Source organism: Rhizobium leguminosarum bv. viciae USDA 2370 (assembly GCF_002008365.1).
GTDB lineage: Bacteria > Pseudomonadota > Alphaproteobacteria > Rhizobiales > Rhizobiaceae > Rhizobium > Rhizobium leguminosarum.
On record NZ_MRDL01000007.1, the window covers coordinates 111,283 to 168,953 of the forward strand.

Genomic DNA, 57,671 nt, shown 5'->3' on the forward strand with positions numbered 1-57,671 from the left:
GAGCCCCAGATTCATGCCGTAGGATTTCAGCGCATTGCGGCCGGAGCGGCCGGCCTCTGCGACGATCGGCCCGACTTCGGCGGCGGCAGCAAAGAGAGCCGCCGTCTTGGCGCGAATGACGGAGAGATAATCGTCCTCGGTCGTCTCCATGTTCTTGGCGACCGAAAGCTGCAGCACTTCGCCTTCGGCAATCACGCAGGCGGCGGAAGACAACACGTCGAGCGCATCGAGCGAGCCGACATCGACCATCATGCGGAAGGCCTGGCCGAGCAGGAAGTCGCCGACCAGCACGCTTGCCTGGTTGCCCCAGATCATCCGCGCCGTCGGCTTGCTGCGGCGCAGATCGCTTTCGTCGACGACGTCGTCATGCAGCAGTGTCGCCGTGTGCATGAATTCGACCGATGTGGCGAGCTTGACGTGGTTTTCGCCCCTGTAGTCGAACAGCGAGGCGGAAGCCAGCGTCAGCATCGGCCGCAGCCGCTTGCCGCCGGACGAGATCAGATGGTTCGCCACTTCGGGGATCATCTGCACGTCGGAGCCGGCCTTGGACAGAATGAGCTGGTTCACTCGCTCCATGTCCGCCCTGGTGAGATCGACCAATGGCTTGATGGATGCCAGTTTGTTTTTGCTTTCTTCAAGCGGTATGACCACGCCCAACGACCCGGACTCCTGTTCATTCTTTGCACCTGACAATAGAAAGGGGCGATGGACGCGGCAAGGGGTGAATTGTCGCGCTGAGCGAAATTGGAAGGAAAACGACGGCAAATGCATGAGCTTATCCGCGCCAACGACCCCGTTCTGCTCTCTTATGCCGAGAGTTTGATGAAGGATGCCGGAATTCACTGCTTCATCGCCGACCAGGGCATGAGCGTGCTGGAAGGCTCGCTCGGCATGCTGTCGCGTCGCCTGCTGGTGGATGAGGAGATGGCCGATCAGGCGCGCCGCATCCTCACCGATGCCGGTCTCGGCGGCGAGTTGCGCGAGCGGAAGTGAGCTCCGATGACCGGGGAAACCGCTGACACCATCGATGCCTTTCATCGCGGCGCCTTTCATGTGGTGCAGCCGAAGGGCAGGGGCCATCGCTCCGGCATGGATGCGATGCTGCTTGCGGCTCTGGTCGCCGACGATCGCCCGGTCAGGGTTGCCGATCTCGGCGCCGGCGCCGGTGCTGCCGGCCTTGCCGTCGCCTCGCGGCTTGCAGATTCACAAGTGGTGCTTTTCGAGCGCTCGGCCGAGATGGCCGATTATGCCCGCCGCAGCATCCTCTTGCCCGACAATGCCCATATCGCCAACCGCGTCAGCGTCGTCGAGGCCGATGTGACGCTGACCGCCAAGGCGCGCAACGATGCCGGGCTCACCGATGAAAGCTTCCACCACGTCATCATGAACCCGCCCTTTAACGACGCCGGCGACCGGCGCACGCCGGATGCGCTGAAGGCCGAAGCCCATGCGATGACCGACGGCCTGTTCGAAAGCTGGATACGCACCGCCGGCGCGATCATGATCCCAGGCGGGCAAATGTCGCTGATCGCCAGGCCCCAGTCGATCGCCGAGATCGTTGCCGCCTGCGGCCGGCGCTTCGGCGGCATCGAGATCACCGCTATCCACCCGCGTCCGGGCGAAAACGCCGTCCGTATCCTGGTGACTGGTATCAAGGGATCGCGGGCGCGGCTGTCGCTGCGCGCCCCTCTGATCATGCACGAAGAGGGGAGCCACAAGTTCTCCCCTCTCGTCGATGATTTCAACAATGGCCGGGCGGCCTACGCCAGGCTTTAGAGTGGTAAGTTCACGCTTTAGCCGGTGACAAAGTCGAAGAGCAGCTTGACGTTCAGCCCGGCGATGACGACCGCGATCAGATAGGCGATGCCGCTCAGCCAGCGGGGCGCCACCAGTTCGCCCATCTTCGCCTTGCTGGCGGTGAACATGACAAGCGGGAAGACGGCGAAGGAAAGCTGCAGGCTGAGCACCACCTGGGTGAGGATCAAAAGCTGCGCCGTGCCCTGGTCGCCGTACCAGATGGTGACGATCGCCGCCGGCACGATGGCGATGGCGCGGGTGATCAGCCGGCGTATCCAGGGCTTCAGCCGGATCTTCAGGAAGCCTTCCATGACGATCTGGCCGGCAAGCGTTGCCGTCACCGTCGAGTTGAGGCCGCAGCAGAGAAGCGCGATGCCGAAGAGCGTCGGCGCGATAGCGAGGCCGAGCAGCGGCGACAGCAGTGAATGGGCCTCGCCGAGTTCGACGACGTCGGTCTTGCCGTGCGCATTGAAGGCGGCCGCCGCAAGGATGAGGATCGAGGCGTTGATCAGGAGCGCGAAACACAGCGCCACCGTCGAGTCGATCGTCGCAAAGGTCAGCGCCTCCTTCTTTTCGGGAACAGTATGGCCGTAGGCCCGCGTCTGCACGATGCCGGAGTGAAGGTAGAGATTGTGCGGCATGACGGTCGCGCCGAGAATGCCGAGCGCCAGATAGAGCATCTCCGGATTGGTGACGATGTCGGTGGTCGGGAAGAAGCCGGTGAGGACGGCGCCCCACTGTGGGTCGGCAAGCAGGATCTGCACGCCGAAGCAGACCGCGATGACGCCGAGCATCGCGATGATGAAGGCCTCCACCCAGCGGAAGCCGAGCTTTTGCAGGAAGAGGATCACGAAGACGTCGAGCGCGGTGATCAGCACGCCGAGTTCGAGCGGGATGCCCATCAACAGATTGAGGCCGATCGCCGTGCCGATCACCTCGGCGATATCGGTGGCGATGATGGCGATTTCCGCAAGGGCCCAGAGCGGTACCGAGACATATCTCGGAAAAGCGTCGCGGCAGGCCTGCGCAAGATCGCGCCCGGAAGCGATCGCGAGACGCGCACAGAGCGCTTGCAGCACAATCGCCATCAGGTTGGAAAGCAGTGCGACGGTGAGCAGCGCGTATCCGAATTTCGAGCCGCCGGCGAGCGAGGTCGCCCAGTTGCCCGGGTCCATGTAACCGACGGCGACCATGTAGCCCGGCCCGGCGAAGGCTGCTGCCCTGCGCCACCTCGAGCTGTGACGCCCGGTTCCGACGGTGCGGTAGACATCGGAGAGCGATCCCTCTCCGCGTTCGTGCCGCCAGCCGCTCTTTGCATTCGGATTGAGGACGTCCATGCGATTTCCACCTGTTTTATCGTCAGGGCACTATGACGAATTAGAATGATAATGCAAGTCATTCGCAACAACAAAATCAAACCTGCTATTTTCAGGAACGCGGCCATTGCGTTTGCCGTTCCAGCGCATACATGGATGCCGATCGTAAACTGCGATCGTGCGACCCGAAGCGAAGGATGGGAAATGGCCGGATTCTTGAGAAAACTGCTGCCGAAACGGTTCCGCAAGGACGGCATCACCATCCCGGTCGTCCGGCTGCAGGGGGCGATCATCAGCGGCGGCGGCCAGTTCCGGCCGACCCTCAATCTCGCCAATGTCTCTCCGGTTCTGGAAAAAGCCTTCGCCATGAAGGACGCGCCGGCGGTTGCCATCTCCATCAATTCGCCGGGCGGCTCGCCTGTCCAGTCGCGCCTGATCTTCACCCGCATTCGCGAGCTCGCTCGCGAGAAGCAGAAGAAGGTGCTGGTCTTCGTTGAGGATGTCGCCGCCTCCGGCGGTTACATGATCGCCCTTGCCGGTGACGAGATCATTGCCGATGCCACCTCCATCGTCGGCTCGATCGGCGTCGTCTCCGGCGGCTTCGGTTTTCCCGAACTCCTGAAGAAGATCGGCGTCGAACGCCGCGTCTATACGGCGGGCGAAAACAAGGTGATCCTCGATCCTTTCCAGCCGGAAAAGGAAAAGGATATCGAGTATCTGAAGAGCCTGCAGCTCGAAATCCATCAGGTCTTCATCTCAATGGTGCGCGAACGTCGCGCCGGCAAGCTGAGGGACGATGCGGCGGTGTTTTCCGGCCTGTTCTGGAGCGGCACACGCGGCCTCGAACTCGGCCTCATCGATGGCCTCGGCGACATGCGCCAGGAACTGAAGAGGCGCTACGGCCAGAAGACCAAGCTGGAGCTCGTCACCGCCGGCCGCGGCCTGTTCGGTCGCCGGATTCCAGGCGTGTCGCCGGTCTCACTCGAGGGTGCTGCATCCGGTCTCGCAACGGGGCTTGTCGAAGCGGCGGAAGAGAGAGCATTGTGGAGTCGTTTCGGGCTTTGAAGGGAGCAAGAGAGGGGCATGCCGCAGTTAATTACCATTCTGATCCTGGTTTTCTCAGCCTGGTGGCTTTACCGCCGCTTCGTCTCCGATGCCCGTAAGCTCGCCGAAAAGTCGCGCCGCGCTGAAAAGGAGCGCCAGACCGGCGCAATCGGCACGCTGGTCAAGGATCCGGCGACGGGAGAATACCGGCTGAAGCGCGAGGGCGAATAAGAGGCGTCGCCACGCACTGCCGCTCACCCGGTTGGTGAGGGGGAGGGGCAGCGGAATTCCTCTTCCCCATCGGCATTCGACGCCTCTTCAGTGCTGCAAAAGTCTTGACCCCCGCCGCCCTCCATGGCACCTGTCGCGCCGATAATTCCCAAGCAATCGGTGCCGTTCGATGTCAGCTATTCCAGACCATATGAACCCGAAGCGCTCTTTCCAGGCGCTGATCCTGACCCTGCATAGCTATTGGGCGGACAAGGGTTGCGCGGTGCTGCAGCCCTACGACATGGAAGTCGGCGCCGGCACCTTCCACCCGGCCACCACGCTGCGCGCCCTCGGCCCCAAGCCATGGAAGGCGGCTTACGTTCAGCCGTCTCGCCGCCCGTCCGACGGCCGCTATGGCGAAAACCCGAACCGGCTGCAGCATTACTACCAGTACCAGGTCATCCTGAAGCCGAACCCTGCAAATCTGCAGGAGCTTTATCTCGGCTCGCTGGCGGCGATCGGTCTCGATCCGCTGCTGCATGATATCCGCTTCGTCGAGGACGACTGGGAAAGCCCGACGCTCGGCGCCTGGGGCCTCGGCTGGGAATGCTGGTGCGACGGCATGGAAGTCTCGCAGTTCACCTATTTCCAGCAGGTCTGCGGCATCGAATGCTCGCCCGTCGCCGGCGAACTCACCTATGGTCTCGAACGCCTCGCCATGTATGTCCAGGGCGTCGACAATGTCTACGATCTGAACTTCAACGGTCGCGACGGCGACGAGAAGATCAGCTATGGCGACGTCTTCCTGCAGGCCGAGCAGGAATATTCGCGTCATAATTTCGAGTTCGCCAATACCGAGATGTTGCATCGCCATTTTGTCGATGCTGAGAAGGAATGCCGCGCGCTGCTCGATGCCGGCGCCCCCGGCGACAACGCCAACCAGCGCCTGCACAAATGCGTCTTCCCGGCCTATGACCAGTGCATCAAGGCAAGCCATGTCTTCAACCTGCTCGATGCCCGCGGCGTCATTTCGGTCACCGAGCGCCAGAGCTATATCCTGCGCGTTCGCACGCTCGCAAAGGCCTGCGGCGAAGCCTTCCTGCTGACCGATGCCGGCGGCGTCAACCTGGGCAAAGAGGCGGCGTAACGCAACAGCCTGCCAGCCGTATCGTCGATATCGACGGCTGGTCGGGCACCCCGAATCGTCGCGGATATCGGCGTTTGACGGCAGCCGGCAAACCCGCGTAGTCTCCGCGCGGACATTACTTCGCTGCGGGGGAATTCGCGATGTTTATTGCGCTTGGCGTCATCGTTCTGGTCGCGCTCTATCTCATCTTCATCTACAACGGCCTGGTTCGCGCGCGGCAGATGGCGGAAGAGGCCTGGTCGGGCATCGACGTCCAGCTCAAGCGCCGCGCCGATCTGATCCCGAACCTGATCGAGACGGTCAAGGGTTATGCCGCCCATGAAAAGTCGACGCTTGAAGAGGTGGTTGAGCTCCGCAACAAGGCGCAGGCCGTTCCATCAGGCGATGTCGCCGGCAGGGCGCAGGCGGAAGGCCTGCTCGGCCAGGCGCTCGGTCGTGTCATCGCGCTCGCCGAGGCCTATCCCGATCTCAAGGCCAACCAGAATTTTGCCGAGCTCCAGGCTTCGCTGGAAACCATGGAAGGCGAGTTGCAGATGGCGCGGCGTTACTACAATGGCGCGGCCCGCGACCTGAACGTCAAGGTCGAAAGCTTCCCGTCCAATCTCGTCGCCGGCCAGTTCGGATTTTCGAAACGGGAATATTTCGAAATCACCAACGAGGCCGATCGCGCCGTCCCCACCGTGAAATTCTGACGATCCGGCATTTTGCCTTTGCCCGAAAGCGATTAAGAGCAAGGGCAGATTTGCGGCCGGCTAGAGCATTTCGCGCTTTAAGGTCGCCCCATGGACGGAAGAAACAGCATGACACGCACAGCCAAACTCACGATCATCCCGCCTGGCAGGCCGCTTTCCGGCCGCGCCATGCCGCCGGGCTCCAAGTCGATCACCAATCGCGCCCTGCTGCTCGCCGGCCTTGCGAAGGGCACCAGCCGGCTGACCGGGGCCCTGAAGAGCGACGATACGCGTTATATGGCCGAAGCGCTGCGTGCCATGGGTGTCGCAATCGACGAGCCTGACGATACCAGTTTCGTCGTCACCGGCAGCGGCAGGCTGGTGCCGCCCAAGGCGCCGCTCTTCCTCGGCAATGCCGGTACGGCGACACGCTTCCTGACAGCGGCCGCGGCTCTGGTCGACGGCACCGTCATCGTCGATGGCGACGAACATATGCGCAAGCGCCCGATCGGCCCGCTGGTCGAGGCGATGCGCACGCTCGGCATCGATGCGACCGCCGAGACCGGCTGCCCGCCGGTCACCGTCAGGGGCACCGGCCGCTTCCAGGCCGACCGCATCCGAATCGATGGCGGCCTGTCCAGCCAGTATGTCTCCGCGCTGCTGATGATGGCGGCCGGCGGCGACCGGCCGGTCGACATCGAACTCGTCGGCGAGGATATCGGTGCACTCGGCTATATCGATCTGACCACGGCGGCGATGAAGGCTTTCGGCGCCAAGGTCGAGAAGACCAGCCCGGTCACCTGGCGTGTCGAGCCCACCGGCTACCGCGCTGCCGATTTCATCGTCGAGCCCGATGCCTCGGCTGCGACCTATCTCTGGGCGGCCGAAGTCCTCACTGGCGGCGCGATCGATCTCGGTGTTCCCTCCGATGCCTTCTCGCAGCCCGATGCGCGCGCCTATGACATCATCGCCAAATTCCCGCATCTGCCGGCAGAGATCGACGGCTCGCAGATGCAGGATGCCGTTCCGACGCTTGCCGTGCTTGCCGCCTTCAACGAGACGCCGGTTCGCTTCGTCGGCATCGCCAATCTGCGCGTCAAGGAATGCGACCGCATCCGGGCGCTCTCGACCGGCCTCAACTGCATTGTTTCAGGGCTCGCCCGCGAAGACGGCGACGATCTGATCGTGCAGTCGGATCCCGCACTTGCCGGCAAGCGTCTGCCGGCGGATATCGACAGCTTCGCCGATCATCGCATCGCCATGAGTTTCGCGCTCGCCGGGCTGAAGATCGACGGCATCACCATTCTCGATCCCGATTGCGTCGGCAAGACCTTCCCCGCCTATTGGCGGACGCTGGCGGCACTCGGCGTGACCTATCAGGACAACGATTGACGAAACGCGCAGCCGAGGCTGCCGGCGGGAGACAGGGATGGGGCGTCGGTTTTTCGGATTTTGCTTTGCACTGCTGTTGATGCTCGCCGCCCCGGCGGCCTTTGCCGCCGAGGTGATCGACAGTTTTGCCTCCGACATTACGCTCGAAAAGAGCGGCGCGATGACGGTGACGGAAACGATCACCGTCAATGCCGAGGGCAATCAGATCAACCACGGCATCTTCCGTGATTTCCCGCTCTATTTCACCGATGCCGCGGGCCGCCGCCGCAGCGTCGATTTCGATATGGTGTCGGTCCAGCGCGATGGCGATAACGAGCCCTGGCACACCGAATCGATATCAGGCGGCATCCGCATCTATGCCGGTTCTGCCGACGTGACCGTGACGCCGGGCCGTCATCGATACGTCTTCACCTACAGGACCAATCGCCAGATCCGCTATTTCGACGATCACGACGAACTCTATTGGAACGTCACCGGCAATGGCTGGATCTTCCCGATCCGCTTGGCCACCGCGACGGTGAAGCTGCCGCCCGGCGTCGGCGCGACGGAGACGGCCTTCTTCACCGGCCCCCAAGGCGCGACGGAAAAGAATGCCCGCGTCAGCGAGAGCGGCGCTGGCCTGGTCTTTTCCACCACCGCGCCGCTTGATGCCCACGAAGGCCTGACCTTCGCGATCCGCTTGCCGAAGGGGTCGATCGATCCGCCGAGCGCGGATATGGAAAGCACCTGGTGGTTGAAGGACAACCGCAATTATTTCATCGGCTTCGGCGGCCTGATCCTCGTTTTCGCCTATTACACGCGCTCCTGGCTGAAGGTCGGCCGTGATCCCGCCCGCGGCGTCGTCGTGCCGCGCTGGGACGCGCCCGATGGTATCTCGCCGGCGCTGGTCAATTATATCGACAATAAGGGCTTCTCCGGCGAGGGCTGGACGGCGCTGTCCGCCACCGCGCTCAATCTTGCCGTCCGCGGCTACGTCAAGCTCGAAGACCTGAAGAATTCGATCGTCATCCAAGGCACCGGCAAGCCGCTCGGCAAGGAGAAATTCCAGGCCGGCGAAATCGAATTGCTCAAGGTTGCCGGCGGTGCCGGCTCGACGCTGACGATCGACAAGGCGAATGGCGAGCGGGTGAAATCCGTCGGCCAGGCCTTCCGTTCGGCGATCGAAAAAGAGCATCGCGGCAAATATTACAATTCCAACCTGGCTTATACCGCAGGCGGCATCGCGCTCAGCGCCGCGGCCCTGGTGATCCTGTTCGTCTTCGGTTCGCTGGCGCCGGACACCATCGCGCTGATGCTGATCCCGAGCGCCATCTCGGTCTTCGTCGCGGTGTTCGCCGCCGGCCTCGTCAGGTCGTTGCATCGCGGCAAGTCACTGTTCGGCAAGATCATCGCCATCATCGCCGCCGCGGTCGGCGTTTTCGTCGGCATCAGCATTCTGGCGACCATGGTTCTGGCGCTTGCCTCCTCGCTGGTGGAACTGCACGAAACGCCGATGCTCTTTGCCGTCGGCGGCATCGTGCTTTTGAACATCCTCTATTTCTTCATCATGGGCGCGCCGACCCCCCTCGGCGCCAAGATGATGGATGGCATAGACGGCCTGCGCCAATATCTGACGCTTGCCGAGAAGGACCGGATGAACACGGCAGGCGCTCCGGAAATGTCGCCGCGGCATTTCGAGACGCTGTTGCCCTATGCGGTGGCGCTCGGCGTCGAAAAGCCTTGGTCGCGCACTTTCGAAACCTGGCTTGCGGCGGCCGCTGCCGGCGCGGCTGCTGCCTATGCGCCCGCCTGGTATTCCGGCAACTTCAACAGCGGCAGCTTTTCCGATCGCATCGGCGGCTTTTCCTCGTCCATGGCCTCGACCATCGCGTCGACGATTCCCGCGCCGCCGCCATCGAGTTCCTCCTCCGGTTTTTCCGGCGGCGGCTCGTCGGGAGGCGGCGGCGGAGGCGGCGGAGGCGGGGGCTGGTAAGCTTTCCCGCTTGACCTTTTAGCCCTTGGCCCTTAACCGCCAGACAGAAAAGGAAAGGGTCGCGCATGAAGGTTCTGTTGATCGGATCGGGCGGACGCGAGCATGCGCTCGCCTGGAAGCTGGCGCAATCGCCGTTGATGACGGAATTCTACGCCGCACCCGGCAATCCCGGCATTGCCGAACACGCCGTCCTCGTGCCGGTTGACATCGAGGATCACGAAGCGGTCGCGGCCTTCTGCAAGGACAAGGCGATCGATTTCGTCGTTGTCGGCCCGGAGGCGCCGCTGGTTGCCGGCCTCGCCGACCGGCTGCGCGCCGATGGCCTTGTGGTTTTCGGTCCTTCCGCTGCTGCAGCCCAGCTCGAGGGCTCCAAAGGCTTCACCAAGGATATCTGCGCCCGCTACGACATTCCGACAGGCGCCTACCAGCGTTTCAACAATGGACCGAAGGCCAAAGCCTATATCCGCGCCGAGGGCGCGCCGATCGTCGTCAAGGCCGATGGTCTTGCCGCCGGCAAGGGCGTGACGGTTGCGATGACGCTGGACGAGGCGCTGGCGGCGGTCGACGACTGTTTCGAGGGCGCCTTTGGCGCTGCCGGCGCCGAAGTCGTCGTCGAAGCCTATCTCGATGGCGAGGAAGCGAGCTTCTTCTGCCTCTGCGATGGCAAACATGCGCTGCCGCTTGCAACCGCCCAGGATCACAAGCGGGTGGGCGAGGGCGATACCGGCGTCAATACCGGCGGCATGGGCGCCTATTCGCCGGCGCCTGTTATGACCGCCGAAATGGTCGAGCGGACCATGAAGGAGATCATCGAGCCGACGATGCGTGGCATGGCCGAGAGCGGTCATCCCTTCTCCGGCGTCTTTTTCGCCGGGCTGATGATCACCAAGAAGGGGCCGGAGCTGATCGAATACAATGTCCGCTTCGGCGATCCCGAATGCCAGGTGATGATGATGCGGTTGAAGAGCGATCTCCTGCCGCTGCTGCTCGCCACCGCCAATGGCACGCTCGATCAGGTCAAGGCCGAATGGAACGACGATCCGGCACTGACGGTGGTCATGGCCTCCAAGGGTTATCCCGGCGCCTACGAGAAGAACACGCCGATTCTTTCCGTGCCGGATGCAGGCGAGGGCGAGAAGGTGTTTCATGCCGGCACGGGTCTGAAAGACGGTGCACTGGTTGCGACCGGCGGCCGCGTGCTGAACGTCACCGCGTCAGGCGGCACGGTCGCCGAGGCCAAGAACCGCGCCTACGCGCTGCTCGACAGGGTGAGATGGGAAAACGGCTTCTGCCGGCGCGACATCGGCTGGCGGGCGATCGAACGCGAAACGGGCTCGGAGTGAGTATAAACCGGCCCGTTCTTTAAATTTTTACCCTTTCCCCTGACGGGATGGAAACAAAGCTGCGCTATACCGCTCCCAAGATGAGACGGAGTGGCATTGATGCGTCAGATTTTCCTCGGTGCGGCAATCCTGCTGATGGCAGGCCCTGTGATGGCGTCCTCGATAGAAGTGGTCGGCAAGATTGCGCCGCGCGCTGAAGGCAGCATCGTCACCGAAAGCTGTGCCGATTGCCCGCCGCTCCAGGCCGAACTGACCAAGAAAGACTATACGGTGCCGGAGCTGAAGCCCGGCGCTTTCCAGGCAAGTGAAGTCCGCGACGTCGGCGGCGAAAAGAAGGTCTATCGCACCGAAGGCTGGATGGGCGGCTCGCCCGTCGTCTTCGTCAGCAAGGCGACGCCTGAATCCATGATTGCGGCCGCGCCGCCAGCGGCGCCGGTAGACGGCATCGACATGAATGCAACCACCGCGGCCGTCATTGGCGGCGACGCCAGGCCCGTTGCGGCAGGTATGGCGGAACAACCAGCAGCGATTAACGTTTCCGAGTTTAAGCTGCGTTTCTAAAAAAGTTCCCTGCCCCTGCCTGATCAAGGTTTCGATCGCTTGGGGTTCCACCACCGGTGGACGAATGCACCCTCGATGAGCAGCGGGGGTGCATTCCTGTTTTGAAGTGCAATTATAAGCGGCATCGAGAAGTCGTCGTCGGAAATTACCAAGATCATCGGCGTCATCGACGAGATCGCCTTCCAGACCAATCTGCTGGCGCTGAATGCCGGCGTCGGGGCAGCCCGCGCCGGCGAATCCGGCAAGGGTCTTGCGGTCGTCGCCCAGGAAGTCCGCGAGCTTGCCCAGCGCTCGGCTGTTGCGGCCAAGGAGATCAAGGATCAGATCGCCCGCTCCTCCAGCCAGGTCGACCATGGCGTCCGTCTGGTCGGCGAGGCAGGCGAGGCGCTGAAGCGCATCTCCGACCAGATCGAGGCCGCCAACGAGATCGTCGCCAAGATCGCCCACAGCGCCCCCGAACAGGATACGACGCTGCGCTCGATCTCCTCGTCGATGAATCAGCTCGACGCCGCCACCCAGCAGAACGCCGCCATGGCCGAGGAGACCACGGCATCGGCCGAAACGCTGGCCAGCGATACTGACGAGCTGATCGATCTCATCCGCGGCTTCCGTGTCGGTGCGCCACAGCACCGCCAGGCCGAACCGATGCGCCGGGCCAGCTGAGAACTTTAGAAGCAAATGATATGGACCGCCGGATGAAAATCCGGCGGTGTGCCTTGTAACTCTACCCCTTGATTTTGAGGGAAGTTCGCATCGCATTCAATAAAGTTAAAGCTTTTTTATAGGGTGGGCATCAATTGTTACTTACCCGGTCGCAGCATGTTTATTTTAGCAGCGGTAGACGCGTCGTCTTGTTTGGCGCGCTCGCACAGGCGGTAGAAAACCGCACCGGAATGCAGCTATCCATTCCCGTTGCGAGGCGTCATGAAAAATTTGAAGATATCGAAGCAGCTCATATTGCTGGTCGTCGGCCTGATGATCGCCTTTGCGATCGCCACCTCCCTGCAGATCCGATCCTCGGTCGATGCGATCTACAAGGAGCGTTATGACATGCTCCGCGCCGAGGTTCAGTCGGCGGTCTCGGTTCTCAAGCTTTACCAGGCCAAGGTAACCGTGGGCGAAATGACGCTCGAGGATGCCCAGAAGCAGGCCTACGCCACCGTCAACGGGATGAAATACGATCCGGACGGCTATTTCTTCGGTTATAGCTACGACGTCCAGATGGTATTCCACTACGACGCCTCGAAAGTCGGGCAGATCAACAAGGGCCAGCCGGACAGCAAAGGCAAGCTCTATCGCGATGAGCTGGTCAAGCTCGGGCAGCAGGGCGGCGGTCTCGTCGAATATTATTCCACGGTCAAACCGGGCCAGCCGGCCGGCGATTACCGCAAGACGGCCTATGGCCAGGCCTTCGATCCCTGGAAGGTCGTCGTCGTCACCGGTGTCTACATGGACGATCTCGATGCGCAGATAAACAGCACGATCCTCACCGCGCTCTCCGGCAGCATCGTTCTGTTCTTCCTTGCCATGACGGCCGCCTACATCGTCATCCGCGGCATATCGGGACCTCTCAACAACGTCCATGCCGCCCTGAAGGCTGTCGCCGAAGAGGATGTTTCGATCGCCATCCCGCATACCAGCATGAACAACGAAGTCGGCATGATGGCGAAGGCGACGCAGTCGCTGCAGGAAAAGATCAGGGAACGTCATGCGATGTCCGATCGTGAGGCGGCCCAGCAGCTGGCGCTGGAAAACGAGCGCGAAACCAATCTGCGCCAGCAGCAGGATGAAGCCACGCTGCAGGCGCGGGTGGTGACGACGATCGGCCAGGCGCTGGAGATGATCGCCCGCGGCGACCTCACTGTCCGCTGCGCCGATCTCGGCCAGAAATACGCCGCCCTTCGCGACAACTTCAACGATGCGCTGTCGCATCTCGAAGCCGCCATGGCCAAGGTCAGCGCCAAGGGCACCGACATCGGCACCAGCAAGGAAGAGATCCGCCGCGCCTCCAACGAGCTGTCGCAGCGCACCGAGCGCCAGGCCGCCAGCCTCGAGGAAACCTCGGCCGCGCTCGACGAACTCACCGTCGCCGTCCGCCAGACAGCCGATGGCGCCCATGAAGCCAGCAAGCGTGTCCACGCGGTCAGCACCGAAGCCACCCATAGCGATGCGATCGTCACCCAGGCGATCGAAGCGATGAGCGGCATCGAGAAGTCGTCGTCGGAAATTACCAAGATCATCGGCGTCATCGACGAGATCGCCTTCCAGACCAACCTCTTGGCGCTGAATGCCGGCGTCGAGGCGGCCCGCGCCGGCGAATCCGGCAAGGGTTTTGCGGTCGTCGCCCAGGAAGTCCGCGAACTTGCCCAGCGTTCCGCCGCGGCCGCCAAGGAGATCAAGGACCAGATCGCCCGCTCCTCCAGCCAGGTCGACCACGGCGTCCGTCTGGTCGGTGAGGCAGGCGAGGCGCTGAAGCGCATCTCCGACCAGATCAAGGCCGCCAACGAGATCGTCGCCAAGATCGCCCACAGCGCCTCCGAACAGGATACGACGCTGCGCTCGATCTCCTCGTCGATGAACCAGCTCGACGCCGCCACCCAGCAGAACGCCGCCATGGCCGAGGAGACCACGGCATCGGCCGAAACGCTGGCCAGCGATACTGACGAGTTGATCGACCTCATCCGCGGCTTCCGGGTCAGTGGCGAAAGCGCCGCTCCGGCCATGCATCAAGGTCGCCGCGCCGCTTAAACGGCGCGGGGACAAAAGCGTTTTTATCACCAAATTTTTAGCGGCCGTCGGTTCTCCGGCGGCCGTGCCATTTGAGGCTCAATGCGCGATACGGTCGATCAGTTCCTCGATCTGGTGATCGGAAAACACCTCGACGCCATCAGCTTTCAGCGCCGCCGCCGTCACGCCGTGGCCGGCCTGCTTGCGGCCGGAAAACGTGCCGTCATAAATGAAAGCCGAACCGCAGGACGGGCTGCCGTCGATGAGCAGCGCATAGCGGCAGCCTGCCTGTCGTGCGAGCGCCACGGCATTTTCCGCCGCCTGCAAGAACTCTTCCGTCACGTCGGCGCCCGTCAGCTCGACAACCCGCGCCGTGCCGGCCAGCACCTCTTCGCCGGTTGCGGCATTTGCGATCTCGGCCGGCGGCCGCGGCACCTTCATGCCTGCCGACATCTCCGGACAGATCGTCACCAGCCGGCCCTCGGCCTGCCATGTCTCGATCACAGGATGAAGCAACCGCTTCGCCCGGCCGTCATAGCGGACGGCCTGGCCCATAAGACAGGCGCTGACAAGAATCTTGCTCTGCATGTCTCTTGAATAACGCGATGACGGCGGCAATGCCAGACCGCCGATGGCGGCCGAATATCACCCCGAGATCTTCGAGAAATCCGCAACCGTTCCCGTCGCTTCGCGGATCAGCCGCAGCAGGGCGAGACGGTTGGCGCGGATGGCGGCGTCCTCGTCGTTGACGAGCACGTCTTCGAAGAAGCGGTCGACCGGGCCGCGCAGCTTGGAAAGCGCTTCCATTGCCGAGCGGAAGTCTTCCCCGGCGACGGCGTCCGAGGCATCCTTCGAGGCGCTGGAGATTGCGGCGAACAGTTCCTTCTCAGCATCGAGCTTCAGAAGCGCTTCCGAAACGCCATCGGCGATCACGGTGCCCTTCTTTTCCTCGGCGGCGAGCAGCTGCGTCGCGCGCTTGGTGCCGGCGAGCAGGTTCTTGCCGTCCTCCGAGGTGATGAAGGCCGTCAGCGCTTCGACGCGGCGCGCCACCATCAACAGGTCGTCGGCATCTGAAGTCAGCACGGCGTCGATGAGATCGTGGCGGGCGCCCTGGTCGCGCAGATAGACCTTGAGACGGTCGTGGAAGAAGGAGAGCAAGTCGCCATCCCTTGTCGTTGCCAACAGCGGCAGGCGGATCTTTCGCTCGAGCAGGATCCTGACCACACCGAGTGCTGCCCGCCGCAGCGCAAACGGATCCTTCGATCCCGTCGGCTTTTCATCGATCGCCCAGAAGCCGATCAGCGTATCGAGCTTGTCGGCAAGCGCGATCGTGATCGCCACTCTGTCCTCCGGCACGCGGTCCGACGGACCCTGCGGCTTGTAGTGGTCCTCGATCGCGGCGGCAACGGAGGCATCCTCGCCCTGCAGCGCCGCATATTTGCGGCCCATCAATCCCTGCAGTTCCGGGAATTCGCCGACGGCTTCGGTGCGCAGATCGGCCTTGGCGAGCACGGCGGCGCGATCGACCAGAGCCGCGTCGGCACCGGTGATCTTTGCCAGCTCCTTGGCCAGCGCCTGGATGCGAGCGACGCGCGCTCCCTGTGTGCCGAGCTTGGCATGGAACGTCACGTCAAGCGCATCGAGCTTGGCCATGCGCTGGTCGAGCGGCTTCTTGATGTCGAGGCCGAACTTTGCCGCCGAAGCCGTGAGCGTCTCGAGATCCGGCAGATTGCCCTGGTCGCGTTTCCAGAAATGCAGCGCATCCGAAAGCCGGGCCCGCACCACCTTGCCGTTGCCGTGGACGATTTCCTTGCCGCCGTCGCTTGCCTGGATGTTGGAGACGAGGATGAACTTGTTCGAAAGCGTCTCTTCACCCTGTTTGCGAGTGACAAAACACTTCTGGTTGGTCTTGATCGTCAACCGGATGATCTCGGAGGGGATCGAGAGATAATCCTCCTCGAAACTGCCCATCAGCACCTGCGGCCATTCGACGAGGCCGGAGACTTCCTCCAGCAGGCCTTCGTCTTCCACCAGCTCCAGCCCGTTGGCAAAGGCGATGTCGCGGGCGTCGTGCAGGATGATGTCCTTGCGCCGCTCGGCGTCGAGGATGACCTTGGCCTTTTCCAAGTTCGCCGCATAATCGTCGAAGCGCCGGACGGTGATCGCATCGGGCGCATGGAAGCGATGGCCGTAGGTGATGTTGGAAGCGGTAATGCCGTCGATCTCGAAGGGGATGACGGTGGTCTCCTCATGCTCCGGGCCGAAGGTGCAGACGATCGACTGCAGCGGCCGCACCCAGCGCAGCGCACCGGGCTTCGACGAGGCCTTGCCCCAGCGCATCGATTTCGGCCAGGGAAAATCGCGGATGATGCCGGGCATGACATCGGTGACGATCTCTTCCGTCGCGCGGCCGGGCTTGGAGATGACCGCGACGTAGAAATCGCCCTTCTTCGGATCGCTCACCACCTGCGCCTCGGAGACCGAGGAAAGGCCGGCGCCGCGCAGAAAACCCTCGATCGCCTTCTCGTTGGCGTCGGTGCGCGGCCCCTTGCGTTCCTCGCGCACATCGGCGGAGCGGGCCGTCAGGCCGTGAATGTCGAGCGCAAGCCGCCGCGGTGTCCAGTATTCGCGCGCCCCCTCGTAGGACAGACCCGCTTCGACAAGCGCATCGGTGACGAGCTTCTTGAGGTCGCCGGCAGCCTTGCGCTGCATGCGGGCCGGAATCTCTTCGGAGCGGAGTTCGAGAAGAAGGTTTGGCATGTCGAATTTCCTTGCCTCCCGCGACAGGGGAGGGATGGCATGGGCGCCGGGTCAAAACGTTGCTTCTGCTAGCAAAGAATGGCGCATCTGCACAACCGCAAAATCGCCGCCTTTCCGGCATGCTTATCCTGTGGATCGGCGCCTAGCCGTAAACTCCAACATTGCCTTGCCGCTTTTCGCCGCTATGGTCCCGCCACCTCTGACGAAACAGGAAATCCCATGGCCGCAGACCTCCGTTTTCTCGCAGCCCGCATCTCCGCCGAAATCAACGCCCGGCCCGAACAGGCCAAAGCCGCCATCGAGTTGCTAGATGAGGGTGCCACCGTGCCCTTCATCGCCCGCTACCGCAAGGAAGTGACGGGCGGGCTGGACGATACGCAGCTGCGCAATCTCGCCGAGCGGCTGGTCTATCTGCGCGAGCTCGAAGCCCGGCGCGACGCGATCGTCGAATCGATCACCGGCCAGGGCAAGATGACCGACGAGCTGATGACCAAGGTCACTGGGGCCGAAACCAAGGCCGAGCTCGAGGATCTCTACCTGCCCTATAAGCCGAAGCGCCGCACGCGGGCCGAAATCGCCCGTGAACGCGGCCTCGGCCCGCTCGCCGAGACGATCCTCGCCGACCGCGCCAGGGAACCGGCGGTCTTGGCCGAAGGCTTCGTCACAGCTGACGTGCCCGATGTGAAGACGGCGCTCGAAGGCGCGCGCGATATCATCGCCGAAGGCATTGCCGAAAATGCCGACCTGCTCGGCAAGTTGCGCGCCCATATGCGCCAGGCCTCGTTGCTGAAGGCGAAAGTCGTCGACGGCAAGCAGGCGACCGGCGAGAAGTTTTCCGACTATTTCGACCATTCCGAACGCTGGGCGACGGCGCCGGGCCACCGCGCGCTCGCCATGTTGCGCGGCTGGAACGAGGAGGTGCTGACGCTGACGATCGAGGCCGACGCCGAAACCGCCTCTCCGAACAAGCCGGTCGAACGCATGATCGTGGCGGCCTACGAGATCGGTACCAGCCGTCCCGGCGACCGCTGGCTGATGGAGGTCGCAAGCTGGACCTGGCGCGTCAAGCTTTCCATGTCGCTCTCGCTCGACCTGATGCGGGAACTGCGCGAAAGGGCCGAGGAAGAGGCGATCCATGTCTTCGCCCGCAATCTCAAGGACCTGCTTTTGGCCGCGCCCGCCGGCTCGCGCGCGACGATGGGCCTCGATCCCGGCATCCGCACCGGCGTCAAGGTCGCCGTCGTCGACGGCACCGGCAAGGTGGTGGCGACATCGACCGTCTATCCCTTCCAGCCGAGGAACGACGTGCGTGGCGCCCAGGTCGAGCTCGCATCGCTGATCCGCAAGCACAATGTCGAGCTGATCTCGATCGGCAACGGCACCGGCAGCCGCGAAACCGAAAAGCTGGTGGCCGACATGCTGGCCGAGTTGCCGGCGCCGAAGCCGACCAAGGTCATCGTGTCGGAAGCCGGCGCCTCGGTCTATTCCGCCTCGGCAACCGCAGCAGCGGAGTTTCCCGATCTCGACGTGTCGCTGCGCGGCGCCGTCTCCATCGCGCGGCGCCTGCAGGATCCACTGGCCGAACTCGTCAAGATCGAGCCGAAGTCGATCGGCGTCGGCCAGTATCAGCACGATGTCGACCAGCAGAAGCTGTCGCGTTCGCTCGATGCCGTGGTGGAAGACGCGGTGAATGCCGTCGGCGTCGATCTCAACACTGCGTCTGCGCCGCTGCTGTCGCGCGTCTCCGGCCTCGGCCCGTCGATCGCCGACGCCATCGTCCGCCACCGCGACAGCGAAGGCCGTTTCGAGACGCGAAAGGATCTCCTGAAGGTCGCCCGCCTCGGCGGCCGCACCTTCGAGCAATGCGCCGGCTTCCTGCGCATTCCCAACGGCAAGGAGCCGCTCGATTCCTCCTCGGTGCACCCGGAGGCCTACGGTGTCGCCAAGAAGATCGTCGCCGCTTGTGGCCGCGATCTGCGCGCGCTGATGGGCGATAGCGCGGTGTTGAAATCGGTTGATCCGCGCCAGTTCATCGACGAGAAATTCGGTCTGCCGACGGTGAAAGACATCATCGCGGAGCTGGAAAAGCCCGGCCGCGACCCGCGTCCGAGCTTCAAGACCGCGACCTTCGCCGAGGGCGTCAACGAAATTTCCGACCTCCAGCCCGGCATGGTGCTGGAAGGCACGGTGACCAATGTCGCCGCCTTCGGCGCCTTCGTCGATATCGGCGTGCACCAGGATGGTCTGGTGCATGTGTCCCAGCTTGCCGACCGCTTCGTCAAGGATCCCCACGAGGTCGTCAAGGCGGGTGATGTCGTCAAGGTGCGGGTTGTCGAAGTCGATGCCAAGCGCAAGCGCATCGGTCTTTCCATGCGACGCGATGACGGCTCATCAGCGCCGCCGCCGCGTGGTGATTCTCGCCCAAGCCAAGGGTCGCGGCCGCAGAACGAGCGCCGGCCCGCGGCTCAGAAACCGGAGAGCCAGGGCGCATTCGGCGCGGCACTTGCCGAAGCCATGAAGCGAAAATAAGGGTTTAACCGGCATTTCGGCAAAAATGCAACAGTTTGGCAGCGTTCTGAACGGAGTGCTAAATCCGGCGCTTGTAAGGCGAAAGAGAGCTACTAAGTTGATGTGACCATCCTGTCACATTTGCGAGGCGTCCATGGCGTCGGCATTCTTATCGATCGTCCAGCAAATCGTCCGCAAGGGTTCATTGAAACTTACCCTTGCCAATGGCGAAACCCATACTATCGGCGACGGCACGGGTGAAACCGTTGTCGCCCGCCTTGCCGATCAGGAGGCCGAGGACGCCATCCGGCGCGACCCGACCATGAAGCTCGGCGAAATGTATATGCAGGGCCGGTTCATTCTCGAACAGGGCAACATTTACGATTTCCTGTCGCTGGTGAAACAGAACACCACCAACGAAATCTTCGATTTCAAGATGGCGGCTCTGCTCCTCGGCCGCATTGCCTGGCAGCAGCTGAAGAGCCGCGTGCCGGTCAATCGCAACAAGCACAATGTCGCCCATCATTACGACCTGTCGGCCAAGCTCTTCGATCTTTTCCTCGACGAGGACTGGCAATATTCCTGCGCCTATTTCGAGCCGCCGGGCATTGGTCTCGACGAGGCGCAGCTCGCCAAGAAGCGCCATATCGCTGCCAAGCTTCTGCTCGAGCCGAATCAGCATATCCTGGAGATCGGCTCCGGCTGGGGCGGCATGGGCATGTATCTGACGGAAGCGACCGACGGTGCCGATTTCACCGGCATCACGCTGAGCGAGGAACAGCTCAAGGTCTCGCGTTTGCGCGCCGAAAAGCGCGGCCTTGCCGACCGTGTGCGATTCGAACTGCAGGACTACCGCACCATGACGGGCAGGAAGTTCGACCGCATCGTCTCGGTCGGCATGTTCGAACATGTCGGTATCGGCAACTACGGCAATTTCTTCCGCAAGGTATCGGATCTGCTCGATGACAACGGCGTCATGGTGCTGCATTCGATTGGCCGTCCGAAGCCAAGCTTCGGCACCAATGCCTTCATCGAGAAGTACATCTTCCCCGGCGGCTACATCCCCTCCGTCGGCGAGGTCGTGCCACCGCTCGAAAAAGCCGGGCTGCTGGTCAAGGATATCGAAATCCTGCCGATGCATTATGCCTATACGCTGCGCCACTGGCGCGAGCGTTTCGTGACGCGCAAGGCTGAAGCGGTGGCGCTTTACGACGAGCAGTTCTTCCGCATGTGGGAATTCTATCTGGCTGGTTCCGAAATGGGCTTCCGCTGGGACGAGCTCTTTATCCTGCAGATCCAGGTCGCCAAGAACCAGTTTGCCGTTCCCGACAATCGCAACTACATCGCCCGCAACGAAGCCAAGCTGAAGGAGTTCGAGGCGAGGCGCGCACCGTTGGAAAAGGTGACGTTCTGATCCCGCGGAGGGGCCGCTTCCGCTGGCGGTTTTGCCGAGGGACCGCTTCCAATGAAAGGACGTGCCGATGAGCAGTGCGTTTCCCGAGATCTACCTGGTCCGCCACGGTGAAACCGAATGGAGCCTGTCCGGGCGCCATACCGGACGCAGCGATATTCCCCTGACGGCGAACGGCGAGGAGGCCGCCCGCAAACTCGCCGACCGGCTGGCGGGCCCTACCTTCTCCGCCGTCTGGTCGAGCCCGTCCGCGCGGGCCCGCAAGACCTGCACGCTCGCCGGATTCGGATCGGGCGCGGTGATCAAGGACGATCTCGCCGAATGGGACTACGGCGCTTATGAAGGTATCACCACCAAGGCGATCCTTGCCGACCGTCCCGGCTGGCAGCTCTTTCGCGACGGCTGCCCGAATGGCGAGTTCGCCGCCGATGTCGGTGCCCGCGTAGACGCCGTCATCCATGCGCTTCGCGAAACGGCCGGCACCATTTTGATCTTTTCGAGCTCGCATTTCCTGCGCGTCCTTGCCGCCCGCTGGCTTGGCCTGCCGCCGGAAGACGGCGCGCGCTTCGTGCTCGATACGGCCAGCATCAGCGTGCTCGGCTACGAACACGATCTGACCGAACCGGTCATCCGCCGCTGGAACCAGCGTTAGCTACAATCGTCTCCCTCACCGCCGTGGTTAACATTGGGGTAACGAGATCGGGATAAATGTAGCGGCCGCCGCCCTCCGCGGCTTTGTTTTTGCGTTTTCTGGAGTGCGGACGTGTCTCATCGATCAGTCGTATCGATCCCTTTGGCTATTGCCCTTTTATCTGCCAGTTCGGCCGCCGCCCAGGAAAGCGGCCAGCACTTCTGGTCCGGCGACTGGTATCTGAGCGTCGGCGTCGCCGGCTTTTCCGCCCCGAAATTCGAGGGCTCGTCGCATAATGAATTCAAGTTCAGCCCGCTGATCTCGGTCGGCCGCCAAGGCGCCGGCCCGCGTTTTTCGTCGCGCAATGACAATCCGTCCTTCGCCCTCATCGACAAGGGCGCCTTCCGTGCCGGCATCGTCGGCAGGTTCGTCCCGTCGCGCGATGACGGCGACGGCAGCGAGCTGAAGGGCTTGAAGAAGGTCAAATGGGGGGCGGAAGCCGGCGGTTTTGTCGAAGTTTACCCGACCGATTTCCTTCGCGCCCGCGCCGAAGTCCGCCAGGGCATCCGCTCGCATGACGGTATCGTTGCCGATCTCGCGGTCGATGCCTTCACCGATATCGCGCCCGACCTGCAACTGTCAGGCGGCCCGCGCGCGACCTTCGCCACCAGCGGCTATTACGACGCCTATTATGGCGTCAACGCCAAGCAGGCGGCGGCAAGCGGCCTTGATCCCTATAAGCCCTCGTCGGGCATCCAGTCCTATGGCGCCGGCACGGCGCTCACCTGGAAGGCGACGGAAAACCTCTCGGCCAGTTCCTTCCTCGAATATAAGCGGCTGGCAGGTCCTGCCGCCGACAGCAGCCTCGTGCGCGAGCGCGGCTCGAAGAACCAGGTCCTGATCGGCGTCTCGGCGACCTACAAGTTCAATTTCTCACTGCAGTGATTGACGGCGCTGCGGGTCCTTTCAGGCGCGCGGCGCTGCAACACTTTGAATTTACGTATATTTTATCCTTAAATCGATTCCGATCGAAGGAATGATGCAACTGGCAATACAATGATCGCTTCTTGACCGGATCGGCGGCCCGCCGCTAGATGAGCGGCATGCACGATACTGGCGACTTCAACGATCGCGTCTCCGACGCACCTTCCGATAACTGGGTCTACCGGATCCTGCCGCCATGGCTTTGGCCCTATGCGCAGCTCGCGCGCTGGGATCGCCCGATCGGCTGGCAGCTCTTGATGTGGCCGTGCTTCTGGTCGGCGACCCTTGCCGCCAACGCGGCGATCGGCGAGGGGATCTATTCCGGCAGCCTGCTGGTATCTCACCTGTTCCTCTATTTCATCGGCGCGGTCGCCATGCGCGGCGCCGGCTGCACCTACAATGATCTCGTCGACCACGAGATCGATATGGAAGTGGCGCGCACGCGGTCACGTCCGCTCCCCTCCGGCCGCGTCACCCGCCGTCGGGCAAAGATCTTCATCGGCTTGCAGGCGCTGGTCGGCCTCTTCGTGCTGCTGCAGTTCAACTGGCTCAACGTCTTCCTCGGCGTGCTCTCGCTCGGGATCGTGGCGTTTTATCCCTTTGCCAAACGCTTCACCGACTGGCCGCAATTCTACCTGGGGCTTGCCTTTTCCTGGGGTGCGCTGATGGGGTGGGCCGGAATTTTCGGCGGCCTCTCCTTTGCAGCCATCCTGCTCTACGCCGCCTCCGTCGCCTGGACGATCGGTTACGACACGATCTATGCGCATCAAGACAAGGAGGATGACGAGCTGATCGGCGTCCGGTCCACTGCGCGCCTGTTCGGCGACAGGACGCGGCAATGGCTGATCGGCCTTTATGGACTGACGCTGGTGCTGATGTTCATCGCTTTCGCTCTCGCCGGCGCCAATCTCATCGCATTTCTGGGTCTGCTCGGTGCGGCCGGCATGTTCGCCTGGCAGATCGTCCGGCTCGATATCGATGATGCCGACCAGTGCCTGGCGCTCTTCAAGTCAAACAACCGCGTCGGCCTGATCATCTTCTTCGGCCTCTTCATCTCGCTGTTGTTTGCCATTCCCTGATTGGGACGACGAATGAAACGATAAACCCGGCGCGGGCGCCGGGTTTCAAAATGGTTCCGAAGCGACGTCGCCAAATGGAACTGTCGCGTTTTTGTTCAGTTGCGGGCGATGATTTCCTTACCTTCGATCTTCATCGCGACGCCCAGCCGGCCGGTTGTACGGCGCACGAGGAAGCGCGGACGGCGATTGGCGAAGTAGGAATGACGGCGGCGAGGCTTGAGGTCGCTGGTGCGCAAGGCACCGATATGGTCTTCGAGCGGCCGGGCGACGCCGTCGGCCTCGACCATCAGCATCGGAATGCGGAAGGCTTCGGACCAGCTGCGCCAGTCGGCGGCGATGTCGCTGAGATCATGGGCGACGAGCAGCGGAATGCAGAGCTCCGGATCGGAGTGATGGAGTTCGAGGGTTACGGTGACATCGCCGTCGCCATGGTCGATGGCGCGGGCGGCGACGCCCTTGAAAACGCGCTTCGGCAGCGCAATCGATAGCGGCAGGCCGCTGGAGGGGAGGACCTTGCGCAGGACCGCACCGCGTTCGTCTATCGTGATATTGACGTCATCCGAACAATCGTGGATGGCGTAGCTGACCTGCTGGGGAAAGCGGGACGGATCGAGGCGCAACGTCGTGCCAGCCCAAGCGGGCTTCATAACGGGATTGTTCATTTCATTCTACCCTTGTCTTACCTGAGAGCCGATTTCCGGTCTTCTCCTTGGGACTTTTCGTCCTCTATGGCCGACAATAGGCAGCCGCCCTTCCGTACAGCTTAAAAATTGCGGTTAAGAAAACTTTGCCTCCTCTGATGGTTATCAAAACCGAATCCGGCAGGGTTTCCGGAAGGTGAACGGCGTGGTGTCCTGAAATGATGCATCCAGAGGTAAGCCTCAGGTAAGTTTTCCATGGCAAAATGTGCTCACCAGCAGTTCGTCGTTCTTTTAGAGATTTTGCCGAAAAGGGCGCTTTTTATGATCACGGCTTCCCTCGCTTACACGATCCTGTCGCGAGATATGACGTCCAGCCTCAACAAGGTTGCGTCGCAAGCGACGGTCAAGAAGGATGCCCAGTATTACGCTGACCATATCAACAAGGTCACGTCAGTCGACGACTTCCTTGGTGACTACAAGCTCTACAGCTATGCGATGAAGGCCTATGGTCTCGAGGACATGACCTACGCCAAGGCCTTCATGAAGAAGGTGCTCGAGAGCGATCTCACCGATCCCAACAGCTACGCCAACAAGCTTTCCGATACGCGCTACCGCGAGTTCGCCGCCGCCTTCAATTTCAACGAGCCGGCCAAGGACGTGCAGACGGACGCGCAGGAGGACGACCTCATCGGCCTCTACAAGCAGTCCTTCATCGATGCCGACAAGGCCGCGACCGCCGAGAGCACCTATTACAGCAACAATATCGATAGCGTGCAGACCGTCGACGACCTGGTCAACAACACCCGGCTGCGCACCTATGTGCTGAAGACCTTCAAGATCGATCCGACCTATGCGTCGAAGGATTTTCTGCGGCAGGTGCTGACGAGCGATCTCAGCGACCCCACGAGCGTCGTCAACACCCAAGGCGGCGACAAGTACAAGGCGCTTGCCGCCCAGTTCAGCTTCAATGCGGATGGCACTGTCAACGGCACGGCGCAGACCGCCGCGCAGAAGGCCTCGGTCATCGAGTCCTACACCCTGAATTCCCAGTCCCTCATCATCGACAATTCGGTCGGTTCGGATGTCTACTACGTCGGCCAGACGGCGGCGGACTACAACAAGGCCTATTACACCGCGAAGATCGGCACGATCACCAATGTCGACGATCTGGTCGCCGACAAGCGACTGACCTCCTACATCACGACGGCCTATAGCATGGGCGCCGACTTCACCGCGGCAGCGCTGCGCGCGGTGTTGACCGATCCCGGTTATGCCCAGCTGATGGGCTTTACCAATGTCTACAATGCTTTCAACTTCAAGGCTGACGGGTCGACCTCCAACACGGCGCGCGTCCAGTCGGTCGATCAGGCAAACAGCCTGAAGGCAGCGGCATCGAGCACCAACAACTATTATACCGTCACCTCGCAGTCGACCGGGATCACCAATGTCGACGACCTGCTCGCCGACAGTGTGCTGGCCCGCTACATCAAGGATGCCTATGGGCTCGGCACGAGTTTCAGCAATGCCGACCTGAAGAACATCCTGACCGATTCCGCCTATGCAGCGGCCCAGGGGCATGCCGATCTCAATGCCGACTTCAACTTCCAGGCAGACGGCTCGATCAATGGTTCCGTGATCCAGACCGCGGCGCAGCGGAAGTCGACCACCGACAAGTCGGCGGCGAACGCAGCGCATTTCAACAGCATGATCGGCAATGTCACCAATGTCGATGACATCATGTCCGATGCTGTTGCGGTCAGCTATATCAGAAACAGCATGCAGATCGCCGACAGCGTCTCCGATGCGACGTTGAGGACTTTCCTCGTCGACCGCACGGCTGCCAGCGCCCAGGGCTACAGCGACGTTCACGACCTCTTCAATTTCAAAGCGGACGGTTCGGTCGCGACCCTTTACGCCTCGCAGACGGCAACCCAAAGTGCCAGCACTGCCAGCAAGGCCGACAATGCGGCAGTCTACTACCAGTCGACCATTGCGGGCATCTCAAACGTCGATCAGTTGCTGACGGACCAGAAGCTGAACAATTTTGTGCGCAACGCCTACGGCATCCCGTCGACGGTCAGCGACGTCGCTCTTCGCAATATCCTGACCGATCAGAGCGGCACCGGCACCTATGCCGACGTTGCCGCCGCCTTCAACTTCAAGGCGGACGGCACGCTTGAGGACGGTATGGCGGCGCAGACGGCCAGCCAGATCAGCAGCACGAAATTTACTGCCTCAGCGCGGACGGACGACTATTCCGCCCGGATGGCGACGATCGGCAATGTCGATGATCTCATCGCCGATGGCACGATCACCAATTTCCTGAAGAGCACCTACAATCTGCCGTTCGATATCTCGGACGCCGATCTGAAGAGCATCCTGACCGATGCGACGGCGGCTGCCGCAGCCGGCCACGCCGATCTCAACGCCGACTTCAACTTCGCCGCCGACGGATCGCTTCCTGTCGTCAGTTCGGTCCAGACGGCCGACCAGGCGCAGACCACCAACGACAATTATGCGGCGCGTTATGACGACGAACGCGACGAGGCGATCGACGAGGTCGCATCCAACTACCAGAAGCTTATGGCCGACAGCAGCAGCCTGCTGAATTTCTCCGACGTCAAGGCCGTCAATGATTTCCTGCGCAGCAATTCGTCCGCCGATTTCAGCAAGGGCAATGACAATCTGCCGGATCTCTACCATGTGGCGCTGCAGGCTTTCGGGCTGACCGACCAGGATGTCCCGCGCTCGATGATGCGCAAGATCCTGACGAGCGATGCCTATGATCCGGATGGCTATATCGCCTCGCTCAAGGATGAACGCATCACCAACCTTGCCCGCGCCTTCAACTTCGGCCCCGACGGCAAGGCGGCATCACCCTTCCAGGCGCTTCCCGACGCGACCATGGCCAAATACGCCACCGACTATAAATCGCATATCACCATGCTGATGAAGGACGGTCCGGTGAAGGACAAGGCCTCGAAAGATGCGACGGCCGAAGTCGACTATTTCGCCAAGGGCATGGCGAAGGTGAAGTCGCTCGACGATTTCCTGGATGACAGCCGCCTGACCGACCTGGTGCTGAAGGCGAACAATCTTGACCCGAAGGATTACGACAAGGCCACGCTGAAGAAGATCTTCACCTCGGATCCCGACGACAAGAAGAGCTACCTCAACACCAAGGCCGATGCGCGTTTCCAGGATATCGTCGCCGCCTTCAACTTCGACAAGGACGGCAATCTGACCCGCGCCAAGATCGGCACGATCCAGAACAAGGCGGCCGAGGACCACACCCAGGAACTTTACGTCCAGCAGACGATGGAAGCCCAGCAAGGCGAAACCAACGACGGCGTGCGCCTGGCGCTCTATTTCAGCCGCAAGGCCTCGAGCATCACTTCGATCTATTCGATCCTCGGCGACAAGGCGCTTTATCAGGTCATCACCACGGCCTACAGCCTGCCATCGCAGATCTCGGGCATGGATGTCGCCAAGCAGGCCGATCTGATCAACCGCTTCGTCAAGCTCGAGGATCTCCAGGATCCGAAGAAGGTCGACAAGCTGCTGCGCCGGTTCACCGCCATGTACGATGTCCAGAACGCTGCCCAGCAGTCGCCGGCGCTGATGATCCTGAACGGCGGCGGCACGCAGCAAAGCTGATCGCCCTGACCTGCTGCACGCAGCAGGCCTGATCGCTCTGACCGTCGGCCTCAAGGATCGAGGCTGACAACCTTTTCCGGGTTCATGATATTGGCGGGATCGAAGGCGCGCTTGATGCGGCGCATCAGCTCGATTTCGATCGCCGGCCGGATCGCCGCCAACTCGTCGCGCTTCAGCTGGCCGATGCCGTGCTCGGCTGAGATCGAACCGCCATGCGCCAGCACCAACCCATGCACGATATGGTTCATTTCGCGCCAGCGGGCGATGAAGGCGGCCTTGTCAGCGCCAACCGGCTGGGAAATATTATAATGAATATTGCCGTCGCCCATATGGCCGAAGGCGCAGATGCGGGCGCCCGGCATCGCCGCCATCACAGCTTCTTCAGCCTCGGCCATGAAATGCGGGATGTTCGATACCGGCACGGAAACATCGTGCTTGATCGACCCGCCTTCCGGCTTCTGAGCATCCGACATGCTCTCGCGCATGTGCCAGATCGCTTTCTGCTGGGCCACGGATGCGGCGATCGCGGCATCCAGCACCAGCCCGGCCTCGAAGCCCTGTTCCAGCACGCCATTCATCATCCGCTCCGCCGTCTCGGCCGAATCCGAGGTCGAAATGTCGATCAGCACGTACCAGGGATAGGCCGCGTCCAGCGGATCGCGCACGCCGTCGATGTGGCGGGTGGTGATCTCGACACCGAAACGCGGCATCAGCTCGAAACCGGTGAGCGAGGCGCCGCAGAGGCTGGAGGCCAGGTTGAACAGAGCAAGCGCATCCACCACCGAATTCAGGCCGGCGAAGGCCACCTGATGGCCGAGCGGCTGAGGAAAGAGCTTCAGCACCGCGCCGGTGATGATGCCAAGCGTGCCCTCGGCGCCGATGAAGAGATCGCGCAGATCATAGCCGGTATTGTCCTTCTTCAGGCGGCGTAAGCCGTCCCAGATCTCGCCGGTCGGCAGCACCACTTCGAGGCCGAGGCAGAGCTGGCGCATATTGCCATAGGCAAGCACGGCGGTGCCGCCGGCATTGGTGGAAAGATTGCCGCCGATGCGGCAGGAACCCTCCGAGCCGAGCGACAGCGGAAACAACCGCCCATGCGCCTCGGCTGCCTTCTGCACCTCGGCCAGGATGGCGCCGCCATCGGCCACCAGCACGTTGGCCACCGGATCGACATCACGGATCTTGTTCATGCGCTCGAGCGACAGGATGATATCGGACTTGCCCTGACGCGGCGTCTGGCCGCCGACGAGACCGGTATTGCCGGTCTGCGGCACGATCGCCGTTCCGGTCTCCGTCGCAAGCTTCATGATATCAGAGACTTCCTCGACCGAGCCGGGTTTCAAGAGGAGAGGGGAGGAGCCGTGATAGAGCCCGCGGTTTTCGATCAGATGCGGCGCAAGATCGGCTTCGCTGCGAAGCGCGTATTTTTCGCCGACGATTGCGGCGAAGCGGTTGAGGAGTTCGGTGGAAATGCTGGAATTGCTCATTCGGACTCGGTCCTCCATCGTCATGCGCAGTCTTTTCAGTCGCGGGGTGCCGCCGCCCGCTGCAGCCGGTCGTTGATCGCTTCGCCCAGCCCCTCTTCGGGAATCGGCGAAAAGGCGATGCTCTGAGCGCCGCTGGCATCGGCCCGCTTCATGTAGTCGAAGAGATTGGCCGCCGCCTCTGCCAGGTCGCCGCGCGGGCTGAGATCAAGCACGATCCGTGCACTGTTTGCGCCGGAGACCGCAGCGCTGCCGAAGGCAATCAGTGCCTCGCCCGGTTCCACCGCCGTCGCATTGAGGCGCACGGAAGCGCCCGGCGCGTAATGCGAGGCGAGCATGCCTGGCGCCTCGATTGCCGCCGATGCCGTTTTCGCCCGCAGCAGCGGTTGGCCTGCGATGCGCTCGATCTCGCGCGCCGCCAGTCCACCCGGCCGAAGCAGCCTCAGGCGGCCGCCCTCTGCCTTGACGATCGTCGATTCGACGCCGACAGCGCTTGGACCCGCATCGAGGATCAATGGGATCCTGGCCCCGAGATCGGCTTCGACATGGGCGGCACTCGTGGCGCTTACCCCGCCCGAGGTGTTGGCGCTGGGGGCTGCGAGCGGCCGTCCGAAGGCGCCGATCAACGCGCCCGCGAAACCCTTCGGCACACGGATGCCGACGCTGTCGAGTCCGGCGGTCGCCAGCGAATGGATCGAACTCTGAGGCTTCAGCGGCAGCACGAGGGTCAGCGGGCCGGGCCAGAAGGCTCTGGCGAGCGCCCGCGAGACCGGGTCGAATTCGGCATGCTCTTCGGCCATGGCGAGGTCGGCCATATGGCAGATCAGCGGATTGAAGCGCGGCCGTCCCTTTGTCTCGTAGATGCGGGTGATGGCTGCGGGATTGGTGGCGTCGGCCGCAAGGCCGTAGACGGTCTCAGTCGGGATGGCGATGGCAAAGCCGTCGGCAAGAGCGGCTGAGGCCGCCTCGAGCGCTGCTTGCCTGTCGGTCCTTATGTCGATCGTGCGTGCCATGTTCTGCCCAGCAATCCAAAGTGCCACAGCGTCCTTTGCGCGTCTGGAAAGACGCACGGCGCTGTAGGTCGGCAGTCATTAGGCTTTCCGCCGCCGGCGATCAATCGCTTTAGAGCTGCCGGATGATTTCGCGCAGCTGTTCGTTGCGGGCGCCGAGCAAGAGGATGTTGCGGATCGCAGCCTGCGGATCATGGGTGCGGAAGAGCAGGCCGTTGCCGCGCACCGAGCGGTCGATGGTCATCTTTTCCGCGGAGTTCTCGCCGGGTTTGATCGCGACGGCGAAATACATGCGGGAATAACCGACATCGATGCGCTCGAAGAAATTATCGTTCTCGCCGATGTCGGAATAGAAATTGGAGATGTAGAAGGCCCAGCTTACCTCTTCGTAATGGGCGAATTTCGTCCGCGCGGCGGTGACGTGGCAGTAACCGAGATGTGGGCTGTCCTCCAGCGTCCGGTGGAAGATCATCTTCGGAAACTGGATCGAGTGGTGAAAGCCGTTGATGTGCTGATGGGTCTTTTCGCCGGCAACTTGCAGCTTGCGGCCGGTCTTTGCCGCGACCTCATCATGGGTGAAATACCGTTTTTCCTCGGCCAGCCAGTGCCGCCGCTCGCGGGGGATGCGACCAGTGCGCAAAAATTCGGAATGCGCGGCAATCAGCTGCGGCTCTTGCAGTTTACTTGCTTCTTTCGCGTCGAAATAACGGAGTTTGGCCATGGTTCGCGTTCTTCGGTCGGTCTGAATCAGCAGCAGGATAGGGCGGTATGCTTAAGGCGATGTTAAAAAATCGCCATGGCAGCCGGCCGGCTGAAAGGCAAATGCCGGGAGATGTCGCAAACGCGACTGACCTCGATACCAGGCAGCCGACCTCTTTGCGCAACGGGTCTTTACGCCATGTCGCAATTGACGATAATTGCCGGGAGAGTCGGGCAATGTCATCGACCGGGATGGGCAGCCTGTGGCTTGCTGCATCCTGTCGTCAATGTCGAAGCCGATGTCGCATTACAACCAAGCGGCAGCCATGCTCGGTGATTAAATGGCGCCATGAACAATTCTCCCGAAGGAGAAGGAAGCGGGCGCGCTTCCGCCGGCCTTCCCACGCGAGGGTGGCAACCGGATGCACGAGGACATGAAGATGGATATTCGCAGCAACGTTTTGCGTCAGCTCAAGAGCCGCCGTGAGGGCTTCAGCCTCGAACAGCCGTTCTATATCGACGAGGATTATTTCCAGCTCGACATGGAGATGATCTATTATCGCGACTGGCTGTTCATCGGCCATGATTGCGAGCTGCCGAAGCCGGGCGCCTATTTCACCGTCCAGATCGGCAACTATCCCGTCGTCGTCGTCCGCGGCCGCGACAATATCATCCGCGCCTTCCACAACAGCTGTCGCCATCGCGGCTCACGCGTCTGCACCAAGGAGCACGGCTCCTCCGTGCGTCTTGTCTGCCCCTACCATCAGTGGACCTATGATCTCGAAGGCAAGCTCGCCTTTGCCCGCCACATGGGCGATGATTTCGACAAGACCGGCTTCAACCTGAAACCCGTCCATTGCGAAACCGTCGCAGGCTATGTCTTCATCTGCCTTGCCAATACCGCCCCGGATTTCCAGCCGGTGCGCGACAAGATCGAACCCTATGTCGCGCCGCACCGGATCAGTGAGAGCAAGGTCGCCTTCCAGAGCACGATCATCGAGAAGGGCAACTGGAAGCTTGTCTGGGAAAACAACCGCGAGTGTTATCACTGCGCCGCCAATCACCCCGAACTCTGCCGCACCTATCCCGAAGCCCCGAGTGTCACCGGCACGGATGGCGGCGCCGACGATCCTGAGATCGCCGGCCATTGGGCGCGCTGCGAGGCTGCCGGCCTGCCGAGCAAGTTCCAGATTTCGCCGGACGGTCAGTTCCGCACCGCCCGCATGCCGCTGATCGAAGATGCCGAGAGCTACACCATGTCGGGCAAGCGCGCTGTCCAGCGTCAGCTCTCCGACGATATCTCGATCAGCCATATCGGCACCATGTTGCTCTTCCACTACCCGACGACGTGGAACCATCTGCTTGGTGACCACGCCATCTCCTTCCGCGTGCTGCCGCTCAGCGCCAACGAGACGGCGGTGACGACCAAGTGGCTCGTCCACAAGGATGCCGTCGAAGGCGTGGATTACAATCTCGAGGAACTGACCCACGTCTGGACCGAGACCAACGATCAGGATCGCCGCATCGTCGAGGAAAACGCCTTCGGCATTCACTCACCCGCCTATGAGCCCGGCCCCTATTCCGCCTTGCACGAGGGCGGCGTCATGCAGTTCCTCGAATGGTATTCGAACTTCATGGTGAACCGCCTGCAGGGTGACCAGGCGAAGTTCTCCGTCGTTGCCTGATAGCGCTTTGCCGCACCGGTTAATGTCCGGTTCAGTTCAGCTGACCTAAAAGGGAGAGTAGCCGGCCCCGGCTGCTTTTGGAACCATTCAGGCGAAAAGGCGTTGCTAGGCAGGCGGTGATCGCTGTTGTATGGGAGTTGAAGCAATGATCGGGCTGAGAAACAAGATCGCGACCGCAGTGCTGGCTGCCGCCGTGGTCCTGACGGGCTTTGCGCCGTCGCAGGCAATCCAGATGCCCACCGCCCCGCAGGTGGAAAAATCCTCCGCAGTTGAGAATGTCCAGTACCGCCGTTATTATCGCCCCGGCTATCGTCCGGGCGCCTATTACCGGCCTGGCTATCGTCCCGGCGCCTACTACCGGCCCGGCTATTATGGCGGCTATCGCGGATATTCCTATTACCGCCCGGGCTATCGCCATTATAACGGCTACTGGTATCCGCTTGCCGCCTTCGGCGCCGGCGCAGTGATCGGCGGCGCGATTGTCGCGCAGCCGCGTTACGTCGACCCTGCGCCCCGCATGGGTTCGAGCCACGTCGCATGGTGCGCAAACCGCTACCGGTCCTATCGCGCCTACGACAACACCTTCCAGCCCTATAACGGCCCGCGTCAGCAGTGCTATTCGCCCTACTGACGTCACCCCAAACCGCGTAGCGGTTTTGGCATGTCGTGATATCGAGCTAAGATAAGAACCAGGCGCCCGGCAGTCATGCCGGGCGTTTCGCGTTCAAAGAATATCCACACGCCGCAGCAGCCACCAGGCAAAGGCGATGGAGGCGACGATGAGGGCGACGGCGTATTCGGTGCCGTAGTCGCCGACGGCGAAGGGCAGGTTTGCCGTGTTCATGCCGAAGAAACCCGTCACCAGCGTCGGCGGCAGCAGGAAGGCCGTCATGATCGACAGCAGATAGAGGTGGCGGTTGGTTTCGGAGGATTGTTTCGAATCGATTTCTTCGTGCAGCAGGCGTGCCCGGTCCTGCAGCGCATAGATATCGTGGTCGACCGTTTCCAGCCGGCTCGTCAGCCGCCGCGCCACATCGTCGAAGCCGAAGGGCATCTCGTCGTCGTCGGCCGCCGCCGCCCGGCGCATCAGCGCCAGTACGGTGCGCAGGTGCCGATGCAGCCTGACCACGGTGCGCCGGACCGGCGCCAGGCGCCGGCGCTCGTCGCGCTGCGCACTGTCGTAGACGATATCCTCGATCTGGTTCAGCTCTTCGGTGAGTTCGATGACGATCGCGATCAGCGTGCGCTGGAACTCGATCACCAGCAGTTCGAAGAGATCGACCGGTCGGGAGAATTTGCCCGGGTTTTTCTCGATCAGCGCCCGAGCCCGTTCGACGCTGCGTAGCGGCTGCAGCCTCGTGGTGATGAGGAAGCGGTCGGACATCGCGAAATGCAGCCAGCCGAGATTGTTGGTATCCTGGGCAAAATCGCGCTGGCAATCGACGAGCGTCCCATAGAGCATCTGCTCGTCGACGGTGATGGCCGCATGTGTATCGCGCGTCGTCAGCGCCGATTTCGCGTCCTCTGTCAGTCCGTCCAGCGTATCGAGCAAGGCCGGCACGCGAGCGTCGACAAGGTTGAGGTGCAGCCAGTAGAAACAGTTGTCGGCGGTCAGTTCCGCTACCGTCGCACTATTGTTCAGTCGCACCGCGGTCTTTTCTTCGGGCGAAAAGCGATAGGCCCAGACGAAACCGGGTATGTTGACGGGCAATGTATCCATTGTTCGCCGGTCCTTTGCGAAGGCGATGTCTTCCCTTAGAGATTGTTCATGACGTCCATTTATCCAAAGGTGCAAGAGCAAAGCGCCCTGTCAGGCGATTTATCGCATGGCGGCCGAGGAAATCGAAATTGACGTTTACGTAAAAATCAATTAGCCCTTGCCTCGGAGGGGCTTGCCCAAGTGCAGGCCGGTCTGCGGAGGAAAAACCATGTACAAGGCGCCCGTCGAGGAAATCGCGTTCACATTGAAGCACGTAGCGGGCATGGACGAGGCGATTTCAAGAGGGCTGCTCGGCGATCTCGGCGAAGATCTGGTCGATGCGATCCTCGCCGAAGCGGGACGTTTTGCCACAGAAGAAGTGGCGCCTCTCGCCGAAATCGGCGACCGCCAGGGCGCCCGCCTGATCGATGGCGAGGTCAGGCTGCCGGATGGCTGGCGCGATCTCTATCGCCACTGGATCGCCGGCGGCTGGAACGGCCTGACGGCGCCGGAGGCCTTCGGCGGCCAGGCCTTGCCGCATATGCTGAATGTCGCGGCGCTTGAAATGTGGAATTCCGGCTCCATGGCCTTCGCGCTTGCCCCGACGCTGACGATGGGCGCCATCGAAGCGGTCAGCACCCATGGCAGTGCCGCGCTGAAAGACAAATATCTGGAAAAGATGGTCTCCGGTGAATGGACCGGCACCATGAACCTGACCGAGCCGCATGCCGGCTCCGATCTCGGCGTGCTGAAGGCTCGCGCCGAGCGCCGCGATGACGGCAGCTACCGTCTCTTCGGCCAGAAAATCTTCATCACCTGGGGCGAGCATGACGCGGCCGACAATATCATCCATCTGGTGCTTGCCCGCCTGCCGGATGCACCGGCCGGCACCCGCGGCATCTCGCTGTTCCTGGTGCCGAAATTCCTGGTGAACGACGACGGTTCGCTTGGGCCCCGCAACGATCTGTTCTGCCACTCGCTGGAGCACAAGCTCGGCATCCATGGTTCGCCGACCTGCACGATGATCTACGGCGACGGAAAATTCGGCGGTGAAAAGGGTGCCGTGGGATGGCTGGTCGGCGAGGAGAACAAGGGGCTGGCCTGCATGTTCACGATGATGAACAATGCCCGCCTTGCCGTCGGCATGCAGGGCGTGGCGATCGCGGAAGCCGCCACCCAGAAGGCGCTCGCCTATGCCAGGGAACGCACCCAGGGCAGGGCGCCGGGCGCAAGCGGCGCCGGCATGAGCCCGATCGTCGAACATCCCGATGTCGCCCGCATGCTCCTCACCATGAAGGCGCTGACTCAAGGGGCGCGCGCCATCTCATATGCGTGCGCCCATGCGATCGACATGTCGCATCGGGCAGGTGACGCCAGCCGCCAATGGCAGGAGCGCGCCGCTTTGCTGACGCCGATCGCCAAATCCTTTTCGACCGATGCCGGCGTCGACGTCGCCTCGCTCGGTATTCAGGTGCATGGTGGCATGGGCTTCATCGAGGAGACGGGTGCGGCGCGTTATCTCCGCGATGCCCGCATCGCCCCGATCTATGAGGGCACCAATGGTATCCAGGCGATCGACCTCGTCACCCGCAAGCTGCCGCTCTCCGGCGGCGATCAGGTGAAGGGCTTCATCGCCGAGCTCAGAGAGATCGCCGATGGCGTCCGCCGCTCCAATCTCGACGGTTTCGGCGAAACCGCTGCGAGGCTCGACGCTGCGATCGCCGATCTCGAGCAGGCGACCGCCTGGCTGATGAAGACGCTTGCCGAGAACAGCACCGCCGAGGCGCTCTCGGGTGCCACGCCCTATCAGCGGCTGTTCGGCCTCGTGCTCACCGGCTGTTACCTCGCCAAGGGCGGACTTGCCGAAAGTGCCGATGGCGCGGCCGAAAACCGTATCGCGCTCTGCCGCTTCGCCGCCGAAAACCTGCTCGCCGAAACCGCAGCCCTTCGCGACCGGGTGGTCAATGGCGCGGCAAGCCTTGCCGCCGCCCGCATCCTGCTAGCCTGAGGAGACCTTATGACCGATTACATCATCGTCGAGCAGCCTTCCGCCTATCCCGGCGTCCAGTCCATCCGCTTCAATCGGCCGGAAAAGAAGAACGCCATCACCCGCGCCATGTATCGGACGATGGCCGATGCGCTGAATGCGGCCAACACAAGCCCCGACATCCGCGCCACCGCTTTCCTCGGCACCGAAGGCTGCTTCTCGGCCGGCAACGACCTGAACGATTTTCTGGCTGCCGCAATGGGCGGCCGCGGCCTGGAGCAGGAGATCCTCGATTTCCTCTATGCGCTGGTGAATGCCGAAAAACCCGTCGTCTCCGGCGTCGACGGTCTGGCGGTCGGCATCGGCACGACGATCCATCTCCATTGCGACCTGACCATCGCCTCCAGCCGCAGCCAGTTCCGCACACCCTTCGTCGATCTGGCGCTGGTGCCGGAGGCAGGTTCCAGCCTCGTCGCGCCGCGCCTGATGGGACATCAGCGCGCCTTCGCCATGCTTGCCGCCGGCGAAGCATTCTCTGCGGACGAGGCGAAGGAAGCCGGCCTGGTCTGGAAGGTCGTTGAAAGTGGCGAGGTCGATTCACTGACGCTTGGCCTCGCCGCAAAGCTCGCCGCCAAGCCGCCGGAGGCGTTGCGCATCGCCCGTGACCTCATTCGCGGCAACCGCGGCGAGATCATCGCCCGCATCGACGAGGAGGCCCGCCATTTCTCCGCGCGGCTGAAAAGCGCCGAGGCCCGGGCGGCCTTCGAAGCCTTCATGCGCCGCTGAGCGGCGATCTCGGTCGTTTCCGAAGTATCTATGGCAAGCAGGCCGACACCAACACCAGTCCGGGAGCAAACGGATACCGATTAGACCGCCGGCACATTGAATACCTCGCCGGCCCTGAGCGGCCGGAACCGCTCCGGGGGAATATCATGCTCGCTCATTGCGTCTTGCAACGCTCTTGCCGGCGCGTCGACCGCTTCATTCGTCAGTTGGAACGTGGCGAAGTGATGCCCGGCCACATAGGCAGCATTTGCCAACTTCATCCCGATCACCGCTTCCTGCGGATTCTGGTGCTGCCCTTTCATGAACCAGCGCGGCTCATATGCGCCGAAGGGTAAAATGGCCAAACGAAAGCCGCCATGCTTCTGCTGTGCCGCTTGGTAATTGATGCCGTGGTGAAAGCCCGTATCTCCGACGTGATAAATTTTTCCGGCTGGAGTCGACAAAACGAACGACGCCCAGAGTGCCATCCGGCGATCGGCGGTTCCGCGCGCGGACCAATGGTGTGCAGGCTCCGCATCAATGCTTATTCCGGCGTGCGAAATCCGCTCGCCCCAGTCCATCGATGTCGTCCGTATATCGGGCACGGCACGGCGAATGATCGTGTCATTGCCGAGTGGCGTCACGACACGCGGCCGATGCTTCGCACCCAACCGCCTGAGCGTTGCGATATCGAGATGATCATAATGATTGTGCGACACCAGCACGAGATCAATTGGCGGCAAATCATCGAACGCGATGCCTGGTTGGACGACGCGCTTGGGTCCGGCAAAAGCGAAGGGACTCACGCGCTCCGACCACACCGGGTCGGTGAGGATATTGAGCCCAGCGACCTGCACGAGCATTGTTGCATGACCAACCATGGTCACCCTTAGATCCTCGCCGTCGACGCATGGATCCGGCTTGGCCGCCGGGTATGGACTTGGGACCGACTGCGGCCAGCGCTCACGGCCACCGCCGAATTGCCACCGCAGCAGATCGCGGAAACCAAGGGGCTCGATACCATCGGGATTGAAGAAATGTGTGCCGTCGAAGTGATCGGACACCGGGCCGTGATAGTAGGGGTTGCGTCTTTTGGTCTTTCCGACAGGCACGCCTATTTCTCCAGCGTCGCCACCACCTCGACATGCGAGGTCCAGAGGAACTGGTCGATCGGCGTCACTTGCGTGATCCGGTAGCCGCCCTCGACGAGGATCGCGAGGTCCCGCGCCAGCGTCAGCGGATTGCAGCTGACGGCCACGATCTTCTTCACCGCCGAACGGGCAAGCTCCTGGCACTGGAACTCGGCACCGGCGCGCGGCGGATCGAAGACGACGGCGTCATAGGGCTTGAACTCCTGCGTCATCAAAGGACGGCGAAAGAGATCGCGCTTTTCGACGGTGACCGGCTTCAGTCCTTGCGTGTTGCGGGCGGCATGATCGAGTGCGGCGAGCGCCTTTGCTTCGGCTTCGACGGCGTGCACGCGGCCGATCCGCGCCAGCCGCAGTGAAAACGTGCCGGAGCCGGCAAAGAGATCGGCGATCCGCTTCGCCTTACCGGCATGGGCAATGACCAGCTCCGCCATCGCCTCTTCCGCCGGCTTGGTCGCCTGGGTGAAACTGCCCGGCGGCGGCGAAACCTGGACGCCGCCGAATTCGACCATCGGCTTCGACGGCTCGACGAGGATTTCGCCGTTCAGCGAAACACGGGCGATGCCGCGCAGGCCAAGCGCGGTCTCGATTGCCTTGCGCCGCTGCGGGTCGGAGAGTTTCTTCACCTCGTCGACGGAGATGTCGAGGCCGGAAAGCGTTTCGAGCACCGCGACGCGGAAGGGTTCGGCGCTGGTCGCCAGCGAAGCCGCAATCGCCCTGATCGCCGGCAGCCGGGCGATGATCCCTGCCGACGAGATCGGACATTCCTCGATGGCGACGATATGGTGGCTTTCGGCCTGGTTGAATCCAACAAGCATGTCCTTCTCGGTCTTGCGCGCCGCAAACACCACGCGCCGGCGTTCGCCCGGCCGGGCCGGAACGATCTCGCCGACCTCGGGTGTCAGCCCCTTCGATTTCAGCGCGTCGATGACCAGCTGGCGCTTGAAGGCGCGGTAGGGCGTATCCGCCATATGCTGCAGCGTGCAGCCGCCGCAGGTGCCGTTGACGCCATCAGGGCCGAAATGCCGGCAGGGCGGCTCCTGCCGGTCGGGCGAGGGCGTTGTGATCGACATGATCGTGCCCTGGCTCTTGACCCGGGCAATCGCCACCGTTTCCCCGGGCAGGGAAAAGGGCACATAGACAGGTCCGCCGGCGCTGCTGGCGATGCCGTCGCCCTGGGCGCCGAGCTTCTCGATCGTGACGGTTTCGGTGCTCACGGTTTCAATCCTGCCAGAAGAAATTCCTGATTGCCGTCGCCGCCGGAAATCGGAGAGGGGATGAGGCCGAGGCTTTTCCAGCCCATGTCCTCGATGAACCAGCGCTCCAGTTCTGCAGCGACGGCGGGAGCAGACGAGGGGTCCTTCAGCATCCCACCCTTGCCGATCGCCTCGCGGCCGGCCTCGAACTGCGGCTTGACCAGCAAGATGGCGACAGCGCCCGGTTCGGCGATCTCAAGAGCCGGCGCGAGCGCCAGCTTCAGCGTGATGAAGGAGACGTCGGAAACGATGAAGGTGGCGGGATGGCCGATATCCTCTGCCGTCATGTTGCGGGCATTGAGGCCTTCCCTGTTCGTCACCCGCGGATCGCCTGATATGCGCGGATGCATCTGCCCATGGCCGACATCGATCGCGGTGACATGCTGGGCACCGCGCAGCAGCAGCACCTCGGTAAAGCCGCCGGTGGAGGCACCGACATCGAGACAGTGATGGCCGGCAGGATCGAGCCGGAAATGGTCAAGTGCTGCGGCAAGCTTCAGTGCGGCGCGCGAGACATAATCCTGCGCCGGATCGTCGATCTCGATTGCCGCGTCTGCGTTAAACAGCGCGCCGGCCTTGGTGACCACCTGGCCGCCGATCCTGACGGTGCCGCGCTGCACGGCGTCGCGGGCGCGTGAACGGCTGGCAAAGAGGCCGAGGGAGACGAGAAGCTGGTCGAGGCGTTGGGTGTTTTGATCTGACATCGGCTGTGCATGACCGGCAAAGCCGCCGGTTGCAAGCATTTTGTTCCCAAGACCGTCATTGACCCTCAAAAGCTTTCGGCGATAATCCTGCCGCGGCGATCGCGGGGCGGGCCGCAGACACGGGGGTGTTCCATGCTGAAGCTCTTCACTCTGATTGTCGCGGCAGTCATCGCATCGCCCGCGCTCGCGAACGACACCATGGCCGAGGTCAAGACCGGCGGGCTGATCTTTGCCCAATCCGATGATGTCAGCATGGCGGAAGAGGATCTCTTCATCTCCGCTTCGGAAGTGCGTGTCGACTATATCTTCGAGAATAGCTCCGACAAGGATGTCGAAAGCCTGGTCGCCTTTCCGATGCCTGACATATCAGGCCAGGTCGACAACAATTCCGCCATCTCCGATTACGACAGCGACAATTTCCTGCATTTCTCCACCGTGCAGGATGGCAGGCCGATTACCGCCAAGCTGCAGCAACGCGTCGTTTCGCTCGGCATCGACGTGACCGACGAATTCGCCAAGTTGGGCATTCCCGTCCTGCCCTATAGCCAGAAGACGACCGAGGCACTTGCCAAGCTTCCCGAAACCGTCCGCAAGGACTGGATCTCCCGCGGCGTCGTCTATCCCATGGGCGCAGGCGATGCCGCCGCCGGGGTCGACCTCGTGCCGCTCTGGACGCTGCGCTCGACCTATTGGTGGCGTACCACCTTCCCGGCAAAGAAGAAGGTCAGCGTCGAGCATCGCTACAAGCCGGCCGTCGGCGGCACCGTCGCCATCAGCTTTCTCGAAGGTGGCGAGCCGAAGGGTGATCGTTTCGAGGAATATTCGCGCAAATATTGCCTCGACGGAGATTTCGTCCGGGTTGCCCAGCAGCGTGCTCGGGAAGCCGAGGCGGGAGGCGCCAACTATACCGAAAGCTGGATCTCCTATGTGCTGTCGACCGGCGCCAACTGGGCGGGGCCGATCAAGCGCTTTCAGCTGACGATCGACAAGGGCAAGCCCGGCAGCCTCATCAGCTTCTGCGGCAGCAACGTTCAGAAGATCGGCCCGACGACCTTCCGGATGACATCAGAGGATTTCGATCCCACTAGGGATTTCGACATCCTGATCCTCAATCCTCCCGAAACGGCACAATAATCCGCAGGCTCTGCCGCTGTTGCGGTGCACAAATTTAAACAAATTTAAAGCCTGCCCATATAGGTTCGGCGTGATTGCAGCGGTTCATCTGAACTGCTCGGCGCCATGAGGGCGCAAGCGTTTCCACGCCGATCATGTTCTCAGGTTCAAACATCCCGGCGGTTGCGTCTCGCGCGACCTGCCTCTCGCCGCGTCGACTGTCGTCAGGAGAAATCACCGATGTCCGCCAAAAACATATCCTTGAACGGTAAACTTGCGGCCACGTTCGCAGCCCTCATTCTTATTTTCGTCGCCATATCAGCTTTCGTTTATTCCAAGGCGACGGCGTCCGCGGCCGCTTCTGCCGAGCAGGAAAAGTCCGAGCTGCTCGTCAACCAGATCGACGATGCGCTGCAGGCAATGCTCGAGCAAGCGGTCAACCTGCGCGGCTTCATCCTCTTCCGCAGCGACAGCACCTATGGCGATGTCTTCGCCAACCGCGAGCGCATGTTGAAAGCGATTGCCGCCGCCAAGCAGACGGCGACGGGCGAGCCGCAGCTGGTCGAGATGATCGACGGCATGCAGAAGGCCGCCGACCTCTATTTCCATGAACTCGCCGAGCCGCAGACCAAGGCGCGCAAGGAAACCGACATGCCGATCGAAGAGGTCGTCAAGATCGGCGTCAACGCCACCAAGGGCCAGCTCGACGGGTTCCGCCAAGCCTCTGCCAAGATCAAGGCCACCGCGCGTGAAAAGTCGAACGCGCTTGCCGCCATCCGGGCCGATGCCAACAGCGATCTGAAGACGACGCTGCTTGCCGGCGGCATCCTCGCCTCGCTTGCGGCCGCCGTTCTCGCCTGGCTGATGTCGCGCACCATCGTCCGGCCGGTGGTCGGCATGACTGCGGCCATGGATCGCCTTGCCGGCGGTCAGAACGACATCGAAGTCCCGGCTGTCGAGCGCGGCGACGAAATTGGCCGCATGGCCCAGTCGGTCTTGGTCTTCAAGCAGGCGGCGATCGAGAAGCTGCGCCTTGCCGGCGAGACCGACCGCATGCGCGACGACGCCGAGCGCCAGCGCCGGGCAGGCGACGAGCAGAAGGCGCGCGAGGAAGGCGAGATCCGCTATGCCATCGACGCCTTGGCGGGCGGCCTTGCCGAGCTTGCCAATGGCGATATGGCCGGCCGTATCCAGACGCCGTTCGCCTCGCAATATGACAGCCTGCGCAATGACTTCAACCATGCCGTCGAAAAGCTGCAGGCGGCGCTGCAATCGGTCGGCCGTAACGCTTCGGCGATCAATGCCGGCGCCGGCGAAATCCGCTCGGCCGCCGACGATCTTGCCCACCGCACCGAGCAGCAGGCTGCCGCCGTCGAACAGACCGCCGCAGCGCTCGAAGAAGTGACGACGACCGTCCGCGACAGCGCCAAGCGCGCCGAGGATGTCGGCAATCTCGTCGAGCGCACCCGCCTCGGCGCCGAGAAATCAGGCGAGGTCGTCCGCAAGGCGGTCTCCGCCATGCAGCAGATCGAGAAGTCCTCGGGCGAAATCTCCAACATTATCGGCGTCATCGATGACATCGCCTTCCAGACCAACCTGCTGGCGCTGAACGCAGGCGTCGAAGCGGCGCGTGCCGGCGATGCCGGTAAGGGTTTTGCCGTCGTAGCCCAGGAAGTGCGCGAGCTCGCCCAGCGCTCGGCCAAGGCGGCCAAGGAGATCAAGGCGCTGATCACCACATCGGGCGAACAGGTCGTTGCCGGTGTCGGCCTCGTCGGCGAGACCGGCAAGGCGCTGGAGGTCATCGTCTCCGAGGTGCAGGAGATCAACCACCACGTCAACGCCATCGTCACCGCCACCCGCGAACAGTCGATCGGCCTGCAGGAGATCAACACCGCCGTCAACAACATGGACCAGGGCACGCAGCAGAACGCGGCCATGGTCGAGGAGCAGACCGCGGCCAGCCATGCGCTCGCCCAGGAGGCAAACGCCCTCGACGAATTGCTGCGCCAGTTCAAGCTCGGCCAGGCGGCCCCGGCGCCGCGCGCTGCCGTCGTCGGTACGAGCTCGCGGCCGGTCGCCTCACCGGCCCACGCCCTGACCCGCACCGTCGCCAAGGCCTTCGGCGGAAGACAGGCAGCCGCTACGGCTACCGTTCAGGAGGAATGGACGGAGTTCTGAGAGGGCCCTTCGCAGGGACGTTAAATGAAGAGGGCGGTGCAATGATGCGCCGCCCTTTTTTATTGGGCGGAACGGCATAAGTGGGAGCAAGTGGCTGCCCCTCACCCTAACCCTCTCCCCGCTCGCGGGGCGAGGGGACGTGCCCTGCGAGAGGTTGGTGGGGAACGGAGAGGGCCGCGACAGGTCCCCTTCGCCCCGTTTACGGGGAGAAGGTGCCGGCAGGCGGATGAGGGGCCCTCACACGGCAAGCCCTCACATAATCTTATCCCGCAACCCCAACCGCAACACCGCGTCCCAGCGCCCTGAACACCGTCGAGACGATGCCGGCGCGGTCGAGGCCGGCGTGGGCGTTCATGGCTTCGGGCTTGGCCTGTTCCATCCAGATGTCGGGCATGACGAGCGAGCGCAGCTTCAGGCCGTTGTCGAGCAGGCCTTCGGTGGCAAGGAAATGCATCACATGGCTGCTGAAACCGCCGATCGAGCCTTCCTCGACGGTGATCACCATCTCGTGGTGGCGGGCAAGCTGGCGGATCAGGTCGTGGTCGAGCGGCTTGGCGAAACGTGCATCGGCGACCGTCGTCGAAAGCCCCGCAGCATCGAGATCCTCGGCGGCCAGCAGACAATCGGCAAGCCGGGTGCCGAAGGAGAGCAGCGCCACCTTGGTGCCTTCCTTGACGATGCGGCCCTTGCCGATCTGCAGGATTTCGCCGCGCGCCGGCATGTCGACGCCGACACCTTCGCCGCGCGGATAGCGGAACGAGATCGGCCCGCCATCATAGGCGACAGCCGTGCGCACCATATGCTTGAGTTCGGCCTCGTCGGCCGCCGCCATCACCACGAAGCCAGGCAGGGTGGTGAGAAAGGCGGTGTCGAAGGAGCCGGCATGGGTCGGCCCGTCGGCGCCGACGAAGCCGGCACGGTCGATCGGGAAACGCACCGGCAGTCCCTGGATCGCCACGTCATGCACGACCTGATCGTAGGCGCGCTGCAGGAAGGTGGAATAGAGGGCGGCGAACGGCTTGTAGCCTTCCGCCGCAAGGCCGGCGGCGAAAGTGACGGCATGCTGTTCGGCAATACCGACGTCGAAACAGCGCGACGGAAAGGCCTCGGCGAGCTTGTCGAGGCCGGTACCATTAGGCATGGCGGCGGTGATGCCGACGATCTTATCGTCGAGAGCGGCTTCCTGCACCAGCGCTTCGGCAAAGACGCTGGTATAGCTCGGCGCATTCGGCTTGACCCTTGCCTGGGCGCCGGTGATGACGTCGAACTTGTTGACGCCGTGATATTTGTCGGCCGCGGCTTCCGCCGGCGGATAGCCCTTGCCCTTCTGGGTGACGACATGGATCAGCACCGGTCCGCGACCATTGTCGCGCACGTTGCGCAACACAGGCAGCAGGTGGTCGAAGGAATGCCCGTCGATCGGGCCGATATGGTAGAAGCCCATCTCCTCGAACATCGTGCCGCCGGTGACGTAGCCGCGCGCATGCTCGACGGCGCGGGTGATCGCCCGGTCGATGTTCTTGCCGAGATAGGCCGTCAGCTTCTTGCCGAAGTCACGGAAGCCCATATAGGTGCGCCCCGAAGCGAGACGGGCAAGATAGGCGCTCATTGCGCCCGTCGGCGGCGCGATCGACATATCGTTGTCGTTGAGGATGACGATAAGGCGGGCGTCGAGGGCGCCGGCATTGTTCAGTGCCTCATAGGCCATGCCGGCCGACATCGCCCCGTCGCCGATGACGGCGATGACGCGGCGGTCTGATTTGTCGAGGTCGGCGGCAATCGCCATGCCGAGGCCGGCGGAGATCGAGGTCGAGGAATGCGCGGCGCCGAACGGATCGTATTCGCTCTCCGCCCGGCGGGTGAAGCCGGACAGCCCGTCTTCCTGGCGCAGCGTTCGGATGCGGTCACGCCGGCCGGTGAGAATCTTGTGCGGATAACATTGATGGCCGACATCGAAGATCAGCCGATCATCAGGTGTGTCGAAGACGCTGTGGATGGCGATCGTCAATTCGACGACGCCGAGACCGGCGCCCAGATGGCCGCCGGTGCGCGACACCGCATCGATCATTTCGTCCCGGACTTCGCGGGCAAGCTGCGGCAGGTCGCGATCCTCGAGCTTGCGCAGGTCGGCGGGATAGATGACCTGGTCGAGCAGGGGGGTCTTCGGCAGTTGTGTCACGGGCGGGCGCTCTTTCTTGCTTTTCCTTGTTCCGCTTTATTCGATTAGATTGCGGCAAAACAAGTGCATTTCAGGAACCGAAGCTTTTCACCTTAGAGCATGATGCCGAAAAGTGTGAGCGGTTTTCGGGCAACATCATGCTCCCACTATTAAAGCATGGTGCCGGAAAGTGTGAGCGGTTTTAGGCGGATATCCTGGTCTATTTCGTTCATTTCGTGTCGTTCAGCCTTCCGGCAAAGGCACGAATTCCTCTTCGTCACCGGGAACGATATCGAACCGGCCGGTGCGCCATTCCTCCTTGGCCTGTTCGATCCGCTCCTTCGAGGAGGACACGAAATTCCACCAGATATAACGTTTCGAATTGAGCGCTGCCCCTCCGAAGAGCATCAGGTGACAGCCATCGCGGCCGGCTTCCAGCGTGATCGCATCACCCGGCCGGAAGACCAGCAGCTGGTCGGCAGCGAAACGGTCGCCTGATATGACGACCTCGCCCGACAGCACATAGACGGCGCGCTCCTCGTGGCCCGCGCCGAAGGGAAATTTGGCGCCCGGCTGCAGGTCGAGATCGACATAGAGCGTGTCGGAGAAAACACCGACGGGCGATGTCATGCCTTCGAACGAGCCGATGACCACACGCCCGCGCACGCCTGCCGTCTCGATCAGCGGCATGGCGGACTTTTCCGTATGGGCGAAGGAGGGATCGATTTCCTCTTTGTCGTTGGGCAGCGCCAGCCAGGTCTGCAGCCCCGACATCAGCAGCGGATGGCCGCGCAGATTGTCCGGGGTGCGCTCGGAATGCACGATGCCGCGGCCGGCCGTCATCAGGTTGATATCGCCGGGACGGATGACCTTTTCGGTGCCGAGGCTGTCGCGATGGCGGATCTCGCCGTCGAACAGATAGGTGACCGTCGACAGCCCGATATGCGGATGCGGCTTGACGTCAAGCGCCTCGTCCGGCTTCAGGATCGCCGGCCCCATGCGGTCGAAGAAGATGAACGGCCCGACCAGCCGTCGCTGCCGACTGGGAAGCGCGCGGCGCACCTGAAAACCGCCGATATCGCTGGTGCGCGGGATGATCAGGTTCTCGATCGCGTCGCAGGCGAAGGCATCGCCGGGCAGAGGATCTTTACCGGGAAAGAAGGACATCAGGGATCTCCGATCACTACAGTGCCGCGCGTCTTTCAGACGCGCAAAGGATGCTATAGTTTTGAATTGCTGCATAATTTGTCCTTAAATCGATGTCGATTTAAGGAATGAGGCAGTCGCGCATCGACCAGGGATAGCAATTAGCGCGCCGCACGTCCAACGGGACGTGCCAAGGACGCCCTAACTTTGAAGCGCGCCGCACGGATGGCTCAGATTGCGGTGAAGCCATTATCGACGAAGAGATGGGCGCCGTTGACGAAACTCGACTCATCGCTGGCGAGATAAAGGGCAGCCCGCGCGACGTCTTCGGGCTCGCCGATCCGCCCCTGCTGCGCGGCAATGGCGGCATCCGAAACGTCGACGCCGAGCGCCTGCAGATCGGCCACCTCGCGCAGGCCATGCGGCGTGCGGATGAAGCCCGGGCAAACGGCATTGCAGCGGATGTTGCGGTCACGGAATTCCACCGCGATGGCGCGGGCAAACATATGCACGGCACCCTTGGTCGTGTCGTAAAGCACTTCCATCGGCGTGGCGGCGACCGCCGAGATCGACGAGGTGCAGACGATCGATCCGCCGCCGCTCTCAATCATCTTCGGCAGCACGGCCTTGGTCATCAGAAACATCGAGCGCACATTGACGGCGTGCAGCCAATCCCATTCCTGAAGCGTCGTTTCCAGGAAAGGTTTGATGACGATGGTGCCGGCATGGTTGAAAAGCACGGTCACTGCGCCGTAACGTTCTTCGACACCGGCGACGGCGGCAATGACGGCTGCTTCGTCCGAGACGTCGGCCGTCCAGTATTCGGCCTCGCCGCCGGCATCACGGATGGCTTGGACGGTCTCGGCTGCTGCTTGGCCATTGCGATCGATGATCGCAACGCGCGCGCCTTCCGCCGCAAAAAGCTTCGAGGCGGCACCGCCCATGCCGGTCGCGCCGCCCGAGATAATGGCGACCTTGCCCTTCAACCTGTCTGTCATTTCCTCGTCCCCTCATCGTTTTGGATGGGGATCATAGATCGGTCTGAAGCCGATAGCCAAGCGCCTTCGAAAGGGGGTTTTGCTGTGCCTCAGGCGCCGTCCAGCGGCTCGACACCTTGCGGCTTGCCGGCGCGGTCGAGCCGGATCTTCTCGATGCGGTTCTCGGCGGCCGAAAGCAGCGTCTCGCAATGTTTCTTCAGCGCTTCGCCGCGCTCGTAGATCTCGATCGATTCATCCAGCGCCACATCGCCACGTTCCAGCCGGGCGACGATGCTTTCGAGTTCGGCGACCGCCTTTTCGAAGGAAAGGCCGGACACCTCCGGCTTGGCGCTGTCAGTCATTCTCAACCCTTCATCATTCTCAGAATATGCATGCCCGCCGATTCGGCGAGTCCCTCGAGATCATAACCGCCTTCGAGCAGGCTGACGACCCGGTTCTTCGCGTGCCGGTCCGCCAGTTCGAGCACGCGCCCGGTCGCCCAGTCGAAATCCTCACCGGTCAGATTGATCTGCGCCAGCGGATCGCGGTGATGCGCGTCGAAGCCGGCGGAGATGATGATGAGGTCCGGCCGGAAATCGTCAAGCGCGGGCAGCACGCGCGATTTGAACGCCTCGCGGAAGTGGTCGCTGCCGACATTCGGCGAAAGTGGCGCGTTGACGATGGTGTTGTGCGTACCCTTCTCGTCCTTGGCGCCGGTGCCGGGATAAAGCGGCATCTGATGCGTCGAGCAGAACAGCACCGAGGCATCGTCCCAGAAGATATCCTGCGTGCCGTTGCCGTGATGCACGTCCCAGTCGACGATGGCGATGCGCTCGGCGCCATGCGCCCTTTGCGCATGCCGGGCGGCGATTGCCGCATTGTTGAAGAAGCAGAAGCCCATCGCCGTCATCTTCTCGGCATGGTGCCCCGGCGGGCGGGCGGCGACGAAGACATTGTCGGCCCGGCCGGTAAAGACGTCGTCGACCGCCGCCATCGCCCCGCCGATGCCGGTCAGCGCCGCCTGCAGGCTCTTGCTGCTGGCATAGGTATCGGCTTCGATCTGGTTGATCTCACCCTCTTCCTCGGGAATCTCCCGCATGACGGCGATGAGATGTTCTTCAGGATGGGCAAGCAGCACCGCATCCTCGTTCGCCTGCGGCGCCTGCCGGCGCTCCAGGCGCTCGAAATTCGGATGTTCCAGCGCGACGTTGATGGCGCGGATCCTGTCCGATCGCTCCGGATGACCAGCGGGCGTCACATGTTCCAGGAAGATCGGGTGTTCATAAAGACGGGTGCTCATGAAGACACTCTATCGGTCGCTTATGTCATGTGCCACAGCAGATGGGGCATCATCGGTCGATTTCAACAAGCGCTCTGCCGCCGTCCAACCGTTCGCCTGTCACAACCGTCTCAGTTACGCCGTTTCCGTCGAACAGCTCCATTGCAACGGAGCCGCGCCTTTCCGGTGCGTGAAGGACACTGTAACACTTTGAACTATTGCGTAATTTTATCCTTAAGCCAGTTCCGATATAAGCTATTATGAAGTAGTGTTGCCATGGGAACTCTGTAAGGCAGATCTGTTGATGAGTCAGTCGAAACGTCCTGATGTGGCGGAAATACGTGTGCCGTTTCGCGATGTCGATATGACCGGCCAGATGTTTCTGGCCTCCTATATTTCCTATGCCGAGTCCGTCCTTGCGAGCTTCTGGTCCTCACGGCCCGATGTCGATGACGAACCGGTCTATAGCCCTAGCAAGGTTTCCTGCATGCTGCACCGTCCGCTGCACTACGATGAGCTGGCAACCTTCACCGCCACCGTCGACAAGATCGGCATGCATTCCATCGGCCTCCTCGTTGCGATCGACACCGGGGAGGAGCGTGCCGCCGAGGTCGAGATCATCTGGCAGGCCCGCACCCGCGAGGACCAGTCGCCGGCCTCGCTGCCGGAGGAAACGCGCGACTGGCTTTATCGGTTTTTGGATTAGGGGCAAAGCAGAGCCGATCGACCAGCCAGAATTGCCACTAGGTGCTTTTGCCTCGGAGGAGTGGCTCGCTGAGTATATTGATCTCGACGCTTGGATAAACGCGCTCTTCCAGCAATTTAAGGGATCCAACCTTCAGTCCCGTGGGCAATAAGCCTGCGTCGAAGTTGACTGCTGGTAGCCTGTCTTCTGCAAAAAATCTGAACAGTGTTATGTGCGCTATTCGGGGCGGGGTTGGACACCACTGTTCGAAGCAGATGGCATGTGAAATGGCCGAACGAAGCCTGCGCAATTCCGGCGGCTCCTCTGCCTTTACGAAGACAGCGGCTTCCGAAGCAGCCACCTCATGAAAATGGAGCTCAAATGGCGGGGTCTCTTCGACCAGTCTCTCCACAATCTCCTTCCATCTTTCCCCATTCAGCTTCCAGACCTCGTCGTTTGGAATACTGAATTGGGCCGCGGCGTTGACCAGGGTGACGACCGTCATGTGTAGGCTCTTAGCCGGGACGCGTGAGAGCGGCGCGTCGCTGTCTCGCTCGATCCTGTCCTGCAAGTTGCAGAGCTTTGACAGAGCTTCGCCATCGGGAAAAAACTGCAGGTGAAACGCGCAGCACTGCTTAAACAGCGTATCGACCTTCGTGCGGATCACAGCAGCAGGTCCTTCTATCCAACACGGGCACGCCGCGAGCGTGCAATTCCCATGCCTTGCTATCACATCACGAAACCGCTCGCCAATGATGGCAGGCGCCTGCCAGGCATTCGCGATGGTGATGGAAGTCTTGGAGACATTCGTTAAGATGGCGGCACTATCCGCCATCATGGACAGCAAACCAACGCGATCCGGCTTCGACAGCGTCTTCAGGATTCACCTCGCCCTCACAAGCCCAGGCGACAATTCCATCCGGACGGACAAGCAGGGCGGTCAGTCCCAGCCGGTCCTTCACCTCACCCTCGACATATTTGACCCGGTCATCCCAACGGCGTGCGATCGACCGGAGCGGTGCGCGGTCGCCGAAGTCGATCAGCAGACCGGTTCCGTCGGCGAGCAGGGCGGCGAGCCTGGTACCGTCGGTCCATTCGAAGTCCGGGACGCTGCGGCCGACCAGTGCGTGGCCGTCGCCGAGATCGTAGCGCATCGACGCATTCCAGACCCGGTCGGCGAAATAGGTGGCCCCGTCGCGGGTGGCGATGAGATCGCGGATGATGGATTCCATCGCCCGGGCGTGGGGGCTTGGCCGCATGATCGAGACCTGCGCCCGCGACCAGGCGAGAATCTGTTCACCGATCGGATGCCGTTCGCTGAAATAGCTGTCGAGCAGTCCGTCCGGCGCTTCACCGCGGACGGTGGCGGCCAGTTTCCATCCAAGGTTCATGGCGTCACCAAGTCCGAGATTGAGCCCTTGCCCGCCGAGCGGCGAATGAATATGGGCCGCGTCACCGGCAAGCAGCACCCGGCCCTTGCGGTATTCTGTCGCCTGCTGGGCGCGGTCGGTCCAACTGGTGGCGACGCGCAGCGCGGTCAGCGTGACATCGGTCTGCGATATCCGCCGCAGCACCGCTTGCACATGCGCAAGCGTGATCGGTCCGGTGCGGTGAGATGCGCCGCTGTCAAACTCCACCATGCCGAAATGGCCGGGCTGCGTCTGGAAATACATGCCGGTCGGCGTCAGCTGTCGGCCGAGCTTCAGCTTTTCCGGGTCAGCCAGATCGACCTGCACGGAATAGCCGGTAAACTCGGGATCGGTTCCGACGAAGGAAAAGCCGCCCCCCTTGCGCACCATGCTGCGGCCACCGTCGCAGCCGACCAGCCAACGGCCCTCAAAACTCTGATCTCCAGCTTGGATCATGACCCCGTCGGCTGATTGTGCCAAACCTTCGACGCGCACACCCCGTCTGATCTCGACGCCGATGGACTGCGCGCGGTCGGCAAGGACGGTCTCGACCCGTTCCATTTCTGCCGCCATATTGCTGTCGGCGGGGCTCGGCAGTCGATAGGCCCAGTCCGAGGGATTGATCCTGTCATAATCGAAGGGGATGCCGGCGAAGTGTCCGGCCTGCTTGCGCGGTTTTCCCTCTGGCTTTGCCTGACGCCCGGGCGCTTCAAGGGAATCGAGCAGGCCGCGCCGGTAGAACGCTTCAATCGTCGGCAGCGTCAGGCCGCGCATGCCGAAGGGCAGCTTTTTCAACGGCGAGTGCGGGCTTTCCGCCTGCTCCAGCACCAGCACGGAGACACCTGCAAGCCTGAGCTCGCAGGCCAGCAACAAGCCGACCGGCCCGGCGCCTGCAATCACGACATCGAAGAGAAAAGACGTTGGGTGGCGATTATTCATGAACGGCTCCTTTTGGTCGTTCGACCGGAGCAGTTCGTCGTTCTGACAACCACACGGACGAACGGGTGGGCGCTCTCAGCGTCCGACGTTCGTCGCGGGGTCTCATGCCTGGGGCAGGGGACAGAGCTTCCGTTTCCAGAAGGACTTGGGCTTACCAAACCAAGTCTGCCTTTTCCGACACCGGCAGCATATCGGCATGCCGCTCGATCGGCAACGGGTCTGTAACAATCCGCGCCTAGAGCCAGTCCTTTCTCAAGGGGCAGCGCGGTCCGAAAGCGAGTGCAGATCGAGCACCGCCTCGGACGGTGCTTCCTCCTTCAATTGAACCACCCTCAAATTGTTTGTCGTTCCCGGTCGGCCGAAGGGGATGCCGGCAACCACGACGATATTGTCATGGGGTGAGGATAATCCGGATCTGCTCGCCATCTGCCGGGCGTAGTCGATCGTGTCTTCGTAGGTAACGATCTCCTTGGAATGGATACTGACAGCCCCCCAAAGAAGACAAAGTTGCCTGGAGACCAGCTCGTCAGGCGTAATGGCAAGAATGGGCAACGATGGTCGCTTGCGGGCAATTCGGGCGGCGGTTGTGCCGCTGGATGTAAAGGCCGCGATCAATGGCGCGTTGATGGCGGTTGCCAGGTCGGCAGCGGCGGACGCCACGGCGTGGGGCGGTGACGGTTCGATCTCCGGCTCCGACGCGGCTATCAGCGAGCGGTAGAGCTTGTGGCCCTCGGTACTCCGGATGATGCGGTCCATGATCTCCACCGTCTCGCGGGGAAATCTGCCAGTCGCGGATTCGGCAGACAGCATCACCGCATCTGCTCCGTCATAAATCGCCATGGCGACGTCGGAGGCTTCCGCCCGTGTCGGCGTCGGCGCGGCCACCATCGAATCCAGCATCTGGGTGGCGACAATGACGGGTTTGACGGCAAGGCGGCAGGCGCGAATGAGTTCCTTCTGACGACCGGGAACCTCCTCTGGCGGAATTTCGACGCCGAGATCGCCGCGCGCCACCATGATGCCGTCCGAAAGACGAATGATATCGTCGATCTGATCGAGCGCCGAAGGCTTCTCGATCTTGGCGATCAGCCCGGCCCGCTGACTGACGAGCGCGCGCGCCTCGATCATGTCGCTGGCCTTTTGAACGAAGGAGAGGGCGACCCAGTCGACCCCGAGTTCCAGCCCGTACTCCAAGTCGCGCCTGTCCTTCTCAGTCAAAGGCGAGATATCGAGAATTGCCCCGGGAATATTGACGCCCTTGCGGTCGGAAATCACCCCGCCGACCACGACCTCCGCCGTTATCGTTTCAGCTCCGACGCCATCGATCCGAACCCTGACGCGGCCGTCATCAATCAGCAGGTCATCGCCCGGCTTGACGGCTGCGAATATCTCACGATGGGGGAGGGGAATGGAATCCGCTATGCCCTCGTCTGTTCCTAGAACGAAGCGGATCCGATCGCCTTTCGAAACCGAAATTGCGCCGTTTCGAATTCGTCCGACACGGATTTTCGGACCCTGAAGATCCTGCAGGATACCGATCGGTCTTCCCGTTTCTCTTTCCAAGGCGCGGATCGATCTGAAGACAGCCGCATGATCCTCGTGTGAGCCGTGGCTGAAGTTGAGGCGAAACGTGTCGACGCCCGCTTCGAACAGTGACTTCAGCATGTCGGGAGACGCGCTTGCCGGCCCGACAGTCGCCACGATCTTGGCCCTGCGATTGCGATGCATCGAAATTTCCTCAGGCTTGGTCGCCGTTTCAGACGATGAGTATGGCTCGGATATCGTTGACATTGGTCAGGGTCGGCCCGGTTTTGACCAGATCCCCGATCTCGTCGAAGAATGAATAGCTGTCGTGCGAAGCGAGATAGGCTCGGGCATCAAGGCCCTTCTTACGGCCGCGCTCCAACGTGTCGGGCGTGACGACGGCCCCCGCTGCATCTTCGGTGCCATCGATGCCGTCGGTATCGCCAGCAATCGCCCATATTCCGGCATGTCCCTTGAGGGCCACCGCAAGGCCGAGAAGGAATTCGGTGTTGCGGCCACCGCGCCCCGCGGCCTCGCAGCCGATCGTAACCGTCCCTTCGCCGCCCGACAGAAGGACGGCGGGCCCGCGAACCGGAAGCCCCTTGGTCTTTGCGGATAAGGCGATGCCCGCCATCACCGTACCGAGCTCGCGCGCCTCTCCCTCGATGGCGTCGCCGAGGACAAGTGTTTGCAGGCCCGCGTTGGCGGCGGCTTTCGCTGCACTATCCAGGGCGAGCGAGGGGGCAGCGATGATGCGGACATCGCTTGCGAGATCCGCGGGTTTCGGCGTCTCGTCGCCGCTTTCGAGGACGGAGCGTGCCGTGTCGGGCAGAACGATCCTGTAGCGGGATATGATGCCGCGAACCTCGTCGATCGTGCTTTCATCGGCGATCGTCGGGCCGGATGCGATGGATGCAGGATCATCGCCCGGCACATCGGAAATGACCAGGGTAACGACTTTCGCGGGCTGGGCGGCCAGCGCGAGACGGCCTCCCTTGATACGCGAGAGGTGCTTGCGAACGGCGTTCATCTCGGTGATCGTCGCGCCGCTTGCCAGAAGCGCGCGATTGACGCTCTGCTTGTCCGCCAAGGTCATGCCGCCCGCCGGAGCGACCAGAAGCGCCGAGCCGCCGCCGGAGACGAGAGCAACAACGAGATCGTCCGGTGTCAGCCCGCGAACGGCTTGCAAGACATCGGCAGCCGCCCTTTCGCTCATCGCATCCGGAACGGGGTGCGATGCCTCGATGATGCGGATGCGACCGGCAGGCACCGCGTGACCATAGCGTGTCACGACAACACCGGAGAGATCGACATTCGGCCAGGCGCTATCCAGCGCGGCCGCCATGGCCGCCGATGCCTTACCGGCGCCGACGACGATGCATCGGCCCTTTGGCTTGTCCGGGAGGTTTTCGAGAACCGCCCGCTGGGGACTGGCGCTTTCGACCGCTGCATCAAAGATCTGGTGCAGCGTTTCCCGTGCTTTCTGATCGGTCCAGGACATCGTCGTTCAGACGTTCGATGTGTGGATCTCATCGACGACCGCGTCGGTGACTTCCTTGGTGTTGGCCGTTCCACCGACGTCAGGCGTCAATATGCCGGCCCCGGTCACGCGTTCGACGGCCCGCATCAGGCGTGCGGATGCATCTGTTTCACCGAGATGGTCGAGCATCTGCGCCGCCGTCCAGAAGGTCGCCACCGGGTTTGCAATGCCTTTGCCGGTGATGTCGAAAGCAGAACCATGGATCGGCTCGAACATCGACGGGAAGCGGCGTTCCGGATCGATGTTGGCGGTCGGCGCGACGCCGAGGCTGCCTGCGAGCGCGCCTGCAAGGTCCGAGAGGATGTCGGCATGAAGATTGGTGGCGACGATGGTGTCGAGGCTCCTCGGGTTCAGGGTCATGCGGACGGTCATGGCGTCGACGAGCATCTTGTCCCAGGTGACATCGGGGAATTCCTCGGCCACCTCAGCCGCGATTTCATCCCACATCACCATGCCGTGCCGCTGGGCATTGGACTTGGTGACGACGGTCAGGAACTTGCGCGGCCGGGACTGGGCGAGCTTGAACGCATAGCGCATGATGCGGGTGACGCCGACGCGGGTGAAGATGGCGACCTCAGTGCCCACCTCTTCCGGCAGCCCCCTGTGCGCACGGCCGCCGTGACCGGAATATTCGCCTTCGGAGTTTTCGCGGACGATAACCCAGTCCAGATCGCCCGGGCCGCAGTTGCGCAGCGGCGGCGTGATCCCGGGCAAAATTTTCGTGGGGCGAACATTCGCATACTGGTCGAAGCCCTGGCAGATAGGCAGCCGCAGTCCCCAGAGCGTGACGTGGTCGGGAACATCAGGCGCTCCGACGGCGCCGAAGTAGATGGCGTCGAACTTCTTCAGCTGCTTCAAGCCATCGGTCGGCATCATGACGCCGTGCTTTTTGTAGTAGTCGGATCCCCAGTCGAAATTCTCGAGATTGAACTTGATCCCGCCTTCGCGCTTCTCGATTGCAGCCAGGACACGTGTGCCGGCAGCGATGACTTCAGGGCCGATGCCGTCGGCGGGGATGGTGGCGATTGCATATTCACGCATTGGTATTCTCCGATTGGGTCAGCTCTGGTCAGTGTTGACTGGCGGCGCGGGTATCAGCCGCTTTGGGGCCGGACCGTGCCAGGACGAGGGTGAGGATTGCCGAGATCAGCAGAAGCCCGGCGACGAAGTAGAGGCCACCGGTGAAACTCCCGGTCGTATCCTTGATCCACCCGATCATCGACGGACCGACGAAGCCGCCGAGGTTGCCGATGGAGTTGATGGTGGCGATGCCGGCCGCCGCAGCCGGGCCGGAAAGGAAGAGGGTCGGCATGCTCCAGAGCGGCGGCTTCGACGAGCTGATGCCGATATTGACGAGGGTGAGAGCGATGAGGACAGTGAATACGCTGGTCGCACCCGTTGCGAAGGCCAGTCCTGCGGCTGCCAGCAGGCAGGCTCCGACGACGTGCCATGTCCGTTCGCCGGTCTTGTCGGAATGACGTGCCCAAAGAACCATGGCAATGACGGCGAAGATACCGGGAATAGCATTGATGAAGCCGACCTGGAGTGCCGATAGGCCGAACTGCTTGATGATCTGCGGAGCCCAGATGCCGAGGGTGTAAAGCCCGGCAGAGGTGCCGAAATAAACCAGGGCGAGGGCAATCACGCGGATGTCGGCCAGTCCTGCCAGGATGCTGTGGCTGGCCTTGCTTTTGCCTGCCTGCTCCGCATTCATCGTTTTGACGAGCCAGCTGCGCTCTTCGTCCGTCAGCCATTTCGCCTTTTCCGGACGATCGGTGAGATAGAACAGGACGACGACACCAAGGATGATGGCTGGGGCTGCCTCGATCAGGAACATCCACTGCCAGCCGGCAAGGCCGAGAAGGCCGTGCATTTCCATCAGCGCGCCGGAGATCGGCGAGCCGAGGACCGTGGAGAGCGGTGCTGCGGCCATGAAGATCGCGGTCACCGCGGCGCGGCGGCGGGCCGGGAACCAGAAGCTGAGATAGAGGATGATGCCGGGGAAAAAGCCCGCTTCGGCGACGCCGAGAAGGAAGCGCAGGATGTAGAAGCTGGTGGTCCCCTGCACCAGAGCCATGAGGCCCGAGACGATCCCCCAGGTGATCATCACCCGGGCGATCCAGATGCGGGCACCGACCTTGTTGAGGATGAGGTTCGAGGGAACTTCGAAGAGGAAGTAGCCGACGAAGAAGATGCCTGCACCGATGCCGAAGACGGTCGACGAGAAGCCGAGGTCCTGGTTCATCGTCAGGGCGGCAAAGCCGATATTCACGCGGTCGAGAAACGCGATGAAATACAGCAGCATGATGAACGGTACGATGCGGAATGTGATTTTGCGCAAGACGCGCGTTTCCAAGTCGTGAGTCACGACGGTCTCCTCCCAGATTGGACGATAAACGAAGCGCACCTCCTGCGCTTGCGAATATCTATGACCA

Annotated in this window: 47 protein-coding genes and 1 pseudogene (2 of these 48 only partly in view); 25 read left to right on the forward strand and 23 right to left on the reverse strand. The window is 62.3% G+C overall.

Features of this window, described 5'->3' with window-relative positions; all coding sequences use genetic code 11:
• On the reverse strand, positions 1 to 657 hold the 5' portion of the coding sequence (locus BS629_RS03465) for a polyprenyl synthetase family protein (RefSeq protein ID WP_018245017.1). 360 nt of this gene lie to the left of the window's left edge; only the first 657 of its 1,017 coding nucleotides appear in the window; its start codon is at positions 655 to 657; the stop codon falls past the left edge of the window.
• A 108-nt stretch (positions 658 to 765) separates the two neighbouring features.
• On the opposite strand from BS629_RS03465, the gene BS629_RS03470 reads away from it, so the two are divergent.
• Complete coding sequence (locus tag BS629_RS03470; protein WP_003545870.1) at positions 766 to 993, forward strand: putative signal transducing protein; 228 nt, start codon at positions 766 to 768, stop codon at positions 991 to 993.
• Positions 994 to 999: 6 nt separating this feature from the next.
• Entirely contained in the window at positions 1,000 to 1,776 is a 777-nt protein-coding gene (locus BS629_RS03475; RefSeq protein ID WP_018245018.1) for a tRNA1(Val) (adenine(37)-N6)-methyltransferase, read from the forward strand.
• Between the two features lie 17 nt (positions 1,777 to 1,793).
• Here the strand turns inward: BS629_RS03475 and BS629_RS03480 are convergent, their stop codons facing one another.
• Positions 1,794 to 3,134, reverse strand: a complete 1,341-nt coding sequence (locus BS629_RS03480) for an Nramp family divalent metal transporter (RefSeq protein ID WP_018245019.1) — start codon at positions 3,132 to 3,134, stop codon at positions 1,794 to 1,796.
• Positions 3,135 to 3,317: 183 nt separating this feature from the next.
• Here BS629_RS03480 and BS629_RS03485 point away from each other — a divergent pair, with 183 nt between their 5' ends.
• The 10 genes and pseudogenes from BS629_RS03485 to BS629_RS03530 all read left to right on the forward strand — a co-directional run bounded on the left by BS629_RS03485 (position 3,318) and on the right by BS629_RS03530 (position 14,201).
• A complete protein-coding gene (locus BS629_RS03485) occupies positions 3,318 to 4,178 on the forward strand; it encodes a S49 family peptidase (RefSeq protein WP_024321292.1) in 861 nt (286 codons plus the stop codon).
• 18 nt (positions 4,179 to 4,196) lie between these two features.
• Positions 4,197 to 4,388: a membrane protein gene (locus BS629_RS03490; RefSeq protein WP_003556931.1), complete on the forward strand. Its 192-nt coding sequence runs from the start codon at positions 4,197 to 4,199 to the stop codon at positions 4,386 to 4,388.
• Between the two features lie 169 nt (positions 4,389 to 4,557).
• Positions 4,558 to 5,514 carry a glycine--tRNA ligase subunit alpha gene (locus BS629_RS03495; protein ID WP_018245021.1) on the forward strand — a complete coding sequence of 319 codons (957 nt, stop codon included), beginning with the start codon at positions 4,558 to 4,560 and terminating at the stop codon, positions 5,512 to 5,514.
• 140 nt (positions 5,515 to 5,654) lie between these two features.
• Positions 5,655 to 6,206, forward strand: coding sequence for a LemA family protein (locus tag BS629_RS03500; RefSeq protein WP_018245022.1), 552 nt, complete (start codon positions 5,655 to 5,657; stop codon positions 6,204 to 6,206).
• Between the two features lie 108 nt (positions 6,207 to 6,314).
• A complete protein-coding gene (locus tag BS629_RS03505; RefSeq protein WP_018245023.1) occupies positions 6,315 to 7,577 on the forward strand; it encodes a 3-phosphoshikimate 1-carboxyvinyltransferase in 1,263 nt (420 codons plus the stop codon).
• Positions 7,578 to 7,614: 37 nt separating this feature from the next.
• Positions 7,615 to 9,549 carry a DUF2207 domain-containing protein gene (locus tag BS629_RS03510; RefSeq protein ID WP_018245024.1) on the forward strand — a complete coding sequence of 645 codons (1,935 nt, stop codon included), beginning with the start codon at positions 7,615 to 7,617 and terminating at the stop codon, positions 9,547 to 9,549.
• Between the two features lie 65 nt (positions 9,550 to 9,614).
• Positions 9,615 to 10,892 (forward strand): phosphoribosylamine--glycine ligase, encoded by a 1,278-nt coding sequence (gene purD / locus BS629_RS03515; RefSeq protein ID WP_018245025.1) that lies wholly within the window; start codon positions 9,615 to 9,617, stop codon positions 10,890 to 10,892.
• Between the two features lie 99 nt (positions 10,893 to 10,991).
• On the forward strand, positions 10,992 to 11,453 hold the full coding sequence (locus tag BS629_RS03520) for a plant virulence effector HPE1-like domain-containing protein (RefSeq protein ID WP_026188638.1): 462 nt from the start codon (positions 10,992 to 10,994) through the stop codon (positions 11,451 to 11,453).
• Between the two features lie 114 nt (positions 11,454 to 11,567).
• Positions 11,568 to 12,116 (forward strand): annotated as a pseudogene (locus tag BS629_RS03525) (methyl-accepting chemotaxis protein); the annotation flags it as partial.
• 261 nt (positions 12,117 to 12,377) lie between these two features.
• Positions 12,378 to 14,201, forward strand: a complete 1,824-nt coding sequence (locus BS629_RS03530; RefSeq protein ID WP_018245030.1) for a methyl-accepting chemotaxis protein — start codon at positions 12,378 to 12,380, stop codon at positions 14,199 to 14,201.
• Between the two features lie 78 nt (positions 14,202 to 14,279).
• On the opposite strand, the gene BS629_RS03535 is transcribed toward BS629_RS03530, so the two are convergent.
• Together BS629_RS03535 and glyS are read right to left on the reverse strand one after the other, a co-directional pair.
• Entirely contained in the window at positions 14,280 to 14,768 is a 489-nt protein-coding gene (locus BS629_RS03535) for a 2-thiouracil desulfurase family protein (RefSeq protein WP_018245031.1), read from the reverse strand.
• A 57-nt stretch (positions 14,769 to 14,825) separates the two neighbouring features.
• Positions 14,826 to 16,940 carry a glycine--tRNA ligase subunit beta gene (gene glyS, locus BS629_RS03540; RefSeq protein ID WP_018245032.1) on the reverse strand — a complete coding sequence of 705 codons (2,115 nt, stop codon included), beginning with the start codon at positions 16,938 to 16,940 and terminating at the stop codon, positions 14,826 to 14,828.
• Positions 16,941 to 17,159: 219 nt separating this feature from the next.
• Here glyS and BS629_RS03545 point away from each other — a divergent pair, with 219 nt between their 5' ends.
• The 5 genes from BS629_RS03545 (at position 17,160) to ubiA (ending at position 23,553) form a co-directional block, all read left to right on the forward strand.
• Complete coding sequence (locus BS629_RS03545; RefSeq protein ID WP_018245033.1) at positions 17,160 to 19,469, forward strand: Tex family protein; 2,310 nt, start codon at positions 17,160 to 17,162, stop codon at positions 19,467 to 19,469.
• Between the two features lie 133 nt (positions 19,470 to 19,602).
• Entirely contained in the window at positions 19,603 to 20,862 is a 1,260-nt protein-coding gene (locus BS629_RS03550; protein ID WP_018245034.1) for a cyclopropane fatty acid synthase, read from the forward strand.
• Positions 20,863 to 20,929: 67 nt separating this feature from the next.
• The gene (locus BS629_RS03555; protein ID WP_018245035.1) at positions 20,930 to 21,511 is read left to right on the forward strand and encodes a histidine phosphatase family protein; all 582 of its coding nucleotides are present in this window, start codon (positions 20,930 to 20,932) and stop codon (positions 21,509 to 21,511) included.
• A gap of 111 nt (positions 21,512 to 21,622) precedes the next feature.
• Complete coding sequence (locus BS629_RS03560) at positions 21,623 to 22,435, forward strand: MipA/OmpV family protein (RefSeq protein WP_018245036.1); 813 nt, start codon at positions 21,623 to 21,625, stop codon at positions 22,433 to 22,435.
• Between the two features lie 158 nt (positions 22,436 to 22,593).
• Positions 22,594 to 23,553 carry a 4-hydroxybenzoate octaprenyltransferase gene (ubiA, locus tag BS629_RS03565; RefSeq protein ID WP_020493423.1) on the forward strand — a complete coding sequence of 320 codons (960 nt, stop codon included), beginning with the start codon at positions 22,594 to 22,596 and terminating at the stop codon, positions 23,551 to 23,553.
• Positions 23,554 to 23,648: 95 nt separating this feature from the next.
• Here ubiA and BS629_RS03570 read toward each other — a convergent pair whose 3' ends face one another.
• Positions 23,649 to 24,215 (reverse strand): DUF6101 family protein, encoded by a 567-nt coding sequence (locus BS629_RS03570; protein ID WP_018245038.1) that lies wholly within the window; start codon positions 24,213 to 24,215, stop codon positions 23,649 to 23,651.
• A gap of 300 nt (positions 24,216 to 24,515) precedes the next feature.
• Between BS629_RS03570 and BS629_RS03575 the strand changes: the two genes are divergently transcribed.
• Positions 24,516 to 27,851: a DUF1217 domain-containing protein gene (locus BS629_RS03575; RefSeq protein ID WP_018245039.1), complete on the forward strand. Its 3,336-nt coding sequence runs from the start codon at positions 24,516 to 24,518 to the stop codon at positions 27,849 to 27,851.
• A gap of 50 nt (positions 27,852 to 27,901) precedes the next feature.
• On the opposite strand, the gene BS629_RS03580 is transcribed toward BS629_RS03575, so the two are convergent.
• From BS629_RS03580 to BS629_RS03590, 3 genes are all read right to left on the reverse strand, one after another.
• Positions 27,902 to 29,338 (reverse strand): FAD-binding oxidoreductase, encoded by a 1,437-nt coding sequence (locus BS629_RS03580; protein WP_018245040.1) that lies wholly within the window; start codon positions 29,336 to 29,338, stop codon positions 27,902 to 27,904.
• 35 nt (positions 29,339 to 29,373) lie between these two features.
• Positions 29,374 to 30,348, reverse strand: coding sequence for an L-threonylcarbamoyladenylate synthase (locus tag BS629_RS03585; protein WP_018245041.1), 975 nt, complete (start codon positions 30,346 to 30,348; stop codon positions 29,374 to 29,376).
• A gap of 109 nt (positions 30,349 to 30,457) precedes the next feature.
• Entirely contained in the window at positions 30,458 to 31,066 is a 609-nt protein-coding gene (locus tag BS629_RS03590) for a DUF6656 family protein (RefSeq protein ID WP_018245042.1), read from the reverse strand.
• A 418-nt stretch (positions 31,067 to 31,484) separates the two neighbouring features.
• On the opposite strand from BS629_RS03590, the gene BS629_RS03600 reads away from it, so the two are divergent.
• Positions 31,485 to 32,729: an aromatic ring-hydroxylating oxygenase subunit alpha gene (locus BS629_RS03600; RefSeq protein ID WP_026188639.1), complete on the forward strand. Its 1,245-nt coding sequence runs from the start codon at positions 31,485 to 31,487 to the stop codon at positions 32,727 to 32,729.
• A 145-nt stretch (positions 32,730 to 32,874) separates the two neighbouring features.
• Positions 32,875 to 33,360, forward strand: a complete 486-nt coding sequence (locus BS629_RS03605; RefSeq protein WP_018245044.1) for a BA14K family protein — start codon at positions 32,875 to 32,877, stop codon at positions 33,358 to 33,360.
• A gap of 93 nt (positions 33,361 to 33,453) precedes the next feature.
• Here BS629_RS03605 and BS629_RS03610 read toward each other — a convergent pair whose 3' ends face one another.
• A complete protein-coding gene (locus BS629_RS03610; protein ID WP_003556974.1) occupies positions 33,454 to 34,449 on the reverse strand; it encodes a transporter in 996 nt (331 codons plus the stop codon).
• A 208-nt stretch (positions 34,450 to 34,657) separates the two neighbouring features.
• On the opposite strand from BS629_RS03610, the gene BS629_RS03615 reads away from it, so the two are divergent.
• Together BS629_RS03615 and BS629_RS03620 are read left to right on the forward strand one after the other, a co-directional pair.
• Complete coding sequence (locus tag BS629_RS03615) at positions 34,658 to 36,436, forward strand: acyl-CoA dehydrogenase family protein (RefSeq protein WP_018245046.1); 1,779 nt, start codon at positions 34,658 to 34,660, stop codon at positions 36,434 to 36,436.
• A 9-nt stretch (positions 36,437 to 36,445) separates the two neighbouring features.
• Entirely contained in the window at positions 36,446 to 37,201 is a 756-nt protein-coding gene (locus BS629_RS03620; protein ID WP_018245047.1) for a crotonase/enoyl-CoA hydratase family protein, read from the forward strand.
• A gap of 80 nt (positions 37,202 to 37,281) precedes the next feature.
• Here BS629_RS03620 and BS629_RS03625 read toward each other — a convergent pair whose 3' ends face one another.
• From BS629_RS03625 to BS629_RS03635, 3 genes are read right to left on the reverse strand one after another with little or no spacing between them, the layout of a single operon-like run.
• On the reverse strand, positions 37,282 to 38,292 hold the full coding sequence (locus BS629_RS03625) for an MBL fold metallo-hydrolase (RefSeq protein ID WP_018245048.1): 1,011 nt from the start codon (positions 38,290 to 38,292) through the stop codon (positions 37,282 to 37,284).
• 2 nt (positions 38,293 to 38,294) lie between these two features.
• Positions 38,295 to 39,545: a class I SAM-dependent RNA methyltransferase gene (locus tag BS629_RS03630; protein ID WP_018245049.1), complete on the reverse strand. Its 1,251-nt coding sequence runs from the start codon at positions 39,543 to 39,545 to the stop codon at positions 38,295 to 38,297.
• The gene (locus tag BS629_RS03635; RefSeq protein WP_018245050.1) at positions 39,542 to 40,327 is read right to left on the reverse strand and encodes a TlyA family RNA methyltransferase; all 786 of its coding nucleotides are present in this window, start codon (positions 40,325 to 40,327) and stop codon (positions 39,542 to 39,544) included. Before BS629_RS03635 ends, BS629_RS03630 begins: the two co-directional genes overlap by 4 nt.
• Before the next feature lie 93 nt (positions 40,328 to 40,420).
• On the opposite strand from BS629_RS03635, the gene BS629_RS03640 reads away from it, so the two are divergent.
• Complete coding sequence (locus BS629_RS03640; RefSeq protein ID WP_018245051.1) at positions 40,421 to 41,422, forward strand: DUF4424 domain-containing protein; 1,002 nt, start codon at positions 40,421 to 40,423, stop codon at positions 41,420 to 41,422.
• A 219-nt stretch (positions 41,423 to 41,641) separates the two neighbouring features.
• Positions 41,642 to 43,579 carry a methyl-accepting chemotaxis protein gene (locus BS629_RS03645; protein WP_018449328.1) on the forward strand — a complete coding sequence of 646 codons (1,938 nt, stop codon included), beginning with the start codon at positions 41,642 to 41,644 and terminating at the stop codon, positions 43,577 to 43,579.
• Positions 43,580 to 43,841: 262 nt separating this feature from the next.
• Here the strand turns inward: BS629_RS03645 and dxs are convergent, their stop codons facing one another.
• The 5 genes from dxs to BS629_RS03670 form a co-directional block, all read right to left on the reverse strand.
• Positions 43,842 to 45,758, reverse strand: coding sequence for a 1-deoxy-D-xylulose-5-phosphate synthase (gene dxs, locus BS629_RS03650; protein ID WP_018245053.1), 1,917 nt, complete (start codon positions 45,756 to 45,758; stop codon positions 43,842 to 43,844).
• A 222-nt stretch (positions 45,759 to 45,980) separates the two neighbouring features.
• Positions 45,981 to 46,904, reverse strand: coding sequence for a pirin family protein (locus tag BS629_RS03655; RefSeq protein ID WP_018245054.1), 924 nt, complete (start codon positions 46,902 to 46,904; stop codon positions 45,981 to 45,983).
• A gap of 209 nt (positions 46,905 to 47,113) precedes the next feature.
• Positions 47,114 to 47,881: an SDR family NAD(P)-dependent oxidoreductase gene (locus tag BS629_RS03660; protein ID WP_018245055.1), complete on the reverse strand. Its 768-nt coding sequence runs from the start codon at positions 47,879 to 47,881 to the stop codon at positions 47,114 to 47,116.
• 89 nt (positions 47,882 to 47,970) lie between these two features.
• Positions 47,971 to 48,222 carry an exodeoxyribonuclease VII small subunit gene (locus BS629_RS03665; RefSeq protein ID WP_003545921.1) on the reverse strand — a complete coding sequence of 84 codons (252 nt, stop codon included), beginning with the start codon at positions 48,220 to 48,222 and terminating at the stop codon, positions 47,971 to 47,973.
• Between the two features lie 2 nt (positions 48,223 to 48,224).
• A complete protein-coding gene (locus tag BS629_RS03670) occupies positions 48,225 to 49,160 on the reverse strand; it encodes a histone deacetylase family protein (protein ID WP_018245056.1) in 936 nt (311 codons plus the stop codon).
• 283 nt (positions 49,161 to 49,443) lie between these two features.
• Between BS629_RS03670 and BS629_RS03675 the strand changes: the two genes are divergently transcribed.
• A complete protein-coding gene (locus BS629_RS03675) occupies positions 49,444 to 49,845 on the forward strand; it encodes an acyl-CoA thioesterase (RefSeq protein WP_018245058.1) in 402 nt (133 codons plus the stop codon).
• A gap of 37 nt (positions 49,846 to 49,882) precedes the next feature.
• Here BS629_RS03675 and BS629_RS03680 read toward each other — a convergent pair whose 3' ends face one another.
• From BS629_RS03680 to BS629_RS03705, 6 genes are all read right to left on the reverse strand, one after another.
• Positions 49,883 to 50,491, reverse strand: coding sequence for a 2'-5' RNA ligase family protein (locus tag BS629_RS03680; protein WP_026188640.1), 609 nt, complete (start codon positions 50,489 to 50,491; stop codon positions 49,883 to 49,885).
• A gap of 157 nt (positions 50,492 to 50,648) precedes the next feature.
• A complete protein-coding gene (locus BS629_RS03685; RefSeq protein ID WP_018245060.1) occupies positions 50,649 to 52,172 on the reverse strand; it encodes an FAD-dependent monooxygenase in 1,524 nt (507 codons plus the stop codon).
• Positions 52,173 to 52,424: 252 nt separating this feature from the next.
• Positions 52,425 to 53,900 carry a pyruvate kinase gene (pyk, locus tag BS629_RS03690; protein WP_018245061.1) on the reverse strand — a complete coding sequence of 492 codons (1,476 nt, stop codon included), beginning with the start codon at positions 53,898 to 53,900 and terminating at the stop codon, positions 52,425 to 52,427.
• A gap of 28 nt (positions 53,901 to 53,928) precedes the next feature.
• Positions 53,929 to 55,197, reverse strand: coding sequence for a glycerate kinase type-2 family protein (locus BS629_RS03695; protein WP_018245062.1), 1,269 nt, complete (start codon positions 55,195 to 55,197; stop codon positions 53,929 to 53,931).
• A gap of 6 nt (positions 55,198 to 55,203) precedes the next feature.
• Positions 55,204 to 56,277 (reverse strand): tartrate dehydrogenase, encoded by a 1,074-nt coding sequence (locus BS629_RS03700; protein ID WP_018245063.1) that lies wholly within the window; start codon positions 56,275 to 56,277, stop codon positions 55,204 to 55,206.
• Positions 56,278 to 56,305: 28 nt separating this feature from the next.
• A protein-coding gene (locus BS629_RS03705) for an MFS transporter (protein WP_018245064.1) crosses the window boundary here: on the reverse strand, positions 56,306 to 57,671 show its 3' portion. The gene runs 26 nt beyond the window's last position; only the last 1,366 of its 1,392 coding nucleotides appear in the window; the start codon falls outside the window, past its right edge; its stop codon occupies positions 56,306 to 56,308.

Excerpts from the sequence above, each read along its gene's own strand:
- BS629_RS03580 (WP_018245040.1), bottom strand. The coding sequence starts at position 29,338 with ATGAGCAATTCCAGCATTTCCACCGAACTCCTCAACCGCTTCGCCGCA.
- BS629_RS03575 (WP_018245039.1), top strand. The coding sequence starts at position 24,516 with ATGATCACGGCTTCCCTCGCTTACACGATCCTGTCGCGAGATATGACG.
- BS629_RS03645 (WP_018449328.1), top strand. The coding sequence starts at position 41,642 with ATGTCCGCCAAAAACATATCCTTGAACGGTAAACTTGCGGCCACGTTC.
- BS629_RS03635 (WP_018245050.1), bottom strand. The coding sequence starts at position 40,327 with ATGCTTGCAACCGGCGGCTTTGCCGGTCATGCACAGCCGATGTCAGAT.
- BS629_RS03535 (WP_018245031.1), bottom strand. The coding sequence starts at position 14,768 with ATGCAGAGCAAGATTCTTGTCAGCGCCTGTCTTATGGGCCAGGCCGTC.
- BS629_RS03485 (WP_024321292.1), top strand. The coding sequence starts at position 3,318 with ATGGCCGGATTCTTGAGAAAACTGCTGCCGAAACGGTTCCGCAAGGAC.
- BS629_RS03500 (WP_018245022.1), top strand. The coding sequence starts at position 5,655 with ATGTTTATTGCGCTTGGCGTCATCGTTCTGGTCGCGCTCTATCTCATC.
- BS629_RS03590 (WP_018245042.1), bottom strand. The coding sequence starts at position 31,066 with ATGGCCAAACTCCGTTATTTCGACGCGAAAGAAGCAAGTAAACTGCAA.
- BS629_RS03665 (WP_003545921.1), bottom strand. The coding sequence starts at position 48,222 with ATGACTGACAGCGCCAAGCCGGAGGTGTCCGGCCTTTCCTTCGAAAAG.
- glyS (WP_018245032.1), bottom strand. The coding sequence starts at position 16,940 with ATGCCAAACCTTCTTCTCGAACTCCGCTCCGAAGAGATTCCGGCCCGC.
- BS629_RS03655 (WP_018245054.1), bottom strand. The coding sequence starts at position 46,904 with ATGTCCTTCTTTCCCGGTAAAGATCCTCTGCCCGGCGATGCCTTCGCC.
- BS629_RS03505 (WP_018245023.1), top strand. The coding sequence starts at position 6,315 with ATGACACGCACAGCCAAACTCACGATCATCCCGCCTGGCAGGCCGCTT.
- BS629_RS03545 (WP_018245033.1), top strand. The coding sequence starts at position 17,160 with ATGGCCGCAGACCTCCGTTTTCTCGCAGCCCGCATCTCCGCCGAAATC.
- BS629_RS03670 (WP_018245056.1), bottom strand. The coding sequence starts at position 49,160 with ATGAGCACCCGTCTTTATGAACACCCGATCTTCCTGGAACATGTGACG.
- BS629_RS03675 (WP_018245058.1), top strand. The coding sequence starts at position 49,444 with ATGAGTCAGTCGAAACGTCCTGATGTGGCGGAAATACGTGTGCCGTTT.
- ubiA (WP_020493423.1), top strand. The coding sequence starts at position 22,594 with ATGCACGATACTGGCGACTTCAACGATCGCGTCTCCGACGCACCTTCC.
- BS629_RS03600 (WP_026188639.1), top strand. The coding sequence starts at position 31,485 with ATGGATATTCGCAGCAACGTTTTGCGTCAGCTCAAGAGCCGCCGTGAG.
- BS629_RS03480 (WP_018245019.1), bottom strand. The coding sequence starts at position 3,134 with ATGGACGTCCTCAATCCGAATGCAAAGAGCGGCTGGCGGCACGAACGC.
- BS629_RS03685 (WP_018245060.1), bottom strand. The coding sequence starts at position 52,172 with ATGAATAATCGCCACCCAACGTCTTTTCTCTTCGATGTCGTGATTGCA.
- BS629_RS03605 (WP_018245044.1), top strand. The coding sequence starts at position 32,875 with ATGATCGGGCTGAGAAACAAGATCGCGACCGCAGTGCTGGCTGCCGCC.
- BS629_RS03520 (WP_026188638.1), top strand. The coding sequence starts at position 10,992 with ATGCGTCAGATTTTCCTCGGTGCGGCAATCCTGCTGATGGCAGGCCCT.
- BS629_RS03530 (WP_018245030.1), top strand. The coding sequence starts at position 12,378 with ATGAAAAATTTGAAGATATCGAAGCAGCTCATATTGCTGGTCGTCGGC.
- BS629_RS03490 (WP_003556931.1), top strand. The coding sequence starts at position 4,197 with ATGCCGCAGTTAATTACCATTCTGATCCTGGTTTTCTCAGCCTGGTGG.
- BS629_RS03495 (WP_018245021.1), top strand. The coding sequence starts at position 4,558 with ATGTCAGCTATTCCAGACCATATGAACCCGAAGCGCTCTTTCCAGGCG.
- BS629_RS03585 (WP_018245041.1), bottom strand. The coding sequence starts at position 30,348 with ATGGCACGCACGATCGACATAAGGACCGACAGGCAAGCAGCGCTCGAG.
- BS629_RS03470 (WP_003545870.1), top strand. The coding sequence starts at position 766 with ATGCATGAGCTTATCCGCGCCAACGACCCCGTTCTGCTCTCTTATGCC.
- pyk (WP_018245061.1), bottom strand. The coding sequence starts at position 53,900 with ATGCATCGCAATCGCAGGGCCAAGATCGTGGCGACTGTCGGGCCGGCA.
- purD (WP_018245025.1), top strand. The coding sequence starts at position 9,615 with ATGAAGGTTCTGTTGATCGGATCGGGCGGACGCGAGCATGCGCTCGCC.
- BS629_RS03510 (WP_018245024.1), top strand. The coding sequence starts at position 7,615 with ATGGGGCGTCGGTTTTTCGGATTTTGCTTTGCACTGCTGTTGATGCTC.
- BS629_RS03615 (WP_018245046.1), top strand. The coding sequence starts at position 34,658 with ATGTACAAGGCGCCCGTCGAGGAAATCGCGTTCACATTGAAGCACGTA.
- BS629_RS03660 (WP_018245055.1), bottom strand. The coding sequence starts at position 47,881 with ATGACAGACAGGTTGAAGGGCAAGGTCGCCATTATCTCGGGCGGCGCG.
- BS629_RS03610 (WP_003556974.1), bottom strand. The coding sequence starts at position 34,449 with ATGGATACATTGCCCGTCAACATACCCGGTTTCGTCTGGGCCTATCGC.
- BS629_RS03700 (WP_018245063.1), bottom strand. The coding sequence starts at position 56,277 with ATGCGTGAATATGCAATCGCCACCATCCCCGCCGACGGCATCGGCCCT.
- BS629_RS03570 (WP_018245038.1), bottom strand. The coding sequence starts at position 24,215 with ATGAACAATCCCGTTATGAAGCCCGCTTGGGCTGGCACGACGTTGCGC.
- BS629_RS03695 (WP_018245062.1), bottom strand. The coding sequence starts at position 55,197 with ATGTCCTGGACCGATCAGAAAGCACGGGAAACGCTGCACCAGATCTTT.
- BS629_RS03620 (WP_018245047.1), top strand. The coding sequence starts at position 36,446 with ATGACCGATTACATCATCGTCGAGCAGCCTTCCGCCTATCCCGGCGTC.
- BS629_RS03550 (WP_018245034.1), top strand. The coding sequence starts at position 19,603 with ATGGCGTCGGCATTCTTATCGATCGTCCAGCAAATCGTCCGCAAGGGT.
- BS629_RS03555 (WP_018245035.1), top strand. The coding sequence starts at position 20,930 with ATGAGCAGTGCGTTTCCCGAGATCTACCTGGTCCGCCACGGTGAAACC.
- BS629_RS03640 (WP_018245051.1), top strand. The coding sequence starts at position 40,421 with ATGCTGAAGCTCTTCACTCTGATTGTCGCGGCAGTCATCGCATCGCCC.
- BS629_RS03475 (WP_018245018.1), top strand. The coding sequence starts at position 1,000 with ATGACCGGGGAAACCGCTGACACCATCGATGCCTTTCATCGCGGCGCC.